General features: G+C 40.5%; 53 protein-coding genes, 3 tRNA genes and 1 pseudogene (1 of these 57 running past the window's edge). 23 read left to right on the top strand and 34 right to left on the bottom strand.

All coding sequences use genetic code 11. From position 1 onward, the window contains the following. From DP117_RS19490 to DP117_RS19480, 3 genes are all read right to left on the bottom strand, one after another. Positions 1-1,202, bottom strand: the 5' portion of a protein-coding gene (locus tag DP117_RS19490; RefSeq protein ID WP_169219924.1) for a glutamate-5-semialdehyde dehydrogenase. It extends 109 nt beyond the left edge of the window; the window shows 1,202 of its 1,311 coding nt (coding positions 1-1,202); it begins with the start codon at positions 1,200-1,202; its stop codon lies off the left edge, out of view. 124 nt (positions 1,203-1,326) lie between these two features. Then, positions 1,327-2,166 (bottom strand): nucleoside triphosphate pyrophosphohydrolase, encoded by an 840-nt coding sequence (mazG, locus tag DP117_RS19485; protein WP_169219923.1) that lies wholly within the window; start codon positions 2,164-2,166, stop codon positions 1,327-1,329. Positions 2,167-2,332: 166 nt separating this feature from the next. Then, positions 2,333-2,923: a metal-binding protein gene (locus DP117_RS19480; protein WP_169219922.1), complete on the bottom strand. Its 591-nt coding sequence runs from the start codon at positions 2,921-2,923 to the stop codon at positions 2,333-2,335. A gap of 151 nt (positions 2,924-3,074) precedes the next feature. Between DP117_RS19480 and DP117_RS19475 the strand changes: the two genes are divergently transcribed. The 3 genes from DP117_RS19475 (at position 3,075) to DP117_RS19465 (ending at position 4,939) form a co-directional block, all read left to right on the top strand. Continuing rightward, positions 3,075-3,147 (top strand) — tRNA-Val (locus DP117_RS19475). 639 nt (positions 3,148-3,786) lie between these two features. Next, a complete protein-coding gene (locus tag DP117_RS19470; protein ID WP_169219921.1) occupies positions 3,787-4,335 on the top strand; it encodes a hypothetical protein in 549 nt (182 codons plus the stop codon). A 16-nt stretch (positions 4,336-4,351) separates the two neighbouring features. Next, positions 4,352-4,939 carry a hypothetical protein gene (locus DP117_RS19465; RefSeq protein ID WP_169219920.1) on the top strand — a complete coding sequence of 196 codons (588 nt, stop codon included), beginning with the start codon at positions 4,352-4,354 and terminating at the stop codon, positions 4,937-4,939. A gap of 117 nt (positions 4,940-5,056) precedes the next feature. Here DP117_RS19465 and DP117_RS19460 read toward each other — a convergent pair. From DP117_RS19460 to DP117_RS19445, 4 genes are all read right to left on the bottom strand, one after another. Beyond that, positions 5,057-5,128, bottom strand: a tRNA-Thr gene (locus tag DP117_RS19460). Positions 5,129-5,220: 92 nt separating this feature from the next. Then, positions 5,221-5,303: transfer RNA gene (locus tag DP117_RS19455), tRNA-Tyr, on the bottom strand. 130 nt (positions 5,304-5,433) lie between these two features. Then, positions 5,434-7,254: an ABC transporter ATP-binding protein gene (locus DP117_RS19450; protein ID WP_169219919.1), complete on the bottom strand. Its 1,821-nt coding sequence runs from the start codon at positions 7,252-7,254 to the stop codon at positions 5,434-5,436. A 146-nt stretch (positions 7,255-7,400) separates the two neighbouring features. Next, on the bottom strand, positions 7,401-8,177 hold the full coding sequence (locus DP117_RS19445) for a DUF6816 family protein (RefSeq protein WP_169219931.1): 777 nt from the start codon (positions 8,175-8,177) through the stop codon (positions 7,401-7,403). A 33-nt stretch (positions 8,178-8,210) separates the two neighbouring features. Here DP117_RS19445 and DP117_RS35430 point away from each other — a divergent pair, with 33 nt between their 5' ends. Together DP117_RS35430 and DP117_RS19435 are read left to right on the top strand one after the other, a co-directional pair. Next, the gene (locus DP117_RS35430; protein ID WP_211176207.1) at positions 8,211-8,354 is read left to right on the top strand and encodes a hypothetical protein; all 144 of its coding nucleotides are present in this window, start codon (positions 8,211-8,213) and stop codon (positions 8,352-8,354) included. 427 nt (positions 8,355-8,781) lie between these two features. After that, positions 8,782-9,657, top strand: a complete 876-nt coding sequence (locus tag DP117_RS19435) for a DUF4388 domain-containing protein (RefSeq protein ID WP_169219917.1) — start codon at positions 8,782-8,784, stop codon at positions 9,655-9,657. A 744-nt stretch (positions 9,658-10,401) separates the two neighbouring features. Here DP117_RS19435 and plsY read toward each other — a convergent pair. From plsY to DP117_RS19415, 4 genes are all read right to left on the bottom strand, one after another. Continuing rightward, the gene (plsY, locus tag DP117_RS19430) at positions 10,402-11,094 is read right to left on the bottom strand and encodes a glycerol-3-phosphate 1-O-acyltransferase PlsY (protein WP_169219916.1); all 693 of its coding nucleotides are present in this window, start codon (positions 11,092-11,094) and stop codon (positions 10,402-10,404) included. Positions 11,095-11,193: 99 nt separating this feature from the next. Then, positions 11,194-12,486 carry a DUF3086 domain-containing protein gene (locus DP117_RS19425; protein WP_169219915.1) on the bottom strand — a complete coding sequence of 431 codons (1,293 nt, stop codon included), beginning with the start codon at positions 12,484-12,486 and terminating at the stop codon, positions 11,194-11,196. 141 nt (positions 12,487-12,627) lie between these two features. Further along, entirely contained in the window at positions 12,628-13,014 is a 387-nt protein-coding gene (locus tag DP117_RS19420) for a DUF3119 family protein (RefSeq protein ID WP_169219914.1), read from the bottom strand. Between the two features lie 172 nt (positions 13,015-13,186). After that, positions 13,187-13,984 carry an MlaE family lipid ABC transporter permease subunit gene (locus DP117_RS19415; protein WP_169219913.1) on the bottom strand — a complete coding sequence of 266 codons (798 nt, stop codon included), beginning with the start codon at positions 13,982-13,984 and terminating at the stop codon, positions 13,187-13,189. A 468-nt stretch (positions 13,985-14,452) separates the two neighbouring features. Here DP117_RS19415 and DP117_RS19410 point away from each other — a divergent pair, with 468 nt between their 5' ends. The 3 genes from DP117_RS19410 to aroH all read left to right on the top strand — a co-directional run bounded on the left by DP117_RS19410 (position 14,453) and on the right by aroH (position 16,457). Beyond that, positions 14,453-14,740, top strand: coding sequence for a hypothetical protein (locus DP117_RS19410; protein ID WP_169219930.1), 288 nt, complete (start codon positions 14,453-14,455; stop codon positions 14,738-14,740). Positions 14,741-15,188: 448 nt separating this feature from the next. Continuing rightward, entirely contained in the window at positions 15,189-16,010 is an 822-nt protein-coding gene (sppA, locus tag DP117_RS19405) for a signal peptide peptidase SppA (RefSeq protein ID WP_169219912.1), read from the top strand. A gap of 78 nt (positions 16,011-16,088) precedes the next feature. Then, on the top strand, positions 16,089-16,457 hold the full coding sequence (aroH, locus tag DP117_RS19400) for a chorismate mutase (protein ID WP_211176206.1): 369 nt from the start codon (positions 16,089-16,091) through the stop codon (positions 16,455-16,457). Positions 16,458-16,467: 10 nt separating this feature from the next. Here the strand turns inward: aroH and DP117_RS19395 are convergent, their stop codons facing one another. Beyond that, positions 16,468-16,767, bottom strand: coding sequence for a CHASE2 domain-containing protein (locus DP117_RS19395; protein WP_169219910.1), 300 nt, complete (start codon positions 16,765-16,767; stop codon positions 16,468-16,470). 20 nt (positions 16,768-16,787) lie between these two features. Here DP117_RS19395 and DP117_RS19390 point away from each other — a divergent pair, with 20 nt between their 5' ends. Further along, positions 16,788-16,970, top strand: coding sequence for an HNH endonuclease signature motif containing protein (locus DP117_RS19390; protein WP_339381327.1), 183 nt, complete (start codon positions 16,788-16,790; stop codon positions 16,968-16,970). 54 nt (positions 16,971-17,024) lie between these two features. Here DP117_RS19390 and DP117_RS19385 read toward each other — a convergent pair whose 3' ends face one another. Next, on the bottom strand, positions 17,025-17,300 hold the full coding sequence (locus tag DP117_RS19385; protein WP_169219909.1) for a hypothetical protein: 276 nt from the start codon (positions 17,298-17,300) through the stop codon (positions 17,025-17,027). A gap of 410 nt (positions 17,301-17,710) precedes the next feature. Between DP117_RS19385 and DP117_RS19380 the strand changes: the two are divergent. Then, positions 17,711-18,319: pseudogene (locus DP117_RS19380) on the top strand (hypothetical protein); the annotation flags it as partial. 100 nt (positions 18,320-18,419) lie between these two features. Here DP117_RS19380 and DP117_RS19375 read toward each other — a convergent pair. Together DP117_RS19375 and DP117_RS37280 are read right to left on the bottom strand one after the other, a co-directional pair. Then, the gene (locus tag DP117_RS19375) at positions 18,420-19,568 is read right to left on the bottom strand and encodes an AAA-like domain-containing protein (RefSeq protein WP_339381324.1); all 1,149 of its coding nucleotides are present in this window, start codon (positions 19,566-19,568) and stop codon (positions 18,420-18,422) included. Positions 19,569-19,652: 84 nt separating this feature from the next. After that, complete coding sequence (locus DP117_RS37280) at positions 19,653-19,898, bottom strand: hypothetical protein (protein ID WP_339381323.1); 246 nt, start codon at positions 19,896-19,898, stop codon at positions 19,653-19,655. 526 nt (positions 19,899-20,424) lie between these two features. Between DP117_RS37280 and DP117_RS19370 the strand changes: the two genes are divergently transcribed. Beyond that, positions 20,425-21,618: an RNA-guided endonuclease TnpB family protein gene (locus DP117_RS19370; protein ID WP_169219907.1), complete on the top strand. Its 1,194-nt coding sequence runs from the start codon at positions 20,425-20,427 to the stop codon at positions 21,616-21,618. 77 nt (positions 21,619-21,695) lie between these two features. Here DP117_RS19370 and DP117_RS19365 read toward each other — a convergent pair whose 3' ends face one another. The 3 genes from DP117_RS19365 to DP117_RS19355 form a co-directional block, all read right to left on the bottom strand. Beyond that, complete coding sequence (locus DP117_RS19365) at positions 21,696-22,142, bottom strand: thioesterase family protein (RefSeq protein WP_169219906.1); 447 nt, start codon at positions 22,140-22,142, stop codon at positions 21,696-21,698. Positions 22,143-22,431: 289 nt separating this feature from the next. Then, positions 22,432-23,520, bottom strand: coding sequence for a T3SS effector HopA1 family protein (locus DP117_RS19360; protein ID WP_169219905.1), 1,089 nt, complete (start codon positions 23,518-23,520; stop codon positions 22,432-22,434). Between the two features lie 117 nt (positions 23,521-23,637). Continuing rightward, entirely contained in the window at positions 23,638-24,876 is a 1,239-nt protein-coding gene (locus tag DP117_RS19355; RefSeq protein ID WP_169219904.1) for a phosphotransferase, read from the bottom strand. Between the two features lie 515 nt (positions 24,877-25,391). Here DP117_RS19355 and DP117_RS19350 point away from each other — a divergent pair. Then, positions 25,392-26,009 (top strand): AAA family ATPase, encoded by a 618-nt coding sequence (locus DP117_RS19350; RefSeq protein ID WP_169219903.1) that lies wholly within the window; start codon positions 25,392-25,394, stop codon positions 26,007-26,009. A gap of 23 nt (positions 26,010-26,032) precedes the next feature. Here DP117_RS19350 and DP117_RS19345 read toward each other — a convergent pair whose 3' ends face one another. The 3 genes from DP117_RS19345 to DP117_RS19335 all read right to left on the bottom strand — a co-directional run bounded on the left by DP117_RS19345 (position 26,033) and on the right by DP117_RS19335 (position 28,757). Then, positions 26,033-26,671, bottom strand: a complete 639-nt coding sequence (locus DP117_RS19345; RefSeq protein ID WP_169219902.1) for a response regulator transcription factor — start codon at positions 26,669-26,671, stop codon at positions 26,033-26,035. Next, positions 26,668-27,870 carry a sensor histidine kinase gene (locus DP117_RS19340; RefSeq protein ID WP_169219901.1) on the bottom strand — a complete coding sequence of 401 codons (1,203 nt, stop codon included), beginning with the start codon at positions 27,868-27,870 and terminating at the stop codon, positions 26,668-26,670. Before DP117_RS19340 ends, DP117_RS19345 begins: the two co-directional genes overlap by 4 nt. A 566-nt stretch (positions 27,871-28,436) precedes the next feature. Beyond that, positions 28,437-28,757 carry a TMEM14 family protein gene (locus tag DP117_RS19335; protein ID WP_169219900.1) on the bottom strand — a complete coding sequence of 107 codons (321 nt, stop codon included), beginning with the start codon at positions 28,755-28,757 and terminating at the stop codon, positions 28,437-28,439. Positions 28,758-28,845: 88 nt separating this feature from the next. Here DP117_RS19335 and DP117_RS19330 point away from each other — a divergent pair, with 88 nt between their 5' ends. From DP117_RS19330 to DP117_RS19320, 3 genes are all read left to right on the top strand, one after another. Beyond that, the gene (locus tag DP117_RS19330; RefSeq protein WP_169219899.1) at positions 28,846-30,207 is read left to right on the top strand and encodes an ATP-binding protein; all 1,362 of its coding nucleotides are present in this window, start codon (positions 28,846-28,848) and stop codon (positions 30,205-30,207) included. Positions 30,208-30,356: 149 nt separating this feature from the next. Next, positions 30,357-31,652, top strand: a complete 1,296-nt coding sequence (locus DP117_RS19325) for a tellurite resistance TerB C-terminal domain-containing protein (protein ID WP_169219898.1) — start codon at positions 30,357-30,359, stop codon at positions 31,650-31,652. Positions 31,653-31,794: 142 nt separating this feature from the next. After that, positions 31,795-33,123 (top strand): ATP-binding protein, encoded by a 1,329-nt coding sequence (locus tag DP117_RS19320; protein WP_169219897.1) that lies wholly within the window; start codon positions 31,795-31,797, stop codon positions 33,121-33,123. 51 nt (positions 33,124-33,174) lie between these two features. Here the strand turns inward: DP117_RS19320 and DP117_RS19315 are convergent, their stop codons facing one another. Continuing rightward, positions 33,175-35,208 (bottom strand): iron uptake porin, encoded by a 2,034-nt coding sequence (locus tag DP117_RS19315; protein WP_169219896.1) that lies wholly within the window; start codon positions 35,206-35,208, stop codon positions 33,175-33,177. 858 nt (positions 35,209-36,066) lie between these two features. Between DP117_RS19315 and DP117_RS19310 the strand changes: the two genes are divergently transcribed. Continuing rightward, a complete protein-coding gene (locus DP117_RS19310) occupies positions 36,067-37,482 on the top strand; it encodes a serine/threonine-protein kinase (protein ID WP_169219895.1) in 1,416 nt (471 codons plus the stop codon). A gap of 118 nt (positions 37,483-37,600) precedes the next feature. Here the strand turns inward: DP117_RS19310 and DP117_RS19305 are convergent, their stop codons facing one another. From DP117_RS19305 to DP117_RS19290, 4 genes are all read right to left on the bottom strand, one after another. Continuing rightward, complete coding sequence (locus DP117_RS19305; protein ID WP_169219894.1) at positions 37,601-39,259, bottom strand: serine protease; 1,659 nt, start codon at positions 39,257-39,259, stop codon at positions 37,601-37,603. A gap of 51 nt (positions 39,260-39,310) precedes the next feature. After that, a complete protein-coding gene (locus DP117_RS19300) occupies positions 39,311-40,174 on the bottom strand; it encodes a serine protease (RefSeq protein WP_169219893.1) in 864 nt (287 codons plus the stop codon). A 22-nt stretch (positions 40,175-40,196) separates the two neighbouring features. Then, positions 40,197-40,775 carry a COP23 domain-containing protein gene (locus DP117_RS19295; protein WP_169219892.1) on the bottom strand — a complete coding sequence of 193 codons (579 nt, stop codon included), beginning with the start codon at positions 40,773-40,775 and terminating at the stop codon, positions 40,197-40,199. Positions 40,776-40,988: 213 nt separating this feature from the next. Beyond that, on the bottom strand, positions 40,989-41,978 hold the full coding sequence (locus tag DP117_RS19290; RefSeq protein WP_169219891.1) for a serine protease: 990 nt from the start codon (positions 41,976-41,978) through the stop codon (positions 40,989-40,991). Between the two features lie 82 nt (positions 41,979-42,060). Between DP117_RS19290 and DP117_RS19285 the strand changes: the two genes are divergently transcribed. Continuing rightward, positions 42,061-44,295, top strand: coding sequence for a DEAD/DEAH box helicase (locus DP117_RS19285; protein WP_169219890.1), 2,235 nt, complete (start codon positions 42,061-42,063; stop codon positions 44,293-44,295). A 194-nt stretch (positions 44,296-44,489) separates the two neighbouring features. On the opposite strand, the gene DP117_RS19280 is transcribed toward DP117_RS19285, so the two are convergent. The 4 genes from DP117_RS19280 to DP117_RS19265 all read right to left on the bottom strand — a co-directional run bounded on the left by DP117_RS19280 (position 44,490) and on the right by DP117_RS19265 (position 47,185). Next, positions 44,490-45,236 carry a hypothetical protein gene (locus tag DP117_RS19280; protein WP_211176205.1) on the bottom strand — a complete coding sequence of 249 codons (747 nt, stop codon included), beginning with the start codon at positions 45,234-45,236 and terminating at the stop codon, positions 44,490-44,492. A 141-nt stretch (positions 45,237-45,377) separates the two neighbouring features. Beyond that, entirely contained in the window at positions 45,378-45,968 is a 591-nt protein-coding gene (locus DP117_RS19275; RefSeq protein ID WP_169219888.1) for a DUF4833 domain-containing protein, read from the bottom strand. Between the two features lie 162 nt (positions 45,969-46,130). Then, entirely contained in the window at positions 46,131-46,685 is a 555-nt protein-coding gene (locus DP117_RS19270; RefSeq protein ID WP_169219887.1) for a hypothetical protein, read from the bottom strand. Positions 46,686-46,894: 209 nt separating this feature from the next. Continuing rightward, positions 46,895-47,185, bottom strand: a complete 291-nt coding sequence (locus tag DP117_RS19265) for a hypothetical protein (protein ID WP_169219886.1) — start codon at positions 47,183-47,185, stop codon at positions 46,895-46,897. Positions 47,186-47,618: 433 nt separating this feature from the next. Between DP117_RS19265 and DP117_RS19260 the strand changes: the two genes are divergently transcribed. Next, positions 47,619-47,822: a hypothetical protein gene (locus tag DP117_RS19260; protein ID WP_169219885.1), complete on the top strand. Its 204-nt coding sequence runs from the start codon at positions 47,619-47,621 to the stop codon at positions 47,820-47,822. A 107-nt stretch (positions 47,823-47,929) separates the two neighbouring features. Here the strand turns inward: DP117_RS19260 and DP117_RS19255 are convergent, their stop codons facing one another. From DP117_RS19255 to DP117_RS19240, 4 genes are read right to left on the bottom strand one after another with little or no spacing between them, the layout of a single operon-like run. Beyond that, positions 47,930-48,541 carry a type II CAAX endopeptidase family protein gene (locus DP117_RS19255; protein ID WP_169219884.1) on the bottom strand — a complete coding sequence of 204 codons (612 nt, stop codon included), beginning with the start codon at positions 48,539-48,541 and terminating at the stop codon, positions 47,930-47,932. A gap of 2 nt (positions 48,542-48,543) precedes the next feature. After that, positions 48,544-50,793, bottom strand: coding sequence for a CHAT domain-containing protein (locus DP117_RS19250; protein ID WP_169219883.1), 2,250 nt, complete (start codon positions 50,791-50,793; stop codon positions 48,544-48,546). 12 nt (positions 50,794-50,805) lie between these two features. Next, complete coding sequence (locus DP117_RS19245) at positions 50,806-51,765, bottom strand: DUF1822 family protein (RefSeq protein WP_169219882.1); 960 nt, start codon at positions 51,763-51,765, stop codon at positions 50,806-50,808. Further along, entirely contained in the window at positions 51,755-52,411 is a 657-nt protein-coding gene (locus tag DP117_RS19240; RefSeq protein ID WP_169219881.1) for a sigma-70 family RNA polymerase sigma factor, read from the bottom strand. The genes DP117_RS19245 and DP117_RS19240 overlap by 11 nt, the downstream gene beginning before the upstream one ends. A 593-nt stretch (positions 52,412-53,004) precedes the next feature. Here DP117_RS19240 and DP117_RS19235 point away from each other — a divergent pair. The 5 genes from DP117_RS19235 (at position 53,005) to DP117_RS19215 (ending at position 57,565) form a co-directional block, all read left to right on the top strand. Next, a complete protein-coding gene (locus DP117_RS19235; protein ID WP_248277724.1) occupies positions 53,005-53,454 on the top strand; it encodes a GNAT family N-acetyltransferase in 450 nt (149 codons plus the stop codon). Positions 53,455-54,320: 866 nt separating this feature from the next. Further along, positions 54,321-54,842 (top strand): phycocyanin subunit beta, encoded by a 522-nt coding sequence (locus DP117_RS19230; RefSeq protein WP_211176204.1) that lies wholly within the window; start codon positions 54,321-54,323, stop codon positions 54,840-54,842. Positions 54,843-54,900: 58 nt separating this feature from the next. Next, complete coding sequence (cpcA, locus tag DP117_RS19225; RefSeq protein ID WP_169219880.1) at positions 54,901-55,392, top strand: phycocyanin subunit alpha; 492 nt, start codon at positions 54,901-54,903, stop codon at positions 55,390-55,392. A 420-nt stretch (positions 55,393-55,812) separates the two neighbouring features. Then, a complete protein-coding gene (locus DP117_RS19220) occupies positions 55,813-56,628 on the top strand; it encodes a phycobilisome linker polypeptide (RefSeq protein WP_169219879.1) in 816 nt (271 codons plus the stop codon). A gap of 70 nt (positions 56,629-56,698) precedes the next feature. Beyond that, a complete protein-coding gene (locus DP117_RS19215; protein WP_169219878.1) occupies positions 56,699-57,565 on the top strand; it encodes a phycobilisome linker polypeptide in 867 nt (288 codons plus the stop codon). Positions 57,566-57,671 lie beyond the last annotated feature (106 nt).

Genomic DNA, 57,671 nt, shown 5'->3' with positions numbered 1-57,671 from the left:
CCAACAGGACCACGAGGAGGCATTTGTTGAGTACTAATCCCGACTTCTGCACCAAAACCATAGCGGAAGCCGTCAGCAAATCGAGTAGAACAGTTATGATAAACTCCGGCTGAATTCACCAATGCGAGGAAAGTTTGAGCAGCTTCCGCATCTTCAGTGACAATAGCATCCGTGTGCTTTGAGCCATACTCGTTAATGTGAGCGATCGCATCCTCCAACGAATCCACAACTTTTATCGACAAAATCATATCAGAGTATTCTGTCTCCCAATCTTCTTCTGTTGCGGTTGCAAAATTTGGTAGAATTTTTCGAGTTAATTCATCCCCTCTTAATTCCACATTGAGTTTTTGCAAACTTTCTCCAACTTTTGGTAAAAATTCTGAAGCCATGTTAGTGTGAACTAACAAAGTTTCAATCGCATTGCAAGCAGCAGGATAGCCTGTTTTCGCATCAACTGTAATGGCAATAGCTTTCTCAACATCTGCAGCTTTGTCTACATAAACATGACAAATGCCATCAGCATGACCTAATACAGGTATGCGAGTATTATCCTGCACAAATCTCACAAAAGAGTTAGAACCTCTAGGAATAATTAAATCCACATACTTATCCAATTTTAGAAGTTCCGAAATTTCTTCTCGCGTTGTTAACAACTGCACTGCATCTGGATTGACAGCAGTTTGAGAGAGTCCTTGTTTAATCGCCTTGACGATGGCTTCACAAGAACGAGTTGCTTCTTTCCCACCTTTGAGAATAACACCATTTCCCGACTTGATAGCAAGAGTCACAATTTGAATTGCGGCTTCCGGACGTGCTTCAAAAATAATACCCAACACTCCCAAAGGACAAGTGACTCGCTTCAAAATTAAGCCTGTATCCAGTTCGCGGTGAATTTGCACTTCCCCAACTGGATCGCTGAGTTTGCCTACATCTCGTACTCCGACGATCGCATCTCTTAACTTATGTTCATCTAACTGCAAACGCTTATAAAGTGGCTTAGCAATTCCATCTGTAATCGCTCTTTCGCAATCCGCAACATTCGCTTGTAAAATTTCATCTTTTGCAGATTCTAAAGCTTGAGCGATCGCTTCAATCGCTTGATTTTTCGCCTCAGTTGAGAGAACTGCCAGTTTGAGTGCAGCTTGTCTAGTTTTTTGAGCAACTGCAATTAAGTTTAATGAATTCTCAGCAGAAATAGTCATGACAGAAAATTACGTCAATCTATGCCTTTTAACAATCCTATAGCAATTCTAAATAATTAGTGAACACTCATTGTGTAAGCAAGTAGAAACACAAAATCCGGTTTCTCAAAGAAGCAGGGTTTTTCTAGTCTTGTGCAAGTTGGGCTTTTGCTTCTTGCCACAGTGTTTCTAATTCCTCTAAAGTGTAATCAGCAAGAGGACGCGAAGCAAATGCTTCCATTTTTTGCAAACGTTGAATAAACCGCTGATTTGTTCCCTGCAAAGCAGCTTCCGGATCAAGATGACACCAACGAGCAAGCTGAAGAAGAGAAAACAGCAAATCACCTAACTCAGCTTGTTGTCGTTCTGGTGTTTCGTAGGCTAACGCCTGTCTAAATTCCGTCAATTCCTCATTAAACTTGTCCCACACCCCATCAATATCTTTCCATTCAAATCCAACAGCCGCCGCCTTTTGCGAAATCTTCATTGTCGCCATCAATGGAGGAAGCTTTCGTGTATAACGACTGAGTTTATCACTCAGTTTTTGACTATCTGGGGATGGTTCTCCTTTCTCCTGTGCTTTAATTTTTTCCCAATTTTGCCGCACCTCATCAACACTTTGCACCGACACATCACCAAAGACATGAGGATGACGGCGAATCAGCTTTTGTGAAATACCTTCGGCGACTTCCTTCAAAGAAAATTGTCCATATTCGCTGGCGATTTGTGCTTGCAGAACAACTTGTAAAAGTAAGTCACCTAACTCTTCCGCAATAGCGTCTTGATTCCCGCTGTTAATTGCGTCTACAACTTCATAAGCTTCTTCGATGACGTATGGTGTCAGCGTTTGAGGAGTTTGCTCTAAATCCCACGGACAACCCCCATCCGGAGAACGTAACTTTGCTACTACATTAACTAACTTTTGTATTGCTACCAAAGTCTCAGCGTTTCCCTGGGTTTGATTCGTTTGCTCAAGATTAGACATTGATTCTCTCCCTTATCCCCTTTCTCCACGCGCTTTTTAAAAATTCAAAATAATAGATCTTTTTTTGAACTTTGAATTAGATCCTTCGCTAGCCCCTTTGGGGGCGCTGCGCAAACACTCAGGACGCTACGCGATTTTGAATTGTTTAGTCCCCCACTTCCCAGGTTCAACTTTTACCTTTCGACCGACGATTAGCGCGACCGATCGCTTTACGTTTCTTCATTTTCGCACGCGGCAGCAATCCACGAATCCGGTGCTTTTGAAAACGCTTGTACGCCGAACCTCCCCAGTCACTCAGAGAATGACTCATAGCACCAAGTTCCAGCCCTACAAATAAAGCAAAAAATTCTGTACTGTAGTGAGCAAGCATGGATATTATAGTTTCACCAGTGGTTTGCCAATTGAACTGCGCATTCCATAGCCTTTCGACAATGAGCAAAGTCAAAATTGCCGCTATTGCTCCCAAGCTAACCAGATAAAGAACACGCAGCGTTGTACCAATAATTGGTCCGTGAGATAACAAAGAACGATGGCGTAGACTTTTTTGATAAGGTAACCAAATAAAGCGTAAAAAACCCCAGCGTTGGTAATGACGGGAGTAAATATCCAAGTCAGGGCCGAACATCAGCCCTCCGAACAGAAACCCACAAATAATCAACAAAGTCAAGTTACCACTCTTGGTTTGCCAGAAAGCAACACCAGTCACAAACGGCAGAGTCCATAGAGTAATACGATCATGAGTCTGACCAGAGGGCATAGGTAGTTCAAAGTTCAATGTTCACATATATCCAAGCTATTGCCTGAATCGCTATTCACTCTGGGGATGAGGAAAGCAAAAAAAATTTTCTCCAAAATACTATCGCGTTTTGAGAATTTGTGTGCTAACATATATTCTTGTATGCAACAGTGGGTGGTTAGCTCAGTTGGTAGAGCGCCTGCCTTACAAGCAGGATGTCACTGGTTCGAGTCCAGTACTACCCATTTTTTATAGTTATTTTACAGTTAAGTATAGTTCTTTTACAGTTAAGTAAAGAACCTGGTTAATGTGGTCTTCTTCATCCACGTCTACCAAAATGACAGTATGCAGCGTCAAAAAACAGAACTGGCTGAAGTGAATGCCATAAATTACGCTGACTTTCAGAATGTCTAAATTGTGGGGCAAGGTTTAAAGTTCTGGCGTTGTGGTTCGATGGGTGGTGTCAACGCTGTTTTTATGAGGTTTGGGGAGATGGCAAGGTATCAGAAGCTGCTTTTTATAGGCGTTTTATGACTTTTTGGCAGATGGCAGAGCATAAAAAGTCTGTTTAAGATGTATTTAAAGTTCCTTGTTTTTTCCGAGAAAACGGTACATTTTTAGGATGATTATAGATATAGCATTGCGAAGCGGTTGGAATTTAACTGGCTAGTCATGTAGTTGTATTACAGTTACATGAAAAGGTAGTTGTAATCTGATGCACGCATTCTTAGCTCACAGTGAGGGTTAGTTGCTTGATGCTCAGTACAAATTTGGAGGTTCGGGATTTTTCGATTGTTGTGGTAGCGGACAACCAAAACCCATCAATTTTGAATCCTGACTTTTTGAAGTACAACCAAATTGTACCCCGCGACTGGGAGTTGGCAATGCCGCCTATTTGCACCCCTCCCATATCTCAAGTTGTTTTCAAAAATGGAGTTAATATAGTAGCTCAATCCGACAGAGTTTCATTTTGGGAGGCTTTAGATCCTGAACATCTTGTGTTTCAAGTACCAGATATTAGTTCTAAATATATTGAGATCGTTCCTTCTGTTGACTATCGAGCAGTTGGAATTAATATAAATGCTCATATAGTAGCAGAAAAAAAAGAAGATAATCAGGATACTGTTCTTACTAAGGTAATTGCTGCTGGCAAGTGGAAAAATTTTCAAGGTAAGTCACCAAATGCAGTTGTCCAATTTATGTATCAACTAGATAATACTAACCTTACAATTGCAATTCAAGAAGTAGTTTTTCAACAACAATTGCCACAAAATCAATTAGTTCCTGTAGTAAATTTCTCAGCCAACTTTCATCGAGAATTAGTCAACAGCACTTATCCAGAAAAAATTTTTCAAATAAAAAACATCATACAATCTTGGGAAACAGACTTTAAGACTTTTATATCTTTTGTGGAAGAAGCTTTTTTAGAGTGAAAGTAAGGGTAAACATATGAACACAAGCACTTGGGGAGACACCTGTTTCAAGGGTATCCAAAACCCGGATACTACTTCTATTCACACAACAGCAGACCAAGTTTACCCTGTTTCGCCAACGTATACAAAGTCTGCTGTTCCTCTTTCAGCGGCTTCAAAAGCTGCTTTAAAGTTCCTATCTTCTAATGGTGTTTACGTTATACGAGGCTCCTCGTTATTTATCGACACGCGTAAGCAACAAGTTTTTGACTGGCAGAAAAATACTAATGCCTATCAAAGAATTGTTCACTTGTCAGATTTGGAAGATAAGTGGGATGGTTATGATGCCCCTAAATTTTCTAAAGAACAGATTGACTTAGCTCTAAACCTCTACTCTAATCTCCGGACTTACTGTATTAATAGAGGGCTTGATTTTTCAAAGGTTGAGCCGTTTATTGCTCCATGCTCTGATGGTATGGTTTTGTTTGAGTGGGCTGGTAAACGTTTTCCTTTCAGACAGTTAGAAATTTACATTCCCTTAGAAGCAGAGGATAAACTTGAATACTTAAAGACTGAAGGCAATTCAGATATCGAAGGAGAATTCTATCTAGAGGAGGTGAAGTGACAATTATTTTGTTAACAAACTTGTTGAGTGTTAACACTCAACAATTAGAATGGGATACCTTTCTATTTGGAAATGCCTGAATGTACAATTACTACTGAAGGACTAAGCTTTATCAAAAGCCCGTGACGAGGATTGAACTCGTGACCTCACCCTTACCAAGGGTGTGCTCTACCACTGAGCTACACGGGCAACACTTAATTTTGAAAAATCAGTTCTGGTTACTGACAAACAACTTAGCCTTTTTCTAACTCAACACTGAGTACTCGGTACTGAATGTGAGATGGGCCGAGCTAGATTCGAACTAGCGTAGGCGTTAGCCAGCGGATTTACAGTCCGCCTCCTTTAGCCACTCGGACATCGACCCATGTTGTTCACGATTCCTTATCTTATCACAATATTTTGAAATTGCAAGCTCTTTTTGAAAAAAGATCATAGGGCACAGGTGATAGGTCATTTACAAAGTTAAGCCATCCCATGCCCCCACAACCTGTACCCTAGCTTACCAGTTCACCTTTTTCTTGCAGTGAGTGCAAACGGTGGTAAATTCCCTCGTGGCGCAAGAGTTCATCGTGGCTACCTATTTCTACGATTCTGCCTTGATCCAGAACGACAATTTTATCTGCTTCCCTGACTGTGCTCAGACGATGGGCAATGATAATTGTAGTACGAGTTCCCAGAATTGAGCGCATTGCTAGCTGAATTGAACGTTCTGACTCATAGTCTAAGCTTGAGGTTGCTTCATCAAAAATCAGCACGTCTGGTTCTACGATCAATGCTCTAGCAATTCCTAGGCGCTGTCTTTGTCCACCAGACAACCTCACACCCCTCTCACCTACGACTGTGTAATAGCCTTGGGGTAGATGCTGTATAACTTCATCTAATCTGGAGATTTTACAGGCTTCTTCAACCTGCTTAAAACTGGCATTAGGCGAACCGTACATCAGGTTATCCAGCAAGGTTCCGTTGAAAACGTCCACTTCTTGGTGAACTATAGCTAGTCTTCGCCTATAGTTTCCTACAGCAAGGCTACGAATATCGTGACCATCAATCAAAATTTGACCTTGTTGAGGTTCAAAGTACCGCAAAAGCAACTTCACCAAGGTAGATTTACCAGAACCAGAACGACCCACTAACGCCACTGTTTGATATGGCTCAATCAAGAGGTTGATATCTTGCAAAACCTGACGTTCGGATTCATATCCAAAACTAACATGTGAAAACTCGACTTTTCCAGTAAATTGGTAAGGATTATTTGATGTGTTTCGTTCTTCTAAAAGGTTATTTGCATCGACTCCCAATGGGACTTTGAGGAACTCGTGAAACCGCAGCATTGAAGGAGATCGACGGGCAAAACCCTCAGCTAGGATACTAATAGGTTCCAACTCGGCATAAGCCATGCTGGAAAGAGTTAAAGTCATAATAAAGTGACCTAGGGAAATTTGACCTTTTACTGTCTCCACCAACGTCAAACCTAGCACTAGAAACACACAAAACTGAATCACAGTTTTTTGCCAAGTATTTAGCTTCACGTAACCTTTGTGGATACGATATTCAGTCACTGTCAGTTCACGAGCCAAACGTTGTTTTTGCCGCTGTAGTTCTTTTGCTTCAGTTGCAAATGCTTTGACTGTTTTGATGTTGGTAATAATTTCGGAAGTCCGACTTTCAGTGTCTTCCATGTATTTATCCATGCGGTTATCATGCCAAATTAGCCGCTGCAATTTCCTTAAAGTAAAGCCTAGGATAATGACAAAGGAAATCAGATAGAGAACCGCAATCCGCCAATCAACAAACCAGATGAACACAAAAATTCCTAATACACGAAACAGTTTGGGAATTAATTGTCCAGCAATTTCAGGATAGGTCCAAGTGTGGTTGGCGATACCTCTGGCGACTCGTCCAGCAATGCGTCCGGCGTTATTTTCGTCATAAAATTCTAGTGGTAAAGTGAGAATTTTCTCGATTGCTTTTTGGCTGTAGTCACGACGTGCTTTGAAGGCGATATCCCAGTGAAACCAACTGGTTAGCCAAGGCTGGATTGGTGCTCTCAACACGGTGACAATGAAAATTAAACTCAGTAATATACCTAACTCAAAAAGTTTATTGACTGGGTTATTGGTTAGGCTTGAGATTGTGGCAATCGCTCCTTCAAGTGGTTTGTCTAGTGGTTGACCAGACAAAAGGTTTAAAATTTGCCCAATGGCATAAGGGACAACCAAATCTATGATCTCGTAGATGCTGGTTGCTGCAATACTAAAAATACTTAGCGACCAGTAGGGACGGAAATAGTTAAGAATATCTCGAAAATTTGCCATGATGCACACTGCCCTTGGAGCGCAAGCCTATAACTCCTGGAGTTAAATACTACATATATACTACACGACAGTCAATAGCTTAGAAGGGTAAATCATCCTTTCGGTTGATTTATCAATACATGTTCACAAGAGCAGAAAACCAATAACTATTGACTCTGGCGTAAGAATTCCAGGCGATAGCGATAGAGTGCAACTGGTTGAGAAAGAGCAGCAAAATAATTAGGATCTTGGGGCGATAAATAAATTGCAGTGATTTGATCTGCCTCTATAGCAGGATTTAACTGATCAAGTCTGTGATAAGCTGTCGTCGATTCTACGGTATTGAAATAAGGACGCCCACCGCCTTTAAAAAGTTGTTGAAACACTTCGGTTGTCAGAAATTTACCATCTGGTGTTGTTTCTGTAGCGCGTGCTGTGACAATGGAAACAAGCTGACGCTCACCACGTAAAAATGTAATCTGACGATTGGGAGAATTTGGATCGACTTTGACTGATAACACGGTGTCGCCTAGATATGAACGTGCCAAATTCAACCCATTAAAAGCCCTATCCGCAACGACTGCTGATTTGTTACTTATTCGGGGAATGATTTTCAATCCAGAATGAGGCGTTGTTTCCCGAACAAATCGTACTTGAAAAATGATAGGCTTGTTGAGATACTGACGATTACCCTCAAATCCTGGTGTGACAATATCAGGAGCTAAGGGTGCAACCAAATCTATCAGCGTACTTTTTACCAGCCAAGAACCCATCATCCAGTTAGGATAAACCAAATCTCCCACAGCAGGTCGCACGGAAGTTAACTTTTCCCATTGGGGAAAATGTGCAAAACGTTCAGATAACTCTCCTGCTTGAGCCTCCGTATGAAATAGCAGGAATACAATAATCAGGCAAAAACTCCAAATCACCTTCACAGCAGGCATTATGAATATATTTTGCAATTGATGAATTCTCATTTGAGTTATGATTCACTGATAACTATTGAGCGATCGCTATTTAATCAGGACTTATACAAAAGTTACTCGGTTGCTACCAATAATTGTCTGTTTGGCAACCAAATACGAATGAACAAAGCGGGTTTGGTGGTAGATGATGTGTAATTTCTATTAATGATAAATTTATCAATTGGTCTGTTGAATATAGAATTATTTTGCTGCTACCGAACATTTTAACTAAGTAGGTGTTTCATCTAACTAACCTGGGTTGTCATAAATAATGCCTTCCATTGATTCGTTTTTATAAGATTTAGGCAAGAACTCTAATGAAACTTTTATTTCTATGCGAAGAGCGTACATACTGTAAACAACGTGTACGAGTGCGGTTCGTTTGCGTAAGTCCTGTTTTATTTTATCGCTCTTGGTACGGCTTGGTTGAGAGGTTATGTGCTGAATGACTTATAAATCCTGAAGTACCCCACCCGCTAACATTTTTATGACTTCATCAAACCAAGTATCAAAAATACCTGCTAAAAAAGATATGTCGGGGCGTAACTTCGTATAAGTATACTCTTTTATAGTTTTTGCACGGATGAGCATATCTAGTTCTTTTACAGATTTTTCATTAGCTGAGTTGTTTCAACTGATTGACCAAGGTCGAAAATCCGGTTGTCTAACAGTTTGTACTTTACCAGACCTTCATACCCCTGGTTCCAAATCCCATTACTACTACATTTGGTTTCGCCAAGGATCTGTTGTTGCTGCGGCTAATCGCTTAAACGGTCAAGGTTTGCTCCAAAATGTTATACAACGGGGTTGGGTCAGCAAGCAACTTATTGAACAAGTTTGTACTGAAACATCACTAGTCACACCGCTTGGATTACTACTAAAAATTCAAGGAATATTGACTACTGAACAGCTAAATCTATTATTTGCCAGCCAATTACAGCAAGTTCGAGCACTTTTTGAAATCCAAAAGGGAGTTTTTAAACTAGATAGTCGAGCAAGTTTGCCTTTGGAAGAAATGACAGGATTAAGTCTGAGAACGATGGAAGTTGCTCTTATGGCTGTTAGAGCTTTAAAAAACTGGAAAGTCCTTGCTGAAGTACTTCCAGCAGCTAATTCTGGTATTAAGAATCTTACCAATGACAAACCCCAAATACACTTGAATACATTAGAGTGGCAAGTGTGGGAATTTGCAAATGGTAGTCTTTCGTTAAATGCGATCGCATCTCAACTCAATCAACCAATAGCCATAGTCCAGCAAGCTGCTTTTCGGTTGATACTTGTGGGTTTAGTCAAAGAAGTTTCGTTAGCAGAATCTACACTGAATCTGAAAGAATCTCCGATGCTTTCTTCTAACTCAGTCAATTCCTCTGCTTTTGGATTCAAACAATCTAAATACCCAGAAACATCCAGGATAAGTACTTCGTTTTTAGAAAATCTAGTTGGTTTTTTAAAGAGCTAAGTCAGTCCGCGCAAATATTTCAAGTTATGTGGGGACGCATAAATCCCTTGTTGTAGCGACTGGCGTAGCACCACAGAGAAACAAGAAATCATTCCGAGACAAACGGATTTGATATGACAACGGTGTTTTGGCAAACTTAAGATGCTCCCAGCGCCACTGGGTTCTTTTCTCATGCTTTCGTCTGAACACCAGCCAAGTTATTTAGTAGTATCAAATCACTCATCATCTCTTTTGTCAACACCCCACCTGAATGACAAGCATTTTTGGACTTACGTTTTCTTTTTTTATACCTTAAATTATTCATCTTATCAGAACAGGTGATGTACTTTTCATCGAATTTTCTTATTTAGAAAAGAATGAAAAACTTTTGCTATATCGATTATGTAGTTGTATCCTAAGCATTAACCAAGCGAAAAAATAAAAATTATACAAATCACATTTTGAAAATTAAAAAACATTATTTTTCGTGAATCAACCAGTTGTATTCGTACGACTTTTGATGGTGTTCATAATCGATACTTACTAAAAAATAAGAGTGGATACTTGGGCAGTAGTCCACGCCTAATCAAATACAAACTCCTAATGACTCAACAGCATCGAGTGCTGAAAACCTGAAATGACTGGCTAGAAGGATACTTCTGTCTTCATTGGTGTTTACTTGTACCCAACATCAAATCTAAGCGTTTTTAAACGAATTTATGACTTTTTCCCCTCCTCACTTATGGGGAGGGGTTCAAAGGATCTTTAACTTGCTGAATTTACACTTTCTGCTGGTTCTAAGTTTAACTTCTGTCCTAATTTTGGTTCAGTGCCTGCAAGTATACGCTCAATATTGCCACTGTGTCGCCAAATGACATACAAACCAGCAATAACACCAAACAAGATATAAGGTAATGGTTGATGCAGGAGTACCATAAAAATAGAAACGACAACAGATCCAGCAATCGAACTTAAAGAAACCATCCGCGAGATCGCCACGACGATAGCAAATACACCAAAAGTCGCTAAACCAACCTGCCAATTCATCGCCAGCAAAATACCTAAACCTGTAGCAACAGATTTACCACCACTAAAACCTAGAAAAATTGATTTACTGTGTCCAAGGATGGCAGCTAACCCAGATAAAGTCACCATCCAAGGTTGCCACAATTGCGGATTGACTTCTGTAGGAATAAGATTTTGATTGGAGGCAAAGTTGAAGAACCAATATACTAAGGCGATCGCCAATACTCCCTTTAAGGAATCTATCACTAAAACAAAAGCCCCTGGACCTTTCCCCAAGGTTCTCAGTACATTTGTTGCTCCAGTGGAACCAGAACCAACTTCCCGAATATCAATACCTTTCAATAGCTTAACTGCTGTGTATCCAGTGGGTATAGAACCCAGTAGATAAGCTACGACTAAAATTGCTCCGCACAAACTTAACCAAATAGACATAAATAATTCACGCATTCGCTGCCTACGGCACGCTACTAACACATTCAAAATTCAAAATTTAAAAAAGTCAAGAGGGTTGGCTCTTGACTCATGACTAAATTAATAGTCGTCATCATAATTTTTCATCATTTTGGGATCTGGCGCAAAGGCTAACCATAGGGGAAACTGTAAGAGTGCTAAACTAATTTGCTCTTCAGAATCATCAATCAAAATCAGAGGCAGTTGATTCGCTTTTACCAGTCGATCTGCCTTTTGTGCTAAAGCTTCCGGTGTCTCAAATAATACTATGCCTCTGTCTGGTCCGAAATCTGGGCGACCTATTCCTAGGCAATCCTGCAAACCTCGCCGCCATTCACCGAGACGCTCAGGTGTATTTGCTAATACTAGAGTACGGAGGCGATGCTCCTCTGGAGCTGCTACGCGAACGCCATACAACTTGTGTAAAATCGAAATGATTGCTGAGGCAATCAAAATATTTTGTAACCGACTGCCCATCGTCCGTAAAGCACCTCGTCCTCCTTGGCTAAAAAACCAGTTGGAGACTCGTTCTGCATGCACTGGTTCAAAGGTGCGCCGCAATTGCCAAGCTGGACCATAGTAATCTGGTTTCGTGCGATACTGGTCAATCAAATAGCGAACTTGTTTTGTTGTATCTTGAAACTGCTGTTGAGCAAATTGTGGTATTGCTGGCTGCAGTTCCGCTTGCTTAACCTCTTTAACTTCTCGCTTTTCTGGTTCTGGTTTCGATTTTGGCACAAGTTGCAACTGTTCTGCGGCTGCTGCCAAATCTTGTAAACTACCTGTGAGATAGTCTTTAAAACCTTGTACCCGAATCGCTAAGTCTTGAGAAGTACCTGCAAAAGTTGTTCGCATCTCATTACGAATGCGTTCTTGACGGCGTTCGAGTTGTTCGACAGAAATTTGCAGCGCTGCTTTGCGTTGTTCTAATCCAGAAAGCGCTTCTTGCACGAGTTGTGTCATCGCCGTTTGAGTTTCGCCCAACTGCGCTTGAAGAGTTTTGTAAAATGCTTGCAGGTTTGCTATTTCTTCTTTCAGTGCTTGTTTTTCGCTTTGTAGCTGTGCAACTTGCTGTGCGACTTCCTGTTCTTGACGATAATTTTGTGATTGTAATTCCACTTGTGACCCCAGTGTGGTAATTTCCTCTTCTAACTGCGTCACAACTTCGAGTGTTGACTCTTCTTGTGTTAATTTATCTGAATTGGACACAGCAGAAGTTGGCTGGTCATTTTGTGTGTCAACTTTGGAGTTTGGCGCTGTTATTTCCACCACCGACTCAACAGAAGAACTTTCTTGTTGTTCAACTTTGGGTTGTTCTTTTTGCTTCAACGACTCGCCAGTTGGTTGTGGTGTTTGAAATTCCTCTGGGTTCATAAACAATAGTGTAATTCCTGTGACACGAATAAATAGCTTTCAGCAATATATATTAAGTCTGGAAGAGTCCTAAGCAGTAAATGCTCACTTGTTTTGTTATTTTCAGTCTTGTTTTAAGTCATCTTATCCTGAGCACTGATGCTAAATACGTGGACAGCGTTCTTCTAGACAAGTTTTAAGAGTACTAGGATTAAATAAAATCGGCAGAAAGTGAATGCTTCTAATTTCTTTAAAGTAAAAGAGAATCGGAACCCGATTCCAGAATATACGCCAATTTTGCCATTCTCGGTAAGGAAAACGCCGAATTAATTTTTCACCTCTGTAAATATCCAAATCCGTGGGAGTAAACAAAAGACGCAGTGTTACAGCTTGAAACATAAGAAACAAGCCAAAAAGAGCCATTAAGCCTCCCACCCAAGGTTGTAGGACAAGCGTTGGGATTGCTGCAATCACTAACACCAAAGGTATATTGTAACTAGGCTTAAGTTCAACAGTAGTAGATGCCGAGTTAGACGTTGAAGTTGTCATGATGATTTTGTGGAAGTGTGGAAACCGTGCGTATGCGCGACCACGGAGGAAACACAACACGGCAGTAAATATTATTTCTATTTTAGGAGTTACTGTCACTTCAATCAGTCATCAGTCATCAGTGAACAAAAAACTGATAACTTGTAACTGATAACTGGTAACTGATAATCGTTTAGAACCCTTGTAACAATGCACTCCCAGTCCCTTGGAACATTATCCAAGAAAGAAAAAAGTTAACAACAAATATAATTAACAAGGCAGTAACAACAGCGGTTGTGGTGGATTGTCCAACTCCTTTTGCTCCTCCTGTTGTCGTTAAACCCCAACTGCATCCAATGACAGCAATTAAAATTCCAAAGCAACACGCCTTAATCATGGCACTCACAATGTCCCAAGTGCCAAGAAAGTTGCGGGCTGAGTCTAGAAACACAGTATCGGAAAGATTATATACGTTTGTTGCAATCAGTAATCCCCCTAACATACCTGTTACTAAAGATAAGAGCGTTAAGATTGGTAACATCAAGCAGCAAGCAAGTACACGAGGGATTACCAAATAATCAATTGGATCAGTTTTTAACATAAAAAGAGCATCGATTTGTTCAGTGACTCGCATTGTGCCGATTTCTGCAGCAAATGCCGAACCAACTCGTCCTGCTAAAACGACTGCTGTCAAAACTGGCGAGAGTTCGCGTGTCAGCGCCATTGCTAGCACTCCACCAACGACATTTCCCGCACCAAAAGTAATGAACTCCCGCGCCACCTGAATAGTAAACACAGCACCGACAAAAACAGCTGTTAACAAGGCAATAAATAAGGAATCTGGACCTACTGCTGCCATTTGTTCTAGAGTATTACGCCGATGAATTCTCCACCTCAGCAGATGAATCATCACTTGTCCACCCAAGAAAATTGCTGCCAGCAATCGCTGACTCCAGACTCCTAAACTAGATTTGGATGTCGTTTCACTCAATGTTGATCACAAATTAACTCTGTAACTGCCGTCATCATAGCGAATTACGAAGGCTTCAGTTTAGTCATTAGTCAGAACTCAGGAGTTAATAATTATTATCCTCCCCTACTTTCCCTGTTGCCCCCAACCCCAAAGGGGATTCCTAGCCTATCCTCCACTTTTGGGTGAAAAATGAACTTAGTTTAAAGCCAATCTCATAAATTTAAGCTTGTGTGAGTAGCGCAGTCACCATAACAAAAGCTGTGACGCTAGAGTCAGAGATTGATTTTTCTGGGCTTGGGGTATGTCAAACCTACTTTGCATTTAGCAATATATCTTGGGAAAATTGTGTATATAGTTTAATAAAAACTTAAGATTCTTGAAATCTTCTCCGAACCAGAGCGATCGCGCTTATTGTAGAAAGTGACAACTGAGCAGACAGCTTTAGTCTGCTTGGTACATTTATGGAGTCTATCCAAAATGAATGTGATGACGAATATGACCAACTTTCTCCGCTCATTGCTGCTATCGATTATTTTCAGTTTCATCGCTCCCATGTTTTTGTTCGGTGGCGTTTTACTCACCTTATCTCTCATAAGCTATGTTCCTGGCTTACAAGAGGTTACACAGGTTGTCACTACTCTTATCAAAGAATTCCTCTGCATTTTCGGCAGTGGCACCCCTGTTGGAGGATTGTTTGTCATCTGTTCAACTTTTAGTTTCGTTGGGGCGCTATTTGACACTTACGCTTATTACAGATGTCAAATTTTACGATAGTTCAGCAGGTGCTACTCAGGTCAATTTCAGATTCTTATTCCGTTATACAGCTTATTTGCAGCTAGTCTTAATATATCAGGACTTATATCAGGACTGAAAAATCACTTGTGCTCTCTTCCTCGTAATAGGTGTAGAGGCGATCGCATACTTGACTTTACATCGGTACAGTTATTAGTACACTCTAACAAATATTCACCTGTTCACTGAAAATCGCTAGTATTGGTGTTCGGTGACAAAAGGCTTTTTTATTTTTTTTAAGCTTTATATGGTTTTTTATTTTTTGTTACTGTATGTATGATAGCAGGTAAAGATATACATAAATTATAAAAATTTTATTAAAAATCCAATTATGATCATACCTGCTTGTTTTTCTTAACATAGGGAAAGCAAGTGGTTTGAGCACTTAAGGTTTTATGATTAAGCTTACTAGGAGGTTTTTGAACTGCTCATGATTTGGCCTTTTAAGCCCAGGTTTCGTAAACAAATAGCTCGTATTGAAATTACAGGTGCGATCGCCAGTGCAACTCGCAAGCGAGTACTAGAAGCCCTAAAAACTGTAGAAGAAAGAAAATTTCCCGCGTTACTGCTACGGATAGATAGTCCTGGCGGAACAGTGGGAGATTCCCAAGAAATTTACAGTGCTCTGAAGCGGTTGCGTGAGAAAATCAAAATAGTTGCTAGCTTTGGCAATATTTCTGCTTCCGGTGGAGTCTACATAGGCATGGGAGCGCAATACATCATGGCTAACCCTGGTACAATTACAGGTAGCATTGGTGTTATCTTACGTGGTAATAACTTGGAACGTTTGTTAGAAAAAATAGGTGTTTCGTTTAAGGTTATTAAGTCTGGTCCTTACAAAGACATTTTGGCGTTTGATCGGGAACTGACGGAACCTGAACAAAATATTCTGCAAGAATTAATTGATACAAGTTATCAACAGTTTGTTCAAACAGTAGCTGAAGGACGTTCCCTAGGAGTGGACACTGTTAAAAGTTTTGCTGATGGTAGAATTTTTACTGGACAGCAAGCTTTGGAGTTAGGTATTGTGGATCGTCTGGGAACAGAGGAAGACGCGCGGCGTTGGGCTGCTGAACTAGCTAGTCTTGACCCCGAAAAAACTCCTGTCTACACCTTTGAAGAACCCAAACCTTTGTTGAGTCGTATCTTACCAGGAAGCCGTCAAGTTTCTTCAGGACTTGGGGCTGGTCTCGACTGGGTGGAATTTGAAGTGTCTACCAGTGGTTTACCTTTATGGTTGTATAGACCATAGATAATGATTTGTTTTTTGTCATTGGTCGTTCGACTAATGACTATTAATATCAAGGAGGATTTTTGAGTGGAGTGGCGAATGCGGGCTATTCGCGGGGCCACAACCGTCCCAGAAAATACGGTTGAAGCAATGCGAGAAGCTGTAACGGAACTACTGGATGAACTAGAAAAACGGAATCAATTACATCCAACAGATATCATCAGTGTGACTTTTTCGGTGACACACGATTTGGATGCAACTTTCCCTGCTGCAATTGCACGTTCACGCCCGTACTGGGATACTGTTTCTATGTTAGATGTACAGCAAATGCACGTTGATGGCAGCTTGGAACGTTGTATTCGGTTTTTAGTTCATGCTTATCTCCCTACCACCACCCCAATTTGCCATACTTATTTGCGTCACGCTGCAAGCTTGCGTCCTGATTGGAGTGTCCCTCAGCTTTTGTAGTGCGAGTCAACTAACTACACTTGCCTACAGTTTTGAATACAGTTTTACCAAGTTGTAAGTAATTATCTGGAGAAGTTTTCTCCTGAATTTTCTCGTCAGCCAAGTAACGGGTTGCTAGCTGCCAACTCATGGCGTATTCGGTTTGACAAGGAGATGATATACCCACAGCCAACAAATGACGACGAATAACATCATCGGAATCTAACAAAACATTGTTAAATCCCTGGCGCTGGGGAGGAACCTCTGGAGGCGGTGGAACTCCCGGTTGACCGTATAAGCAAATGGCAAACAGGCGATCGCTTGTCCGCATCCTTTTAGCTAAATCCTCAGATAGCCCAACGGCAAAAATATGTCTGCCCCGTTTGTGGAGAGTCTCTGTTAAATGGTGAGGAATTACACCTTCATCATAAAAAACCCAAAAGCCAGGACGGTGGAGACAATTACGGTAATCTACAACTGGTGCATCTATACTGTCATCAGCAAATCCATTCTGGAACGGTGAGTAGTTTATGACTTGCTTGAGCCGGATGCGTCGTAAGGCGCACGTCCGGTTCTGAGGGGGCGGGATTATAGCAATATAGTCCTGCTACCCGACCACGGTGATGCCAGACTGTTGAGCTGTTGCTGAACCCAATTTAAATTAAAGACTGTTTGGTAAATACGATTTTTGACGACCAAACTTCCATGTTGCTGACTCACCAACCCAGATAACCGCAATTGCAGATGTTCAGGACGGTTTTTGGCAGCAACTTTTCCCCATAGTAGAATTTTTGGCGTTGCATAAATGCGGGATGAATTGGCGGTTAAAACCATTGAAAATCGTTCAAAATTGGGCGAAATCATCCCATGATTCAGCAACGCCAATTATTCTTCGCCAGTGATTTTTCCTAAATTTACCTGAATTTATCTGAGTTTTTTAGTTTATGTAAATTTTGAGATTCCTGAGTTTCACTCAACTTTTTAGTCATTTTATTAGAGATAACTTTAACATAAGTGAACAAGATACTTATTTACTAATTGCCAAAATCAAAGATTTTTAGTTTGCTATTAATTGATAATTATGTCATTTTTAAAAATTGCTTGGCTAGTCAATACTTTATTTTATATACTGCAAACCAAATGGTATTAACCTGTTTATCAACTATTTTAATGATAGCTGTAAGCTAAATGCAAAAACTGCTATTTTATCTCTTGTGAAAATGTAAAAATACATTTTATAACATTTCAAATGTAATCATTTTAAGACAACACAAATGGAAGTTTTTATTATGAAAACTTTCAAAAAAAATCCCTTTGAATACAATTTTACTGTTGCTTTGGAGATAGAGAAACTGGCACAATATTGGTTCAAGCGGTTGGATATGGAATGTCCAGAACAAAACGTTGCTAACAGGGAAAGTATAGTAAAATGGCTTGTGGAAACTGACTTACATCAATTTGAGACACTTAATTCAAAGGAACTGGATATTACCAAAGAAGCGATGGAGTACCGCTACAAAATTTTGCTTCAGCGCTACTTAGGAGTTAGCAGAGAACGTGCTTACCGCAACTTAATCACTCGATTGGGGAGTTTGGTAACATCACGCCATAAGGTTCAGACTTGGATTCCTTTGAGTCGCGATACGCACAAGCTAAAGCCTCCAGCTGATCGCCAACGAATTATTTTAGATGTGCTCGAAAAAGTCATTCAAGAATTACTAGAAACTGACAACTATATACAACAACAAATAATTTGTATTTCTGAATTTACCACTGATTCTCATCTACGGAATGCATTGCTGTTTGCCAGCTTAGAAGAGTATTCTTTGCGATCGGTATCCAATCAACCGCTTCTTGTGTATCGTTTTATAAACTACTTGAGATGTCACTCACTTCACTTGAATTCAAAATCGCTTCGCGATAGATCTTGCGCACGGGGCGTGAATTGTTTTGGTCATCAGTAGACCTTTCCAAAAATGATTTTTAGTGCAAGCGCGGTAAAGATTTTATAGCCATTTTTGGAGAGATATAGTATAGCAGTTGAAAATATTGACGATATAAATGACAGCGAGGCTCTACTGTATTACCAGAGAATTTCACTAATCCTATACTGTGTAACTGATAAGCTAGCATGGGTTCTAATTGTACAGAACTCGTGGAAAGAATCACTTTTTTAAAAGCCTCTGCTAGTTCAGAACGCTGTTGTAGATTTAACCAATGTTCTCGCAAATGATAGCCATAAATTCCTGTTTCTATATTCACCTCTGTTAAAAGTTGTTCAAGGGTTATATGGGGATGACTTTTGAGGTAAGTGAAAGCTAGTTCTAATAAATAAGGATGTCCTCCCACAATTATCATGAGTTGTTCAATCATATCTGCATCTAATTTTAGTCCATGCTGCACAGCAAAGTCTTGAACCTGCGTACTAGTAAATTCTGATAATTCAATTGGTAATCCTACGTTAAATGGAGATTGATTAATATTTAGTCGAATGTAAACATCTGTAGAGTGGACAATGACTAAGCGTAGCTTTTTCCAAATCTTACGGCTTCTTGCCTTCTCATACCAAGAGCGCAACAGCCCAAAAAAGTCTTCGTAAATTTCGGGATAGGGAAAAAGTAAATCCACATCATCCAAGCATAAAACGAGAGGATTCTCTGCTTGAGGTAGCAAATATTCTTCAAAATAAGTTGTACAACTCACTTTAGATCCTATACCTTCTTCATCCCAATATTCATCTAATTCATTAGGTAATCCTAGGTCTCGACTGAGGTTAGTACAAAGCCAACGCAAAAATTTATTCAAGCTGGCAAAATGTATATTGCGTTCTGCTAGCTTAAAGCTCAAACTGACAGTACGATAATTTTTCTGTTGTGCAACCTGAGTCAATACTCTAGTTACGAGATATGTCTTACCCATCAAACTTGGAGCTTTAATTCTGATGAGAGAACCAGGGTGCAAAAGTGTTTCATAACACACAGATTCAATAGGAGGGCGCTCTACATAAATATCAAAATTCAAAGTTTCTTGCTTTTTCTCTGGAGAAGAGTGTTGAACGATACTCTCATCGTTGACACATACACAATCTGTTTGTGCTTCTTTGAAAGAGATGTTATGAGAATTTTTATTCATCAGATTTTTATTAGTCAAATCTGAATTCAAATCTGAGTTTTTTCTAGAGGTAGATTGCTGTTGGATCCAAGCCCTTTTTAAAGCTTATTTAAAGTTACTTTTTCTGACTTTCTCGCCCAACGATTCTGTCAAAATCTTCCAAAGTTTTGGAGCAATATCTTGACTCAGATAACTGGTAGCGTATTGATGTTGAACGGCAATTTCATCATACTCTTGTTTGTGCCAAGCTCCTTTAAAAATTAAAATTTCAACATCTGTTAAGTGTCTCTTCAACTTAAAATAGACTAATTGATTAGCAATTTGGAGTGCTTCATCTAGGTTAAAATCCATAATTTTGGCTTGTAGATAACTACTTACTCTATAGCAATCCTAAAACATAACCTCTATTTAAGTAGGAATTGTAATGTTCAAATTTCTGCTATCTGTAGTGCGAGCAAGATGCTTACACTACGTTCAGGTACATTGAGATGCTCGTGTTGTTTGTCACCAAAATATTAAGCTCAAGTTGACTCCAGAATTGGTATAAAATTCTCACCCTCACCTCTTGCCGCAAGGAGGCTCCCACTGTACCTGTACTCAGGTCAGTGGTGAGAGGAATTGCGGGTTGAAAACTCGGTACACCCGACGCATTGTCCCCTAAAAATTTGGCAGCCTTATTACAACGCGTACCCGGCTTGGAAGACAGATCAACAAAACAAAGGCTGCCAAATTTTTTCGTGTTAGACCCCCGCCCCCGACTGATAGCAACCGTAGGTTGTTGAAGAACAGGGGTGTCCGAGTTTTCAACAATCTCCGGAAACACACGACGGAGGATTGTAGTCTATAATTGTAATCACATAGTGAGTAGGTCGAACTCATGGAACAAGTACTGACACTAGTTTGCAAACTCAACCCCACGCCGTTACAGTCGGAGAAATTGGAAGTAGTGCTTCATGCTTTTGCTGAAGCTTGCAACTACACAAACCAAATAATTAAACCAGACATAACGAGTAAGTTGACAATTCAAGGTATTGTCTACGAAGACTTAAGAACTAAGTTTGGGTTGCCTGCTAATTTGGCTGTCAGAGCTTGTGCCAGAGTTGGGGCTAACCGTAAAACAGCAAAACAAAAGAACAAGCCCGTTATTGCGTTTAAACCCACATCTGCTGATTATGATGCTAGGATTTTTGCTTTCAGGGAGAAGGATTGGACTGTCAGCTTGACCACTTTGTCTGGTCGAGAACACATTAAAATCAATGCTGGTAATTATCAGCGTGGTAAGCTTGCAGGACGCAAACCAACAAGCGCTCAGTTATGCAAACACCGTGATGGGCAGTACTATATCCACATCCAGTTAAAAGACGAAGTTCCAGACCCACAGCCAACAAGGAAGGTAATTGGGGTCGATTTTGGACGACGTGATATTGCCGCAACCAGCAACGGCGATTCATGGAGCGGTAAACAATTAACCAAAACCAGAGATAGATACAGCAAGGTCAGAGCGTCTCTCCAGAAAAAAGCTTCCACACGCACAAGGTCTAGTCGGCGTAGATGTCGGCAAGTCTTGGTACGGCTATCGGGGCGCGAAAGACGATTTCAAGCGTGGGTAAACCACAACATTAGTAAGACAATCATTCAGCAAGCCAAGAGTGAACAAGCATCTATAGCTATTGAGGACTTGACTGGCATTCGTGAAAGAACGAATCAAAAACCGCGCAACAAGACAGAACGCCGTAGAAGTAACTCGTGGGCGTTTTATCAGTTGCGGATGTTTTTGGAGTACAAAGGACTACGGAACGGCGTAGAAGTTGTTGCTGTTCCTCCTGCCTACACGAGTCAAACCTGCAATCGTTGTCTACACATTGGCTTGCGCTCTGAGAAGAAATTCAAATGCGGCAACTGTGGACTATCTTGCGATGCTGATTTGAATGGAGCGAAGATGATTGCATTATTGGGGCACTCTGTAAGCGTGCCTGGAGGCTCGAACGGTTTGTGTTGTAATCTCAGCACGGACTCTTCAGGGCTACTGAAAGCCCACACTGTATTCGGTACTCCGAATCAGTGTGGGTAGTTTACTAATTGCATTTTGTGTTCTGCGTTCTGGAGGGCGTAGCAGGGCGTAGCCCGTTCTTCTTCAATCTTAGCTTTTCAAATAACCTCTCTTGACTTTCTTCTCTCTGCACTCTCTGCGCCTTTCTTGTTCATCTCTAACCATTCTTTCATATTTTCTGGTAATTCTCTTTTCGTTCTACTATTTGTCTCAATACAAACGTGTCTAGTCACAGCTTTAGCAGCCATCACCTCATGCACTATCACTTCATAAGCAACTTCAAATCTGTCAAAACTAAGCTGTTGAGGTATTAATCTAATAACTAAATTATCTCCACAATGTAGCGGACGAAAAAAGTCCACACCAGCATGAACAATGGGAAAAGCTACAGATGGCTTCGTAAAAAAATCTTTGAGATTAATGCCAGATGTAACTAGAGATTCCTCATAAGCCTCATGACAAATAGCCAAGATATTGGCAAAGTAAACAACCCCAGCAGCATCAGTATCTTGAAATCGAACAGTACGGTTATATGTAAACGACATATTGAGAAATTCAAAATTCAAAATTCAAAATTCACGCATTCGCTGCCTACGGCACGCTACGCTAACATTCAATCCGGGACTGCGTCCCGCTGTGCTAACAACATTCAAAATTTACTTCCTTCGGTAGTACAAGATTACCTATCTTTTCTTTAGCGTTTTGGCGGTTCGATAATACTTAATCTACCCTACAGGAACGCAAGGGCGGCGTACGAGTAAAGGAGTATTAAAAATATATAGCAGGCTATTTGCCTGCTACAGTAAACAATTTTACCGTAATAATCTACATTTATCAGTTTAATGGGTAATAAATATCTTCTGAGCAAGGATTGAGGTAGGGACGCTGTAAATCAAGACCGAATCGAGTAAAATGTGAATGAATTGCTTTCATGCGCTCGTCAGTTGAATCGTTCTGTTGTTGCCAAACTTCCAACAAAGCATTCGCCACAATTTGGCAGCGGTTCATTCCAAAAGTTTCCTGTACAGCAAATTTTTGGCTAAGTTCTTCAGCTAAACTTAACCCTGGCGCTAAAAACTTGGTAAACAAAGGTATTTCTTTGTAAAAATGAGATTGATGTTCTGCATAGACAGCCTGAAGGACTTTTCGTAGCGCTGGATAGTCTTCGCACTCAAACGACAGCACTCCTGAATCGTAGCGTCCATAGGCGACTGGATTGTGTAAAACCTGAAAATTAAAGGGAATTGCAGCAGCGTTCAGTTGTTGTGTCAGACTATCCATAAGGGCGATCGCACCTCTTGGAGTGATATTAAAGTAAATTCGCCCTCCGCCTAAATCAGTATCTGGGTGAGGATGCAAATTCTGTCTGACATTACTCAGTGCTATATAAAAGCCGTTTTGCAGTCGATTTTTAGGCATCCAGATATTTATTAACTCTCCTACTTTGACAGTCTGCGTTGAGTGTTCTATTTTGTGACTGTATTCAACATACAATGTTAAACCACCTTTGCTGACTGCTATACTACCATCTGGTTCCCGTCGCAACAGCTGCCAACCAGGGTCAAAGTAACCTATACCATGATTACTGGTATGTAGTTGTTCATAAAATTGCCCATCAATTTCCAAGATAGAATGACTTTCTAAGTTTTGATATGGTAAGTCATGACTCACATTACTATTGAGTGACAACGTGTTTTGTAAAGAGCCATTGTAATAAATACCGTGAAGGAAGTTTCGCAATAGCAAAGCCAGATACTTACATTGTAATGCAGGCGAATTTTTGCGAAATCGCTCTGCAATCTTAGTTGGCAAGGCAAAAGGTTGATATTTGGGATGACGAATGCAAAAATTGGATTCAATTTGGATATTGTTAGCAATATCTAATAGAGAATTTAGTAGTGGTTTGGTAGAAGACTCTAGCATTCTTGGAACTTCTCAAAGGAGAATGAGCAGTTATCAGTTTCATCATTTGGCTTTCAGTCTCCTGCCATAAGTTGGCAGGACTGTTTACTTAACACAAGAAGTGTACTACATGCTGTTTTAAAAACCGCGCAATCGAGTTTTTTCGTAATAAAGGCGAAGCAGATTATTTTCTGTTTTGGGATGAGAGAGTTGAGCAAACTTTGTAAATATTTTTAAGATTTCTGACTCTGCTATACCAAAAACAGTCAGCACAGATTCTTGTGGTCTCGTCAGTAAGCTTTTAGCAAAATTAAGCATACAAACACCAGAATTATCAAAATGTTTGTAAGAATTAATCTTTTCTTGAATTCGATGAATCAGGACTAAACCCGCAAACTGGAGAACTCGTTGAACAAATTCACAACGATACTCAAGAATGATTGGAAAAGTATCAAGATACCCTAGAAGAAGAGCTAGTATTGAAGGCTGAAGATTTTCTAATGGAACCGCTGCAAGAAGTAGCGATTCTTCTAAATCGAGAGTAAAATCTACAACTAAGCTATCTAACCAAATTGTTAGATAACTTGCGACTAAAGTTCCCAAATCAAAAGCAGGATCTCCCCAAGCACAAGCTTCCCAATCAATGAGTTTGACAAGACAATTGTCTAACTGCTTCCACTTTGAATGCACTAAAATATTTTCCAATCTTAGGTCATTATGAGTTAAGCAGCAAGGATTCCACTCATACGCTAATTCAGCAATAGCTGCTTCTATTGTTTCGTAATTTTGATAAAGAACATAAAATTTCAGTGCATCTGTAGGAACATTACCAAAAATTTCTGGTCCAATTGTTCCTATCCCTTGCGCTGGATTATAAAATTGATAGCAAAACTGTCCTTGAGGAGCAGTTGCCATAAAATCACGATATTCCCGGCGGTTGAAAGTAGCACGATGTAGCGCTCCCAAACTAGTACCAATAGCACTTGCGATCGCCTTGGGAAAGAGCAAACTTTTTTGATAAAAACTTCCTAGTTCAAAATACTCCTGTAGGTAGTGGCGAACAAGAATAGATTTTTCTTCATCAAAATGCACGACTAAAGATGCGATCGCAGAAATATTTCCTAACACCGGAAATTTCTGAAGTAACTGATGAAACAGCCATTCATTGAAAAAGTCTTGTGGATATCCGTCATTTTCAATGCATCGTTCCTGTTTCACTAGCAACTTGTGGTTTTCCGCTAAAGTAACAAGTAAATTGAGATTTTTCTGACTATTTGATGTGAACTCAGAATCGGTATTTGCACCTTCTTCTGAGCTACACAGACCTGCTTGATACAGATACTGAATAACATTCTGAGAAGATAGTGAGAGTACCATGTATAATTTCCTATAGCGTAAAAATGCTTGATAATAATCAACAATTTCAGTGTTGACTTGACTTTAGAATTATTTTGGTAGATAGCAATAAACCCTGCAAGTATCAATAACGATTGACACAATCTACTAATATCCGATTTATTTCAAACAAACCTGCCAAAATGGCAGTACTATTATGACTATTGCTTAAAATTTTGCTCAACACTGATTAAGAAGAACGGGCTGCGCCCCGCTACGCTAACAGTTATCAGAACGCAGAACTTAGAATACATTCCCATACAGAAATGCGCTGATATTTAGATAAGAACGCCGTATTTCTACACGTTGCACTCTACTTGAAATACATCTTTATTCTTCATTCCATAAATCAATAATGATGCTAGTATAGTGTTGCTAGTATACTTTTTAGCGTTGATCTTCTGATTACTGAGTTAGTGAGTTGGTGTTAGCGTAGCGGGGCGTAGCCCGTTATTTCTTCGGTCAAAGATTTTCAACGAATAGCGTTCAGAAATATCATGTTTAACATCTGTTCCAACTGTGGCGAATATCGCCCTGATAAAATCATTGTATCTTCTGGACCATATGCTGTATGTCCAAATTGCGGATTGAAACACAAGTTTATACAACTACCATTATTTATTCTTTCGGGCGCAAGTGGTACTGGCAAATCAACAATCAGTCTTGCACTTGTTGACAAAATGAAAGAAGTTGTTGTGATGGAAAGTGATATTCTTTGGCGTCAGGAATTACAGCAACCAGGAACTGATTTACGTCAATATCGAGAAACTTGGCTGCGAGTGTGTAAAAATATTTCGCAGTCTGGAAAACCAGTTGTTCTATGTGGCGCTGGAATTCCTGAGCATTTTGAAGGATGCTTAGAGCGTCGCTATTTTTCAGAAATTTATTATTTGGCTTTGATTTGTGACGATGAAATTCTTACCTCACGATTACAAAATCGTCCCGCATGGCGTGGTTTTACGGATGAACGGATAAACGAACACATATCCTTCAATCGTTGGTTTAAAGATAATGCACACAAGACAAAGCCACCAATCACTCTTCTAGATACTTCCAAAATAACAGTAAATGAGAGTGTGGAAGAAGTCGCACGATGGATAAATGTAAACTACTAGACTGAGTTTTGCTAAGATAACAACTATTTAAATAAAGAATGAGCAAACAGGGCTGCTTGGGTGCGATCGCGCAAATTTAAGCGACTGAGAATATTAGTCACATAATTCTTAACAGTGTTCTCTGAGAGGAAAAGCGATTGCGCAATTTCACGGTTATTAGCTCCAGAAGCCATTAAACGTAATACATCCAGTTCTCTGGGTGTAAGTTGCCCTAGTTCTGGGGGATGTTTCATCGAGGGGGCTGGTGTTGTGACGGAGATGAGTGCTTTTTCAAACAACCCAGGACCAAGTTGGGTATGTCCCTTGTAAATAGCTCGAATGGCTAACGCCAGTTCATCTGGCTCAGTATCCTTGAGCAAGTAGCCCTTAGCGCCTAATCGCATCGCTTGCGAGACATACTCATCATCATCGAAAGTTGTCAACACCAGCACTTTCGTGTCAGGATATTGTCGGGCGATCGCCCCAGTTGCAGCGACTCCATCCATAACGGGCATCCGGATATCCATCAGCACAACATCGGGTTGTAGCCTGGAAATCACCTCAAGCGCTCGTTGCCCATTTTCCGCTTCACCGATAACTTGCATATCGGAATTAGACTCTAGTAAACTCTTGAGTCCTTGACGGATGATAAGTTGATCATCGACTAATAAAATCCGAATCATATTAATAAATTTGATAGTGGAAAAGAAACACAGATACGACACCCTTTTTCTGGTTGACTGTGGAGATGAAACTCTGCGCCCAACGCCAGTGCTCGTTCTCGCATCCCCTGCAGTCCAAACCCGGTTGTATTTTGAGTTGGATCAAATCCTTTACCATTGTCCTCAATTGAAAGATGAAGCGTCTCAGTCTGCTGCTGTAACTGAACGCTCACAGTTGTTGCTTGAGCATGTTTATAAATATTTGTCAGCGATTCTTGCACAATCCGGTAAACGGTTGTTTTCACTTCTGTGGGTAAGGATACTGGTAAGTAGATTTTGCTAGACAGAGAAATCCCTGTGGTGTGTTGGAAGTCTTTTAGTAGCTTTTCAATGGCTGATTCAAGTAATTGTCCTTGCAGCGGATTTGAGCGCAAAACTGAAACTGAGCGCCGAATTTCCAGCAACGCCTGAGATCCCAGTTGCTTTGCCTGTTTGATAAAAGTCAATGCCTTGTCGTCATTCGATTGCCAGAACAATAAAGCATTATTAATTTGAATGGTTTGGGCGGCTAGGGTGTGTCCGAGTCCATCGTGAATTTCGCGAGCAATCCGATTACGTTCCTGCAAAGTTGCCTGATCTTCAATTCGCAGCGCATACTGTCGTAGTTGCTCATGGGTGATTTCTAGTTCCTGATGAGCAATCTGCAACTGCTCTCGACTTTGCCGTTCTGCGAGCAGAGCATTAATCAACAATAAAGCAAATATCAGCGTCAAGCTAAACAACAATACAGAACTCAATCGCCAATCCCATACAGCGACTTTAATCTTGTCAGGCATAATGGGTTTTGACAGCAGCAGTGTTCCATAACAGAGGAAAGCTAAGCTCAACACTACTAACTGTCCCTTTTGCCGAAACAGTAAGCAACTCCGCATCACCAGCACCAGACATAGCAGGAAAACAGAGCGAGAGGATAAGCCTTCTTGAGTCGTTGCTAGCAAAATCAAGCCAAATTCCAGAGCAGTGTAAAGCAATTTTACTCCCAACTTTTGTTTTGGCAGTCTCAAGCCCATCAAACCAAAGGCAATGATGATCAGAACTCGCTGCAGTAACTGCCAAGACAACACGAAAGGTAACATCACTTCCATGAAAATTGCCGTGGCTAACAATAGCCACTCCAGATAAAGCAACAGACGAAACGGTTGGTAGGACGGACGAACCATAAGATTGACTGATTGGAAAATCGTTCTAGCCTGCAGAAGCAGGACGTGCGCCTGTGGGCTTATTTGAACTGTATTGGACACCAAAGAACATTGCAAACATTTTCTTTCTCTTCTTTAACGAATCTATCATCAATATTGATAGAGTCTTTCCTACTGATTAGCTCTTTGTGGACTAGGAAAAAAGTCACACAAATCTCAATGAAAAGGAGTCAGAATCCAGAATTCAGAATTCAGAATATCCCCACGGATGAATCCGGGGGTTTGGAATCACACGACATCTTTTTCATACATGGATTCAGCAACGCCAAAAATTCTTTTGGTGCCATTTATGAAGTTTGCCTGGTTCGCTTCCGTCCAATTATGATGATGACAATGGCAGTTCTTATGGGGTCTGTCCCAAGCAGTTATAAATCATTTGTGAAAAATTAGAAACCCGGTAACTCTTGCGAAACCGGGTTTGGTGGACTCCAGCAATTTATGCGCTGCCCGCAGGCACTTTTACACAACTCATATAGGATTACATATTTTTGATTTGGAAGTCCCTTAGTATGATTTGGAACCTCACGCTACCTCAACACCACCAGTTGATTGACCATTGTCCCTAGTGCCACCAAACCTAAGATAGCCATTAATCCCGCAGGCATAAATTTACGTGTTTTCACCAATCTAACCCCAAAAGTTATGACTAAAACAGCAGTCACCACAGCAGCTAACGTCAAACCCCAAGTTTGTCCTTGGAGTTGCACAACAGCAGCAATAATCAGCAGTAAACCGCTGATACCACCACTAATTAAAGAAACTTTGCTATTCGCTTGACGGTAGCCAATAATACCACCTATGAGAGCTAAGATGCCGTAGGCAAGAGGTGCGACGATACCTAAAGTCATTGTTAAAAAACCTATATAGAATTTAATTTTGATGCGGCTATCAGCAGACAATTTACCATAGCTATCTAGCTACATTACCTTTTGATTGATGGATAATCAAGCGATCTTCTACGAAGCGGCTAAGCCGAACGCAAAGGTTCAATACCTCCAACGCCAAGCAGCGTCCCTTTTACTCTACCAGTCCGTCGTCCAAAGCGAAGTGGGGAGCGCGTATCTTGATCTGTTGCAAGCAATACGCTACACTGATGCCGACGCACGCGGTTGCCTCCAGTCATACGGCAATTATTTTAGGTGCTTGGCTGCCAGACATCAAAACTGGGAGGAATATCTCATTACTCAAATTCTCAGAGCAGAGAATCCTTTTACTCAACTGGCTCAACAACAAGAATTTGAAAATTTACCTCCAGCTTTAATAGCCGCAGTTCAGCATGATTTACAAGCGTTGCAGAGTCTTTATCAGTGTAGCAGCGCTATCTTAAGTGAATGGGTGCAAGACGTAGCTCATCTGAGCGTTTCACCAGTCGTATGGTATACAGAGAAAGATGGAGTTGCAAAAACTCACGAATTTCCTTTGATTTCAAAACTACAACAGTTGGAACATTGGGCTGATGCGGTGAAAGAATTGGCGGCGTATTATCACCAATTTGGTACAGGCTTATTTGCAGAGTATAGGGCTGCGCGTTGGCAAGCTGGGCAGTTTATCGGAATACGCTACCCCGATCCAGTTCAATTGAATCAACTTGTCGGTTACGAGTCGCAAAAAGAAGCTTTGTTGAAAAACACAGAGTTTTTATTATCTGGACAGATGGCGCTGCACGTTTTACTTTACGGTAGTCGCGGTTCAGGAAAATCTTCTTTGGTAAAAGCTTTGCTCAATGAGTATGGCGATCGCAACTTACGTTTACTAGAAGTCGCAAAATCTGAATTGAAAGACTTACCAAAAATTGTGGAACAGTTACGCAGTGTTCCACAAAAGTTTATCATCTTTGTCGATGACCTGTCTTTTGAAGAAGATGATGATGCCTTCAAAGCACTTAAAGTGGTTTTAGAAGGCAATTTAACCGCACGACCTCAAAATGCTGTTGTGTATGCTACTTCTAACCGTCGCCACTTAATTCGAGAGTTTTTTGCTGATCGACCATCTCCCAAAGACAACGATGAAATCCATGTATGGGATACCATGCAAGAGAAGCTATCTTTTAGCGATCGCTTTGGTTTGACCTTGACTTTTGAAGGCGCTGACCAGAAAACTTACTTACACATTATCCGGCATCTTGCGGCACAAGCTGAAATTGATATGAGTCAGGAAGATTTAGAACGTCAAGCTTTACAATGGGCGACTCGCCATAATGGTCGTTCTGGAAGAACAGCAAGGCAATTTGTTGATTTCTTAAAAGCAGATTTAACCGTGTCTCGTTCAACCCAGCATGCAGCAAACACAGAATCATAAAATAAGATAAATTTCGTTTTTAATTTTTTCGTTTTCTCGACTATAGTGTTAGAAATCATGACACAGATAGCTTTCAAAGCGACAGTGTAAGGTTTATTGACTTAGAAAATACTTAGGTTAATAACTTAGCTATGTTAAGAACAAGCAATATGCAATCAGCGATAGTCAGCAATCGACTTATTATAGGTATAGTTGCCTTTGGCGTCAGTTTTGGTCTTAGTCTCATCCTTAGCTGGGATTTTAGCAAAGCTTTTCTGACAGGTTTCGTCACTGTACCTGCGACGTATCTAGCAGCATTATTTGTAGATAAACGTCAAAGAAATCATGAGATGCTCATTTTAGATTCTCAACACAGGCGAATTAGAGAACTCGAAGGATTAAAGTCTCGCATTGTCACAGAAGTGAATCAGCTTCAAGCGCATAATGCCGTACTGCACGCCGAGTTAAGCAACTTACAAAATCAAGTTGTCGAACGACGTAACCAGAGAGATTCTCTGAATCGAGAACTCAGCAGTTACATAATGGAAAAAAAACAGTTAGAAGGAAAAATTAATTATCTACAAAATGAACTTCACACATTAGATAAATCAAAAATAGAACTTAACAAGACTTTTTCTACATTAACAGCCGAAAAACGCCGTTTAGAATTAAACTATAGTGTATCACGTTCCGAAATAACTCAATTACAAACTCAAATCACTGAACTTCAGCAGGAAAAACAAGAATTAGAAAGTAGCTTAACTCTCCTCAATCGGTTAAAGCCTCAACTAGAAGAGAAATTATACGAGTTGCGAGTACAAATACAAGAGTTTGAAGTTCAAGAAAACCAGCAAAAGCAATTCATTTTAGAGAAAGAAACTGAGAAAAAAGAAATAAAAGCAAGCTTGAAGACTTTGAAAACCCAAGTATCAGAACAACAAACTCTATTACAACAGTTACAAAGACAAGTGACATTGTTACAGGAGGAACGTGACCAATTGCAAAGCCAAGTTTGGGAACTTCTCCATCAAATGGAAACCCTAACGACTCAAGAACAATTGAATGACAATGAACAGGAAGAAAGCGAAGATTTCTTTCCTTTCTCTGAATTAATAGAATCCATAGAATCAATAGAGACTACAGAGACGACTGCTAGCTCAGAAAATTTCTCGCAAGAATGGGCTGAATTAACCAAGCAACTACAGGGTTATGAAATTCGACTATTAAAAGCTATGCTAGAGCAAGACAACCCAAAGGCTATGATGAAAAAGATTGCTGAAGACAATATTACCATGCCGAATCTACTGATTGATTCCATTAATGAACTTGCTAATGATACTATTGGTGAATTGATCATTGACCCAAATTCAGAAACTCCAGAAATTTATGAAGAACATAAAACCAATATCAAAAAAGTAGTTGCAATATACGAGTACAAAATGGCTGAACAAACCTCTTTAAACTGAATATATGTACCGTATTCTGAGTTTCAACTGGGAAGACTTTCACCAAAGCTCCATCTTTGGTAAATTGGCAAGAGGAGACAGCCCACTCAATGCTTTCCCACGCACTTCGTAGGAACGAAAAAAGTGAGGTGCATTAATCTAGATGACAAAGCTCAAAATCTCAAAAAAAGTATCAACTGCTTTGATAAATTCTCTGGGTGCGGGAGTCGTACCGAGAGTAGGATTGGAACATATAGCAGTAGGGCGGGAACAAGAACTCAAAAGCCTATCGCAAAATCTTGATGACATCGCAGAAGGGATCGCAGCATTCCGCTTCATCATTGGTAATTACGGTTCCGGCAAAAGCTTCATGCTACAATTGCTTCGCAACCGTGCGATGGAGCAAGGTTTTGTTGTCGCTGATGCTGACTTATGCTGGGAACGCCGACTAGCGGGAAGTCACAACGAAGGGTTGGCAACATATCGAGAATTGATGAGTCACCTTGCGACAAAAACTCGTCCTGATGGTGGTGCGTTGGTTTCCATCTTAGAAGGATGGATTAATAAAATCCAACAAGAAGTTGCCAAAGAAACCGGAATGCGTCCCAATGACGAAGGCTTTGATGATCAAGTTGAAGAAAAAATTAGGGAAGTTGTTCAGTATATTGAAGATTTAGTTCACGGATTTGATTTTGGTAGCGTGATTGTTGCTTATTGGCGCGGCTACCGCTTAGATGATGATGATTTGAAAAATGCAGCACTGCGATGGTTGCGGGGAGAATTCACCACTAAAAGTGAGGCAAAAGCAGCTTTAGGAGTACGTGTCATAATTGACGATGAGAGTTGGTATGACTACATCAAGCTCATCGCTAAATTTGTTGCTGAAATTGGCTATAAAGGTCTTTTAATTCTGCTTGATGAAGCTGCACATTTATATCAGATATCTCCTACAGTGACACGAGAAAAAAATTATAACAGGTTGCTAGGAATATTTAATGATACCATGCAGTGCAAAGCAGAGCATCTTGGCATTTTTATTGGTGGTACCACAAGATTTTTAGAAGACCCAAATCGCGGACTTTTTGCAGATGCTGCTTGGCGAAGACGGACAAAAGAAAGCCGTTTTGTCACTCAAGCAGGAGTTCAGGAATATATGGGACCAGTCATGCGGCTTAACCCGCTAACAGAAGCAGAAATCTTGACACTTTTGCGCATCTTAACAGAAATTCATGCCATCAACTTTGGTTACGAAAAGACTTTAACAAACGATGATTTTAAAAGTTTTGTGCAAGAAATCGTTAACCGTTTAGGCGCAGAATCTTTGCTGACACCAAGTGAAATCATACGGGATTTCTTAAGCGTGTTGAATATTCTCTATCAAAATTCAAATCTTTCTTTTGGTACACTCATTCATGGTGCTGATTTTCAACCTACTGTTGTGAGTAAAGGTTCAGATGTGGATGAGGATGATGTAGCAGAGTTTAGTTTGTAGACTGATAACTTGCACCATTCTCAATAATCGGGAGGCGAGGTCTCCCAACCCCTAAAAGCGGAAAGTCGTGCGGAGAGTAGCGACAAAAATCGCGTCGTTTTCAGCAATATGTCCTGGGTTTGTGACAACAAACAAGCCTGGGGTAATCCAGAGGTTATCATTTACTCTGAAGCGGTAGAACAACTCGAAGTGGAGTGAGGTTGATCTATCCTTACGTCCAAACTGATCTATACTTCCTCCAGGTCGAGAGGGATTATCTCGGAGAGATACTCGGGAGTCGTTATCAGTAACCGGGACTGGGTCTTCGTCTCTGACCACCTGTTCAAAAAAAGGTACAGACTGACCTGGGGTTGTCGGTCCAGCATCAACTAATTTAGGCGGCATACCAAATAAGAAAGCTAACAAATCTCCTTCGCGACCAAAAGGATCGGAAAGACCGAGAGAAAATAGGTAAGTCACCGTGTTGCCAAAGGGTTTCTTTCCGGCCTCTCTCACATCAGGTGTGAAGCGGTCGTCTCCTGCAAACTCAGGAATCTCCTTTAGGAAGTTAGTAAAAGTCCAACCTCCCCAAGCACCAAAAGTCAGGTTCTTTGCCAAACGCCATTGTAATGTTGCACCAACAGCATGAGTTTGAGCTGGGAAATTTCCAAGTTCTACTCCAAGCCCAGGATCGGCATCAGGCTGATTGTTATTAAACTGGCTAGTTTGATTGGGAAGCCTTCCCCCGGACCATAACCCAGTCGTTTCAGCGTTAACGCTTCCTGTGTAAGTTCCCAATACACCATCACTTGTGTAGGCATTTACATAACTTAATCCAGTGATGACGTTGTTAAATGGCGTTGCGACCAGCTGCACTCCCAGAACACTACGGTCTGATCCGATGATTCCTCCATCTGGATTTGAACTATTTCCAGTACCATAAGCCACTTGCAAGCGCACTTTGTCAGAGAGCAGCCAGTCAAAGCCCACGCCAGCATCCAATACGCTACCAATCTGGAAGATGGGATTGAGTTGACCAAAGCGGGAAATTGAGCCTCTACCAATATCAAAATAGGGAGAGTTCGCTGACAGCACATTACTTAAGCTGAACCCATAGGGAATGACACTAAAGACAACGCGATCGCCAAAAGCCGGAAACCGATACTCTAGCAAGTCTAGTTTTACCTGGTTATCTAAGTCTGCTTGGTAAGAAAGCCGTGCCATGTAAGTATTCAGTGATCCAGCATTTGTAAAGCCACCGTTGTCAGAATTGCCTGTGACTAAATAAGTTCGCAGGCGGTCTTTACCAGTAAATGAGGTCTCTAATCCCAAGCGTGTCAAGTGAGCCAGAGTCGTGTTAGTCTGTGGTTCACGTGGATTTCTACAGTCAACAGCTCTTGCTCCATATAAACTTGCATCTGGCACGCTACATCCTCCTGGTGGATTCCCTCCAAAGGCAGATGCGATTCCAAAAATGACTTCTCCTCCTAGCACTGTAGTTGTAGAGAATTGATTTGCTTGTAGTTCTGCTGTCTTCGCTTCCAGAGTATCAATACGACCTCGTACCGAAGCTAATTCCGCTTGAAAATCTTCTGATAGCCGTTGTAATGTTTGTAAGTCTTCTTGACGCACTGCCTCAGAAGTAGATTGGTTAATAAGTGTGTTTATTTGTTCCAGACAAGCATTTAAACCAGCAGCAAATTCGTAGCGCGTCATCGCCCGGTTACCCCGAAAAGTGCCATCGGGATATCCTGCTATACAACCATATCGTTCCACCAGATTACGCAATGCATCAAAAGCCCAGTCTGTTGGTTGAACATCTTCTAGCTGGGAAACATTAGTTACCTGAACTATTGATTGTTCTGCATTAATATTTAAATCTGATTGCAAAGTCGTATTTTTTTTCAGCCCATCAAGAGAATTTGCTTCTGTTTTTTTCTCTGATGTGACTGATTGTTTTTCACTTAATTGAGCCACAGTTGTATAAGTAGATTGTAGTGCCTCTTCTTCTAATGCTGGCTTTTCAACAGCTTTTGCCACAGTTGCTGATAAACCCAAGAAAATTGCTGAAGCACTACTTAGGAGTAAATATTTTCTTCCTATCATTTTCTTAAATCCTCACCCGACAAAACAGTTTTTAAAAAGAAACTCTTACTTTCTTGAAAAGGTAAGAGCTTCTGAGCTAAGCTTCAGAAGTTGTTCCTTCTCTAATACCTAGCTATAGCTGCCTTTTTAATGACAGCTCATTATTTGAACTGGATATATAAGATATTGCTTGACAGACGATTAACCCAAGTTGCGAGTTATCCAAAAATGCCTCTAAGTACAAAAATTAGTTATTTGTGTTTTCAGGTACTCAAAAATCTGATTTTTGTATTTATGGATACATTTTACGGCAGTAACTAGCAACTTACGTTATTATAGGTAGACTATACATCGTTGATATCTTTCGATACAAGATTGCTTTAGTAAAATTAATGTATAAAAAACTCAATAAAGAATTATTAATCGATCTCGTGGTTTTTGTGAAAACAATAGATAATGCTTCATATTCTATTATAAATAATTGTGTATATGTAATTTTTCGGTTCTATTTTGACGAAATCTTAAGTATTTTTTTATTTAAAATAAGTACAAAATGTGAGTGTCAGTGGATTAAAGGTTGAGCTTTGTATCCAGTTAACTGTGACACCCGATTTTTTGGAGTGAGATAAATTTTGCTAAATTAGGTAATATGCCAGAATTGACAAGCAATTCCACATTTAACTCGTATATTACATACTTGAGAAAGTCACCATCTGCGCCGTCTACCAAAACTAACAAATTAGATGTGTAAAAGCTGAGTAACTCTTTGGCAAGCTAGTCGTTTACGGGAAAATCCTGCAAACAACCATGAAAACGACTGTTCTTCACTCCCTATTCCTTATTTTCAAACCAGAAGTTGTGCAACCCTGAGTCGAATGAATGTTAGGAACAACCCTTCGAGGGCGCTACGAAATCATCAGACAATTAGGAAAAGGATGGTTTGCTGAGACTTATCTGGCTAAAGATAAGGATTTACCCGGCAATCCTTATTGCGTTGTCAAGCGGCTCAAACCCCAGTTTACCGATCCGTTTCTTTTACAGACCGCTAGACGTTTATTCGAGCAAGAAGCGCAAGTTCTTTACCAATTAGGCAACCACGAGCAAATACCACGGCTTTTGGCTCATTTTCAGGAAAATCAGGACTTTTATTTAGTTCAGGATTTTATAGAAGGTCATGTTCTTAGCGAAGAGTTACAAACTGGTAGAAAATGGAATGACGAAGAGGTAATAGATTTTTTAGAGGACATCTTAAAGGTACTCAAGTATGTCCATCAACAAAATGTTATCCACCGAGATATTAAACCTGCCAATTTAATCAGACGTACTACCGATAACAAGTTAGTTGTCATTGATTTTGGAGCGGTTAAACAAATCAGTGCCTTAGCTGCTAATTTTGAAGGCAAGACAATTGCTATTGGTACTCCTAGTTACATGCCGTATGAACAACACAATGGTCAACCAAAATTTAACAGTGATATTTATGCTTTAGGATTAATTGCTATTCAAGCTGTTACAGGCATTTCGCCCAAGAAACTACCAAGAGATCCCGATACGAATGAAATTATTTGGCGAAGTCTGGTAAAGATGAAACCTGATCTCATAGAGATTTTAGACAAAATGGTACGCTATGACTTCCGCGATCGCTACCAATCTGCAAGTGAAGCGTTACAAGCACTTGCAGATATCAAGAATACTAAAAAGTGGAAACTAAGCAAAAAAGTCGCGATATCAGTAGTGCTACTTACTGCTATCTTATCCACAACAGTGTTGACAGTTCCACAAATCAGACAACAAATATTCAACCTACAAAAGCAATATTTATCAGCAGAGACAGAATTTTCTACTTATGAAAATCCTAGCTATGGCATTAAGATAAAATATCCTCAATCTTGGAAAATGCAACAAATAGGAGACCCATTGACAGGAGATGTAGTTAAATTTTGGTCAATCTCAACAAGTAGTTCCAAAAAAATGACAGCAGAGGTCAATATCAATATTGAAAATTTGAAAGAACCAACCTCCTTAGCAGAATATACAAATTCATCTGTGAATGAAATCACCCAATTTCTCACTAATGCTAGAATTCTTGATTCCTATTCTACTAAACTATCAAACCTTCCCGCTCATGAGGTCATTTATAGCGGTAAAGAAGAAGGATTTAACATTAAAAGAATGGCAGTTTGGACTTTAAAAAATAATAAAGTTTATATAATTACCTATACAGCAGAAGAAAGTCAATATGAGAAATTTTTAAAAATAGCGCACATCATGATTAATTCGTTAGAAATTTATTAGCTCTTAAGATGCACATTTTATAGGATTTACGCATGCACTACTAAAAACAGCGGGTTGCGATTGCTTCCCTCCGGTCGCTGCGGACTATGATTATTTTGTTCGTGCGTAAGTCCTGATTTTAGCTGCCCTTTGTACTTTGTAGTTCTCTTATTCTTTGAAGAGCATCTTGGTAATATTCTGTTTTTCTTTGTTGTTGATAGAGATTTGCTGCTTTTTGAAAATCTAAAAGAGCTTTTTGATTTTCTCCTGAATTCCGATAAATCAGACCACGATTGTAGTAAGCTTCTGCAAATTCTGGATTGATACTAATTATTTTGCTGTAATCGGCAAGAGCACCTTGCTCATCTTGAAGTCTGCGACGGACAAAAGCTCTACCAAAGTACGCAGAAGCGTAATCTGGTTGAATGCTGATTGCCATATTATAGTCCAAAGCTGCTTTCTTATAATCCTGGAGTTGTCTATAGGCAAAACCTCGTCTTGAGTAAGCAAGAACACTATTGGGTTGTAGTTTAATTGCTTCGTCTAAATCCGCGATCGCTCTTTTATAATCTTTAAGACCAATGTAAGAATCACCCCGATTTAAGTAAGCAAGAGCATAGTCAGATTTGAGGTTAATTGCTTTATTTAAATCAGATAGTCCTCCTTGATAATCTTGGAGTTCATTCTTGAGTGCTCCTCGGTTTAAATATGCTGCTGCATAGTCAGGATTAAGGCTAATAGCTTTACTATAATCTTTAAGAGCTTCCTGATTTCTTTGCAGAAGATCCTGAGTTAAACCCCGATTCATATAAGCAACAGGACTATTTGGAGTCAGGCGAACGACTTGGTTTAAATCCTCAAATGCTGCTTGATAATTCTTAAGTTCGTAGTGAGCAACAGCCCTTTGAAAGTAAGCATCAGGATAATTCGGATTCATCCGCAAAGCTGCTTCATAAGCGACAATAGCTCCTTGGTAGTCTCCTTTTTGAGCTTTGGCTCCACCTGAGCTGATTAAACTTTCAGCACTTGGTTGTTGTTTACTAGTCTGCGTTGCAGTTCTAGTTGGTTGTTGGGTAGTCGTTGGTTTTTGGGTAGCGCTTGGTTGTTGGGTAATTGTTGGTTGTTGAGTAGTTGGCGTTCTTAAATTCCCTCTAGCGGCTACAAATATTTTGATAGGAATTCCCAATCGCAAAACAGTTCCTGTGGAAGGATCGGGAGGAGTCGCTCCCCCATTAACACCCACTACCAAACCATTTTCATCTAGTAAAGGACCACCACTCATCCCTGGTATAGCTTCGTTATTATAAACTAAGGCATAACCTTTATCTGGTTTTTGCAAACGACTGCGAATGTCTCCCTTAGTAAACTGGTAACTGGGTTGATCCAACCCTGGTATCTGAGCCCAACCCGCCGCATAAACAGTTATTCCCTCTGTTAATTGATCGGAGTTACCAAATTTTGCAGTGCTGTAATTTTTCTGACTTGTGAACTGTAATACTGCCAAATCCAAACCGGGTAATTCTTGGCTATAGTAAACTGGATAGCGATCGCCATCTGGGGTGTGAATTTCGTATCTCCCAACATTATTTACAACATGTTGATTCGTGAGAACAAAATATTTATCCCCCTTGCGTTCAAAAATTATCCCAGAGCCAATACTTTCTCCATCTATGCGAATGGTAAATTGTCTAGCAATATCACTCACCTGCTTGGGAGATAATGCTACCGTGAATTGAGGTTGTATAACTACGATTGCTGCACCAAATAGCGCTGCGTGAAGAACACAAGAATACTTCATCTTCAAAACTGCTAGCTTGAAAATAGAATTCTAAACTCACCAATTCAGGACTCACCAACTCACAAGAAAAGATAAATTTTCATGCGTTTTTGGTGTACGCAGTTCATGATGGCTACGCAAAACTTCCGCCAAAGATGCTAATTCCACAAATGTTTCAATCGGAATACCCCAGCTATATTGACTCATTCGTTTCCGTAGGGCTGCTTCTGGCTTTGTTCCATCCTGATAAGTATAAGGTTCGCCCCAAAGAGGTTCCGCATGCATTCCATTAATAGCCACTACCTTTCCTTGCTGATTGAGTAAAGGTCCCCCACTCATACCCTTTTGAATATCATTGGTATAACCAATCCGATAACCACCCTCCAAGGCTTTATCCAACACCCAGGAAACTTGACCTGCTTTGAAAACAAAACCTACATCCTGGGTTCCTTCAATATTAAACGGAAATCCGGCGGCAAATACTTGATTTCCCACACTTAAATTTGATGCCGACCCAACAGATGCGACAGCATATCTGGATCTCGGACTGTAAAATTGTAAAATCGCCAAATCCTTGCCCTTAAAAGAAGTTGCATTCAATTTCTGTACTTGATTGGGAAGTTTCGCTTCATACACCCGACCATCAGGCGTTTGAATTCTATAGGGAGGATCCCCCGAAATCATGACGTGGGCATTAGTGATCACAGTATAAACAGAACCTTGTTCTTTAATGAGAATCCCTGAACCCAAAAACCCTCCTGCAAGCACTTTGACTGTAATTGACTTCGCTAAGTGATGTAATTGTTTTACCGAACGTTGACTTGGTTGACTGAATGGTAGTTCAACTACAATCCTAGGGCTTGATGGTGCTGATACTGGCAACAAAATTGATAAACCCCCAATACAGGCAAGTATGCTTAATAAGCGCCAATCCATGTTGGTTTACCTTACGATTTTCTCAACATTCCCACATCGGTACTCCAGATGGGCATTTTTCTGATTCGCTTCCCTCACCAATGAGCTTTTGTACATCAAGATAAGAGGCTTTACCGACATTGGAAATCACATTGTTGCTTTTATTATCTGTCAGTTCAATGATTTTGCCACCGCCCCCAACCGATTTATTCAGCAACCGATATAGAATAAGCTGGGCGTTTGTTCCTGGTTTGAAAGTGACTAATACCCCATCAGGCAAACAAGAACCACCACTGTAACTGGCAACACACAACACAGGTTGACGACCAAATTCCCCTGCTCTGATAAACTTTAGTGTGCCATTTTGATAGAAGCGATTGAACCTCTCAGAGATTTCCTCACAGCGTTGCTGAGGCGTCCAAGGTGGTGGAAAAGCCGTATACACCCAGCTAATTATTGGTTTATTTCCCCTATTGGTGTTAACAATTGTTGCTGGATTACCCCTGCTCATACCGCAGAAAAATTTCTCTTTCTGAGCATAGCTGGGTTGAACATTAATTGCAGTAGAACTGAGTGCGATCGCGATGACACTAAGGACTTGGATAAATAAACTCAATTTCATGATCATTTCACACCTGATGTCAATTCTAAAACAGAAAATATAATTTTTTTTACATAAAGATTGTACATATATTATACTTTGAGTCTGGAAGATAAAAGTGAAATGTGAAGAATTAATGAGAACTTTGTCGATGAAATTGTAGAAGTCATGACTGCTGTTAGTTGTAGCGATGAGCAGGCGTTGTGTCTGCAAACAGAAACTTGCTCAGATTGGTTACGGTTTAGATGTATCTCTTCTTGGACATTTATCTCCTAGCAATAGACTTCCACATCCTAAAGAAGGCTTATTTCTCAACATTGCATCTAAATCAAAGGTAAACAGTTTGTAAACATCCGGAATAACATCCGCTTTTGATTTATTTGCTATTCCCCGCGCAATCACTTTTGGATTTATCGAACTGCGATCAAAACTCAAGCGCATATCCTCTGCTTCGATCGCATGCACAATATGACTAATTGGCAAACCACAACTATTATTTCCGCTTAATTTTGGCTCAAGACAATATCCATGTTCATTTTTGCTTTCGCTTCGGTGAATAGCAACAACTTGTCCATCTTTACTAAATACTGGACCGCCATCCATGCCCTGACGGGTTTGAATGTTGTAAGCTAAGCTATAACCGTCTTCAGAATGAAGTTGAGAAGGCATTTGATTTAATGATGTGACTTCTGTAACCCGTTCCCGACGAGGAGTTTGATTTTGGGGTATGGGCCAACCAGAAACATATAATACATCTTTGCTTCTAAGTAACTCAGAATTTCCCAAAGAAGCAACAGGATAGTCATGTTCGCTCTCAAATTTTACCAGTGCTAAATCAAGATTTTTAACTTTTGTTCTTAGTTCTCCCTCTTCCCTAGTTAAAGGATGAATGCTGGAATTATCTTCTTTATGTTCTACTAAGTGTACTTTCCCGTCACTCGTGCGTACCCCATAAAATCCTTTCGTTTGCACAACACCGAGTGTCGTAAGTGCGTAATAAGTTTTACCTTTTCGTGCTATTATCACCCCAGAACCTGGGTCCCACTCCCTACGTGCTTTTATATCTCCTTCTTCTAACGCTGGTGCTATTAATACGGTAGTCTGAGATGCGATCGCATCAACTTCGTGTTCTGGCAATGCGAAAGCAAGTGTATGAAAAAATGCTATTCCTATTACTGTAGCTATTGCTAATACAACAGTAGCTAAACGCTTGTAAAATGTCATAGTTATAACTCCTACACTGTTGTGCTTTTCATTGACACAAACAGTGTTTCCCTTTTTTTAATCTTTCTTACCCACTTAGATAATGAGTTCTCCATCATTATTTTCCAGACTCGCCCCCTTTATCCAACAATATATTTACAATCATAACTGGACTGAATTAAGACCAGTTCAAATTGAAGCTTGTAAAGTGATTTTTAACACTGACGCTCATTTACTCGTTGCTGCTGGTACTGCTTCGGGGAAAACAGAAGCAGCGTTTTTACCAGTTTTGACTCTCTTACATGAAAATCCCTCTACTACAATTGGTACACTCTATATTGGTCCTATCAAAGCTTTAATTAATGACCAATTTGAACGTCTCAATGATTTATTAAAAGAAGCGGATATTCCAGTTTGGTATTGGCACGGTGATGTTAGTCAAAGTCATAAAGCAAAGCTTCTTAAGAATCCTAAGGGGATTCTGCAAATTACACCAGAATCTTTAGAAAGTTTGTTAATCAACAAACATCATGAGTTGACGCGTTTGTTTGGTGATTTACGGTTTGTCATCATCGATGAAATTCATGCATTTATGGGTTCGGAACGAGGTTGTCAGATTCTTTGTCAATTAGCACGGTTGGGAAGAGTGATGCAAAGAGAACCCCGAAGAATTGGTTTGTCGGCGACTTTGGGTGATTACTCGATGGCTGAGGAGTGGTTATGTTCTGGGAGTGATAGGTTGGTGGTTACTCCAAATATTGAGGGAGGAAAACGTCAAATTCGACTTGCGGTGGAGCATTTTTATGTTTATGAAACGAACCGCAAAGGCGCGAAGGACGCGAAGAAAGAAAAAGAGAAGATGGAAGGAGATGTAAGTGTATATGATAGATATCTTTTTAATTTGAGTAAGTCTCGGAAGTGTCTGATTTTTGCGAATAATAAGTCGCAAACGGAATCTGTGATTTCATCTTTGCGTCAAATTGCTGCTGAGGAGGGGTATTCAGATATTTATCATGTGCATCATGGCAGTATCTCTGCTAGTTTGCGTCAAGCGGCTGAAGCTGCTATGCGTGAACCAAATCAACCTGCGGTGACTGCTGCGACGTTGACTTTAGAGTTGGGTATTGATATTGGTTATTTGGAGAGAGTTATTCAGTTGGAATCGCCTCTTTCTGTTGCTAGTTTTTTACAGCGGTTGGGACGTACTGGAAGAAGAGGTGAGGCTGCTGATATGCGGTTTGTTTGTGCTGAGGAGAAAGTACATTCAGAAGCATCTTTACCGGAACAAGTTCCTTGGCAACTTTTGCAATGTATCGCAATTATTCAACTTTATTTAGAGGAACGGTGGATTGAACCAATTAAGCCTCTTAGATATCCTTTGAGTTTGTTATATCATCAGACAATGAGTGTTTTAGTAGCAATGGGAGAACTTTCTCCTGCTGCTCTTGCTAAACAGGTTTTAAGTCTACCAAGTTTTGCTGCTATTTCTCAGGAAGATTTTAAGTTATTGTTGCGCTATCTGATTGATATTGACCATCTTCACTTAACTGAGCAAGGTAAACTTATTGTTGGTTTGGCTGGGGAAAAGGTGGTAGGAAAGTTTCAGTTTTATGCTGTCTTTCCTGATAATCAAGAATATGTTGTTAAGCAAGGAACAACAGAAATTGGTAGTATCGTAATGCCCTCTCCTGTCGGACATGTATTTGCATTGGCAGGGAAAACTTGGGAAGTTACAGATGTTGATTTTAAAAGAAAGATTATTTTAGTTAAGCAGGTAGATGGTAAGGCTAGTATTTTTTGGCGGGGTGGTAGTGGTACGATTCATACAAGAGTTTTGCAACGAATGCGACAGGTGTTGTTTGAGGATATGGAGTATAGCTACTTACAAAACAATGCTTTGAAGCGTTTGCAGTCAGTTCGTGAATTAGCAAGAGATGCTGGACTTGATAAACGTAATATTTTACAATTAGAAAAGGGAAAGTGCTGTATTTTTCCTTGGATGGGTACTGTCGCTTACCGTACTTTGGAAAGATTGCTGAACTGTTTTTGCCGTGAGTCGTTGGAAATTAGCAGTATAAGTGGCGATCATCCTTATTTCTTAACACTTAAATTAGCTCATAAAAAATTCCAATCTGTTTATTTTGAAATTGTTTCATTATGTGAGCAAAGAATAAATAATGAGGATTTAGTCAATGATGCTGAAGCTCCACAAATTCAAAAGTATGATGAGTTTATTCCTTATCCACTTTTACGGAAAGCATTTGCCAGCAATCATTTAGATATGTCGGAACTGAGACAGCAGGTTGCTCTTTGGCAAGGATATGACAATTCGTATTGATTCTTTTTTTTGACATTAAAAATATTATCACAAATCTTAAAATCATCATCTTCTCTAATTAGTTGAAAGTAGGCAAGTTTCTGGTTAAGCTGTTGTATGCCACTAACAAAGTCTTGCCATTACTAGATTTAATAAGAACATTCCCTGAAATACGAACAATTTAAGTTGACACCAATGTGCTGCGTGTCGTCCTCTCAGGTACATCTCATATTTTTATCAAACAAAAATTTACCAGATTCTTTTACATAGTTGCCAAAATAGCTTACGCCGAAGTCAAGCATCCAAGAGTCGGTGCCAAAAAAATTAGAAAGTTGAATACTAATCTCATTGAGTACTACGTCATATCCTACATCTGCAAGATTATTCCTACTTAATACGGATAACCCAGCACCTATGATTCGATCAGATTGGGCTTTGTCTTTTTGACTTAGGTTATTACCTCCTGAAACATATCTAATTCCTGCTTTAATTAGAGCCTCACCTAATGCTTGACCTATGATTTCGGAATTATTAATCCTATGAAAAACCAGACAAGCATTGGATGGTGTGTTGGAGTTGGGAAATGCAACAACTACGTACTCTCTATTACTAGTACCTGGAAGCCACACCAATTCATCAACGCTGCCACGGTTGTTTTGATAATTAATTCCGCCATACATCTTCTTGGAGGCGGGATCAAAATGTGTACCGACTAAAATATCCCAATTTCCACGGTTATTCAGATGCTTTAAAGTCAATACGCCTTTCAAATTAGGGTTGTCTCTGATGACAACACACACATAGCCACGCTTTCTTTTCCCAGGACCATCATCTCTGAAATTCATATAGCGATGATTACCCCACTCTTCACATATATTGGGTGCCGCCATTCCAGGATGAGGAATGGATACTAAGAGTGTCAGGGTAGCAAGTAATAATTTTGGGAGGTTAAAACTTTTCATTTTCAACATTATTTTCTTCTACAAATTAGCTAGCAATACATTATCTAATGACCTAATGGCTGCGAAACTTTGAATATGAATAGACCAGATCCTCAGCCAGATCATCGACCAGTTGGATTAGACAGTCAGTGGCACGGACCCTTAGAAACTACAATTAGATCTACAGACAATCTCTTCCTGCTTTTCACCAACACCGTAAAATCTGATGCTGTGAACGGTACCACCAAGCCCAAATAAACCCTGTCTAGTCAAATCAATATGGACTTGGAGTAGCTGAGTAGCTTCGCCGTTGATTTTTGTAAAAGCTGATATTTGACACTCTTGACTTTTTAATCGGGTAGACCGAATTGTAATCGGTTTTGAAATTCCTCGTGCTTTGAAGCCGTTCACTTCCATGACTACTTCGTTACCTGAGACTGATTGGCTGGCAATACCAAAAGCTGGAACCTCCATAGCAAGCAAACGCTCTAACCGACCACTTTCGAGCTTCCAGTAGGGGTACACAGGTTTAGAAGTTTTCACAGAACAGTCTGCATTAGTCTGCACACCATAATGCACCTGATTACCGTTGTCAGTCTTGGTAATGAAGAAAATACTATTAAGGCTTGTAGCATAGGAAGAGGTGGTTGGAATAAGTAACAGTGCGATCGCCCGCAAGGGCTTGGCTCCCTGCTGGAGCATCGCACCACCTACAAAGGAAAGACTTACTAGCTTCTTTGGAAGCTTAAACATAAATTTTGGCATTTGATATCAAAATGTCCAAGGTAGTATTGTTGGAAGGTACTTTGCGTAAAATCTCTGTATTTGGCTCGTAGTTGCGCTGTCTTCGCTCAAGCACAACTACAAACCAGTGATGATTATTTGTGCCGACTTACTTAAAGCGTAAAAGTAGGATCATTCTCTCCAACATTTCATCTGGCCTTGGTCGTTGTAGCAATTTTCAAGCTGACTACGGCTCCCCGTTCCAGTGCTGGAACCACCATTGCCCCACATGGGTGCCGTCTTCTTTAATATGTCACCATAGATGGTCAACATCCGAGCGTTTCTTTCCCGTTCTGCTGCTAGAAATTCTTCTCGCTGCTGGGGGGTGAGGCTTTGCAGGTATGCTTCTCGCCGTTGTCTAGCTGCTTCTCGCCGTTGCCTAGCTGCTTCTCTAGAGGCCTCTAGCTTTCTTTGTCGTTCCTCACTTCGTTGTCTATAGATATCTAAACGTTCTTGTCTTTGCCTAGCTCTTTCTCTGTTGCGTATCTCGCGGTCTACTGTATTGATTACTTGGGTGACAGAGCCGAAGGTCTGAGCCACCTGGATTGTTTTTGCTGCACTGGGTAAAAATTGACTCGATAGGGATTGATCTGCTGAGGGACTGATCGATTGACTTGCGGCTAAACACGGAGAAACGCTAGAGAGTGAAAATAAAGCAAGACTTGATAACGCAACAATGAATTTCATAAGACTGTATTCCTTATAGTGGTAGTTTTTGTTAACTGCGATCATCGATGGTTGTAGATAGAATTGCAGAATGGAAGCTTACAGCAGCAGACATTCTGACTTCCCTTTGCAATTTCGTATCCCTCGCAATATAGATACGTACTAGAGTCACCCCGTGCTGCAAACAGTGAATAAATTTGTTCTCAACCTACAATTCTTTTTATGACCTTTTAGCCTTGTATCGCCTTATTTCTTCCTGCAATTGCAAGACCGATGCCAGCAGAACCGAATATTCCAGCAGTTGCAAGAGAGGCAAACATTACATCCTGCTTCCCTTTCAATTCTTGCTCGTTGAACTTTTCCAAACCTGTCACTTCACTAAATATCTTATTAGCTTGACCTCGACTTTTTAACTCATTTTGAAATTGAATGATCCGCACAAAAGTTGCACCGCCAAAAATTAGAGATATCATTGCAACAGCAAAGAGTATCCCTCCAGAAATAGTCATCATTTGCTTCATGATCTGGCTCTCTTGATTTCTACTCAACAATATAGATACGTAGGAGAGTTACCCTGTGCTGCAAATACTTAGAAAATTCTTCTTGAGCTTGATACCAGACTCACTAAAATAGCGATGGGCTTTCGCCATGCCGGGGCGCGATCGCACTCCTGCTCAATCTAGATACGTACGATAGTCACCCCGTGCTGCACAATACTCAAAAAACTTTGCTTACCAGACTCACTAAAATAGCGATGGGCTTCATTGGTGTCAACTTAACGTTTAAGCCTTAATTCCACGTTGATTTAACCTCACCCCTAACCCCTCCCCTTACTAAGGGGAGGGGAACTTTGGCGTAGCCAAAAGCGGGGTGAGGTAAAGCGACAATTGTGGACGAGTATAATAAGGCATGATTCTGAAGTAATGACAAGGGTTTCAGCTTAAGTTGACACCAATGGATGGGCTTTCGCCCCGCCGGGGCGCGATCGCACTCCTGCTCAATTTAGATACGTACGATAGTCACCCCGTGCTGCACAATACTCAAAAAACTTTGCTTAAGCCTGATACCATCACTCTTATAGCGATCGCATTACAAACTCAGTTTATATACGTAGGAGAATCACCCTGTACTGCAAAACACTCAACCAATTTTGCATGAGCTTTATTATACCAGACTAACTGTAAATTATCTGAACCTGTAATTAGTCTATTGGGGGATCTTAACAAAACTAAACACCACTAACAGCAAGCGTATTGGATTATGGCTTACACTAGTCCAACCAGGATAGCGATCGCACCAAGTAGTGAGTGACTGATGATGATACTATATAAATTGCGATACTTTGCGTAGTGACAGCCCCAGAACATACCAAGGATAAATGTGGACAGCAGCGTAGGTACATCTCGATAGATGAGATGAACGAAACTGTAGAGTAATGTCGAGAGCAGAATCTGTACCCAAATCGCCAACTTTGCTCTAGAAAAAATACCGAATAAAAAGCCGCGATATAGAAACTCTTGTACAGGAGAAGATACACCAACAAAGAAAAGATAGAAAGTCCATTTGTATGCAGAGTTGTCGATGCGTGCCCCTTGCATAATATAGTAAATGAACATGAGCAAAGCAGAAGCCAATGTTGGTAGCGCGATCGCAAAAAGAGAAGTTACCAGGTATTTTTTAGTAAATCCCAGTTCTAAAGCAGAAAATCGGTACAGTCGCGCGATATTAAAAATAGCTATAGCAGCCAATATCAGGATATAAAACCGCCAGGAGAAAGGAACCAATCCCAGATAAATCACTAGAACGGGCAAAATGTATGCCAAGCTTACAATCAAAATTACTTTCTGCTGTTCTTTACTGATTAACTTACCTTTCATCTTCACTCGTCTCCAACGCCATGATCAATCAACCGCACAAACAGGAAGAAAAATAAAGCAGCAAAGAAAAGGCTACTTGCAAGCCAAGGAGTTACGGGATTGGTACTATTCATTCCAAACAGATGATTAATGAGAGAAACACCAAACCAGCTACCTAGAACCGTCAAACTTAAACTACCTAACAACAATAACAATAAAATAGGCTGATATTTTTTGGTGGCGCTTCTGTAGATGCTGCTAACAGTTGCCGAAAATATGATGGAAATAATAACGTAAAGAAGAACATTGAGTCCAGCTAGAGTCCCGCGAAATTCCTGTGAAAATAACAGGCTTTTAGTATGCTCTATGCTGTAGCTTTGAAAGGGCACCCACAACAAGATACCTAATTCACAAATGATGACATATGTCAAAAATTTATTCTTGTTAAATATAGAATCTGGTACAAACCAAATCGTCGCCACAAGTGCCAGAATCTGAACACCACAACTAATAATGGCAACAAAGTTGAGGGCGTAAAACCAGCGACTGATGGAAAAGGCTTGAGTATTTTGTCGCCAAACGTCATAGGCGGTAGCAATCCGCAAAAGCCCTTGCAATCCCGCAAGATTATTGACTTTGTAAATACGTTTGATGGCTGGCTCTAACTCTGATTTTTTCAGTGTCAAATTTCCTTCAGCGTCGAAAGCCTGACGAGTGTTAAAAATTTCTTGGGGAATGCTCTGAATATCTGTTGTTGAAGTTCTCCACTTGGAGTAGAGTTCTGGGAGTTCCTGTGCGTAAATTGTCGTTGTCGCATCGGATTTAAACTCCATTAACATCATGCGATCGCCAGTCAGTTCAAACAACAGCGCCCCCAGTGTGAAAAACACAGTTAGGAGTGTCAAAAGTACAAACGGGCGTGTCTTGACGCGAATCATGCAATGTGCTTTGTAAGACGCAAACAAAGGCATCCAGAGAAACAGGGAAGGATACACTATGAGGTGAGGGTAAAGTTGCGCGTAAAGCGTCAAGGTTTCCCAACCCTGGAACTCGCTGAATATCCCGATGGGTAGGCTAACCAACAAAGCGATCGCAATCATGCCCAGTACCATCTCCCACTGCCAAGATAACCTCCTCTCGGAAAACAAACGATTCCATGTCAGTTCTTTCGCCAGAGGATTGGCAACGATCACAGGAAGCCAACTTTTACCGGGTTCAAATTTCTTTTGTAACTGCTGCCTTGCTGCATTCATCGATGCAAATAAAGAGCGATCTTTGACAAAAGCTGCGAGAAAATGCCTCAATAATTCTCTAGCGACAGAGGACTCAACCATTTCGCGCATCACAATACAGTAGGGTAGAGATAGCTCGGTTAGCTGGTTTGCCAGTCCTAAACCATCACAAGAATTAAAGATTGCCAGTTGCAGCTTTTTCTGGATCGCACCTTCGAGTAAATCTCTCAGTTCAGTGATTTCAATAATTCCTTGTTCGCCATCGCCTAGGTTAATTTGAATGCGTCCAATCCGTCCGTCGCGATCGCTTTCACTATGTCCGGCAAAAAAGAAAATGTGCCAGCCTTGAGAGTCTTTTAACTTTTGTTCTAACTCTTGACGCATAGGTTGTCTGAGGATATGGGGTTCTCCACCATGCTGTCTCAGACTTTTGATAAAATCCTCTTCTTCTGCAAAACCAAGCTTTTCGTCACCAAACACCACAAGTATGCGTGCAGTTGCTTTAATTTGGGGTGTTTGCTTCTGAGTCAGCCGCTTGAAATTTGTGGCACTAATTGCCACTTCTACACCTCTGCTGGTATACGCTGCCAAAGTATCCCACTCTTGCCAAGGCAGTCCCCGCAGTTGTCTATCTTCTGTCTGTACAATAATTTGGATTTCATCCTTTTGGGTAATTTTTTCCCTGAAACTTTCCAGAACCAGACTGACACGTGGATCAGGTTTTCCATTCTCATCAATCCACCCATCCCTACCCAACCATTTGTTTAATTCCGTTTTCAAGGAATTTGCGAGTTCTGTGAGATTGACTACCCCTGAAATAAACTTATCACGATTTTTTGCAACCTTACGATTACCTTGAAGACCAATATAATACTGCCATTCTTTGAACTTCTCTTCGAGAGGTTTTGGTAGAGGAGAAAGAAACGAAACGAGTTCTTCTATTTGCCCTTCTTGATCAGAAATAGCAAGGGTGACAGGCAGAACTTGCGAATGGTTAAGTTGTACTCGCCCGCCAATTTTCAAGGAGATTTTAAATGCCATTGCAACTCTTTTTCAAGCGATGAAATATTCTCTAATGAAAGTTTCTCCTAGCCGCAACTCTACCCAGAACTCCTCACCTGAAGATAATTCCAGAGGGATAGAAATCAAATCAGCTGCCTCATTGACTGTTTCGGTATAAATATCAGATTCGTCTGGTACACTGACTTGCATTCCTCTAGGCAGAGAACCACTTTTACATTGGACATTAACTCTGACAAAAATCAATTCGTCGTTGTTCTGAGAAACAGAAAGTTGTATTTCAAAGACTTGCTCTGCCAGTTGGAGGTTTTTCTTGCAGGTGACACTCCTGAGATCACGCATTGAGGGTTCCCAGTCCGCCTCATAAATGTTATTCAACCAGTTTCTTAAGTAAGTAATTTTTTTTTCTGCAAATTCTCCCGTCAGGTCATTTGTCTGGACTCTTTCAGCAAGTGAATCAGTAAGTGAAGATGCTTCTTGTTGCGTCAAGTAATCGATTAGGTCATCCATAGACTGTAAATCAGCGATCGCCACTTCTGCATCTGTAGTTTCGCGATGAAAAGCAGGCAGAAAACCAATCAGTGTCGCTGATTTTTCAGAACTAGCAATTTCTACAAACAAATAGCCGATGCGATAGGCTACGCCCCGCCGTAGCTCATCACTCAAACTTTCTGGTGGTAAAATAACAGACTGCTGTTCTGTAGCAATGACACAACATTCCAAATTGCCCAATCCTCGCAATTCTAGCTCGTTTGCTTCGCTCCATAGACGGCGAACTGCATTCCATCTTTCTGGTTGGGTAACATTAGTCTCAAAACCGAGCAGACGAAAATACGCATCAGCAACGAGTACAGCTAAACTATTAAAATAGCTTCTTTCTTGAGTCTGTTGAGTGAAGTACTGTGACGCGTAGCCTCTGGCTTGTCGGCGAAACGATGCAGTTATTGGGAAGGGAATAGCTAGTTTTCGTAAGACATTTAGCTTATCGCTCATAGTTATCTTCTCCAAACAGCCTCTGATTTCTATCTAACCACTCTTGGAGTAAGGGTTCACATTTTCTGCACCAATGAGAAGAGATGACACCGCGTGTCGAGGCAACTTCCGCAGCAATTTCCTGCCATTCTTTGCCAACAACAAGTCTCAAATGGGCAAGCAATTGACAGTTGGCTTTTGGGTTACTTGCTATGTGGCAAGCTTTAAGAAGATTTTCAGGATCGTCCTTGATCCATTGGACAAATGATTCCCAAGTATCAAGCAGTAAGTTAGCATCTATCCCAGAAGGAACTTGATCTAAGGGATCGAGTTCAACCTCATGACTTTGCCATACAGATTGTCTGTGAGAGCGATCGCGTTTAGCCGCGCGAATTTCATCCCTGTATTGATTGCGAAGACAGATGTTAAACCAAGCCAAAAATGAACCTCGACTTGGATCATATTTGTCGCAAAGTGTTTTGCTCAAATTAAACATGGTTTTATATAGAGCTTCTTCGTAGAGATCATTCCCTTCACTCCCAGTACGCCTTGATTTAAGGAGAACTCGGAGCAAACAGTTGATGGCTTTACTACGCTGTGGGCTGGTTGGTTGGTGACTGCAAGCTTCTTGGATAAGCGATTGCAGGTAGAGGTTTAGCTCGTCCATAAACTTATGACATGGTTCTAGCAGTGTCACTAAGCAGACGATAAACTCCACTACTCTCTGTTACGAAGAGTAATGGCATCGTTCTGCAAAAAGATTGAGGAAATCGCAAACTTTTTTTCAAAGGTTTTCTTTGACCAGAATTTACATCTAAATTTAGTTGCAAAAGTTGCTTTTCAACAGCAAAAAGCTATTTTGACAACAAAAACTCCACAAAGCACAGTCATAAGCCTTATAATTCAAAATCTAAAAAATTCTTTATGACAGGAATCTAAATGAAGGTAACAATTAGGTTAGATAACCAAAAACAAAAATGACACTAGATAAGCAAATTCTCAGTTTTTCGGTCAAATCCGTATATTTGAGCAAATTTGCACTCAAGATTATCTTTTCCTCTGCTTAAATTTAATTGCAATGAAAAGCCATTGAATCCAAAATTTTGACTCATCATATTTTCGTTGATTTACGTTTAATTAAAATCAAGTATTTTTTTTCACTTAACAATAAAAGAATACACATATATTGCCAGGGAATAAAGTTAAATTTTTGTAAGATATATGTAAAAAGTTCGTAAATATGCTTCAAAGGATTTTTTCATGGAATTCAAGCCACTTTTTACAGGAAAGTTGGTTCGCCTTGCTGCACCTAAACCAGAAGATAGCGAATTTTTTGCGAAATGGTCTGAAAATGATGAGTATCTGCGGGTTGCAGATAATGATCCAGCACAACCCATCACTCCTGAAGGTTGGACACAGTTTGAAACCAGTGTCCTAAATTCACCAAACAGCTTTCACTTCCGTCTACGAACCTTGGCTGATGATATCTTGATTGGAAGTGTTGGTTTGTTTCAAATCCAATGGATGCATCAGGTTGGATCATTAGGTATTGCTATTGGTGATCCTGCATATTGGGGTAGAGGCTATGGTACAGATGCTTTGCAACTTATTCTTGGATATGCGTTCCGAGAGTTAAACCTTTACCGAGTAGGTTCATCTACGATCACCTATAATATCCGCTCAATCAAAGTACACGAAAAAGTCGGGTAACGCCCCGGAAGGAATCCAACGTAGCTTTATCCAGCGTGAAGGACAGCGCTTTGACCTCATTCAATATGGCATTCTGCGCCCAGAATGGGAAGAATTACAGACACAATAACTGTCAATAGTTCAGCCTAACCATAGAAACCCGGTTTTTTTAAAAAATCGGGTTTCTCATTCTAATAGTGATACGAGTTACCAAAATTTTGTAGTCAGTATCACTATTGTTACACTTAGTTAATGATTGTAATTCGAGCTACAAAAATTTAGTAGATAAAATCACTATTTTTTGAGTTATCAATCACTGTTTCTTGTGGAAAACATCAGACAGACACCTAAAATATACAATCCAAAAAAAGATATTGCTAAACCTTAATAAATCTCGTCATTAAAAACCATATCTCATTAAAAGGGCTCTAGACAAGGGTTGCAGAGTTTATTTATGAAAATAAACACGATTTTTGTTTTGATAAAAATATCAATTATGACTGCAATTAACAGAGTGCATAATTGTTTATATGCTTTCATGAAAATTACGAAATATTTTGTAACAAAAAGGATGATGCCAACTATTGTATAAAAGAAATTACGAGGGAACAGGCAAAATAAAGTAATGAAACTTCTGTTTGATTGAGTTTCATTGCTCTGATAACGATTGTGAATCTTTCTCAGAAACTGAAAGACAATCTAGTCTTTTGGAAGAGGATATTGTTGCTTTCAAAAAGCGGATGGTTAGGAATTTTCTAACCTTGGCTTTTTGGATTTTCCTGTGCGATTCTCCGTCTGAGAAGAAGTGCAAAGCTTAATCCTTCACTTCCTGGTTTAAAACTACATCACTAATTTCTCAACTCATCAAAGTTTAGGAGATTTCAACTATGGTGCAGGATGCTTTTTCTAAAGTTGTTGCTCAAGCTGATACACGAGGAGAATACCTCAGCGACTCTCAATTAGATGCTTTACTAAATTTGGTTAGAGACGGTAACAAGCGCGTTGATGTCATCAACCGAATTTCTAGCAATGCATCTACTATTGTTGCCAATGCAGTTCGACAGTTGTTCGCTGAACAACCTCAGCTAATTGCGCCCGGTGGAAACGCTTACACAAGCCGTCGTGCTGCTGCTTGTATACGGGATTTGGAAATCATCCTACGCTATGTAACCTATGCAATTTTTGCGGGAGATGCCAGTGTGCTGGATGATCGTGCCCTCAATGGTTTGCGGGAAACTTATTTAGCACTGGGCACCCCAGGGGCTTCAGTTGCTGTCGGCATTCAGAAGCTGAAGGAGGCCTCGATCGCCATTGCCAATGATCCTAACGGAATTACCCGTGGTGATTGCAGCGCGCTGATTGCGGAAGTTGCAACTTATTTTGATCGCGCGGCGGCGGCTGTTGCCTAAATCATCACAACTACATCAAATCAATCCTTTATAGAACAAACTTGGAGATATTAAGTCAATGAGTAAGACGCCTTTAACGGAAGCGATTGTTTCTGCGGATTCCCAAGGTCGCTTTTTGGGTAGCACTGAAATCCAGGTTGCATTCGGTCGTTACCGGCAGGCAGCTGTCAGCTTAGAAGCGGCAAAGACGTTATCTAAAAAAGCACCAAGTCTGGCTGAAGCCGCTGCAAACGCTGTGTATCAAAAGTATCCTTATACAACACAGTTGGATGGACCTAACTACGCTTCTAGTTCCACTGGAAAAGCAAAATGTGTGCGCGACGTCGGCTATTATCTGCGGATTATTACTTACGCTTTGGTTGTAGGTGGCACAGGTCCAATCGACGATTATTTGATTGCTGGCTTAGCTGAAATCAACCGTACCTTTGAGTTATCTCCTAGCTGGTATATCGAAGCCCTCAGATACATCAAGGCAAATCATGGTTTATCGGGTGACCCCGCTGTTGAAGCTAACTCCTACATTGATTATGTGATCAATTCTCTGATTTAGCGGGAGTCTTTCAGTTTTGTGTGATGTAGTAGGAAAATAATTTGGTAATTGTGCAATTCAAACTCATGTGATTACCAGATTATTTTCACAAAACTTCGTTCCATAGTTCCACAAAACTGAACGTACAAGTTGCAAATGCGTCGAGCCTTTTGCGTAGTCAGTTTGAAACGCTTTAAACACTGACATCATGACGTATTAACTGTCAATTTCAACTGAGTGAAATACCTATGATGTCGAGGTTTCATGGCTTTTCAATGACTACGCAAGGGTTTTTTTAAAAATTATCAGTTATCAGTTATCACTTATCCAGTCATTGTTTATTGATAATTGTTCATGGAATAAGTATCTACTGCCCGCTGATTTGAAAGGTGTTTCTGAATAGATTCGTCATTGTGTCATTGAGATTTAGGAGGTGGGATTATGGCAGCGTTGAGAGAAGCAAGCCGATTGGGGATTCGCCCGTTTGCAGATGCTGAAAAAGTTGAACTGCGCCCTGTGAGGACAGAAGCCGATGTCCAGGCAGTCATTTGGGCGACTTATAGACAAGTTTTGGGCAATGAACATCTGATGCAAAGTGAGCGTCTTTTGAGTGCAGAATCACTGTTGCGTCAGGGACAAACTACAGTACGGAATTTTGTGCGTGCGATCGCCCAATCAGAACTGTATCGACAGAAGTTCTTTAATTCCAACTCTCAAGTTCGCTTCATCGAATTGAATTATAAGCATCTTTTGGGTCGTGCTCCCTACGACGAGTCAGAAATTGCTGACCACGTTGACTTGTATAATTCTCAGGGTTACGAAGCTGAAATTAATTCTTACATTGATTCTGTTGAGTATCAGCAAAGCTTTGGAGATGCTATTGTACCTTACTATCGGGGCTTCCAAACCGTGATCGGACAAAAAACAGCCGGGTTTCCCTATTTCTTCCAGTTGTATCGAGGCTATGCAAATAGCGATCGCGCTCAAAGCAAGCCCAAAGGACAATTAACTTGGGATTTAGCAAAGAACTTAGTATCTCCTATCTACCCTGCTTCTGCGGGTACTTTAACTGGTACTTCAACAGGCCGTCGTGGTGGTAACACCTATCGGATTCGCCTAACACAGGCGGCTTCCCCTAACTCTACAGTCATCCGCCAGAGTATTACCGAAGTGGTTGTCCCTTTTGAGCAGTTGTCAGATCGATTGCAACAACTCAATCGCCAGGGACGCAAAGTCATTAGTATCACTCTTTCTTGACACTCCCCGACTATCGCGGTACGGGGATTGTTAAGACATTATAAAAGTTTTTGATCAAGGAGATTTTTAGATGGCTATTACAACAGCCGCATCTCGACTGGGAACCTCTGCTTTTAGTAATGCTGCTCCTATTGAATTATGGTCTAATGCCAGCCAAACGGATATTTTTGCTGTGATCGCGGCTGTTTATCGTCAAGTCTTAGGCAATGATTATTTACTAAAATCTGAACGCCTGACTGGCGCAGAATCTCTGCTGTTGAATGGCTCGATCAGTGTGCGGGAATTTGTTCGTCAGGTGGCGAAATCCCAATTGTATCAAGCTAAGTTTTTCTCCAATAGTTTCCACACGCGTTTCACCGAGTTAAACTACAAACATTTTTTAGGTCGTGCTCCTTATGATGAATCTGAGATAGCTTATCATCTGGACTTGTACCAAGCGAAGGGATACGACGCTGATATTGATTCTTATATTGACTCACCTGAGTACCAAGTCAACTTTGGGGAAAATATTGTGCCCTACTATCGGGGATTTACGACTCAACCGGGACAGAAAACCGTGGGCTTTACCCGGATTTTTCAGCTCTATCGTGGCTATGCGACGAGCGATCGCTCTCAAATCCCAGGAAATTCACCTCGTCTAGCTAGTGAACTGGGGAAAAATAGTGCATCAACAGTAGTTGCTCCTGCGCTTAGCAATAATGGCTTTGCTTATCGTCCTCCGCTAAGAGGAGAAACCCCCAGCAGCACATTTGGAGGTTCGCAAGCATTTGGTACAGGACGACTCTATCGAGTTGAAGTAGCAAGTATTTCTAAACCAGGATATCCTCAGGTTCGCCGTGTTAACCAGGCAGTTATTATCCCCTATGAACAGCTATCAAATTACTTTCAAAGGGTTCAACGCCAAAATGGCAAGATTGCCAGTATTACACCTCTTTAATTCATAAAGTTCGACATTTGTCAATCCCATTTTTGGGGAAATGAAAATTTCCTTAAACTGAACTTCCCTGATTGACAAAAGGCGTATGCAGTGTATCTCAAGGGTT

The sequence above is a fragment of the Brasilonema sp. UFV-L1 genome (assembly GCF_012912105.1).
Classification (GTDB): Bacteria; Cyanobacteriota; Cyanobacteriia; order Cyanobacteriales; family Nostocaceae; genus Brasilonema.
The sequence above is the reverse complement of the archived record's forward strand: the minus strand, read 5'-3'. Positions and strand labels throughout refer to the sequence as shown.

What these genes read in the sequence shown, in the direction of transcription:
- mazG (WP_169219923.1), bottom strand. Translation starts at nt 2,166, where the DNA reads ATGTCTAATCTTGAGCAAACGAATCAAACCCAGGGAAACGCTGAGACT.
- DP117_RS19480 (WP_169219922.1), bottom strand. Translation starts at nt 2,923, where the DNA reads ATGCCCTCTGGTCAGACTCATGATCGTATTACTCTATGGACTCTGCCG.
- DP117_RS19470 (WP_169219921.1), top strand. Translation starts at nt 3,787, where the DNA reads ATGCCGCCTATTTGCACCCCTCCCATATCTCAAGTTGTTTTCAAAAAT.
- DP117_RS19465 (WP_169219920.1), top strand. Translation starts at nt 4,352, where the DNA reads ATGAACACAAGCACTTGGGGAGACACCTGTTTCAAGGGTATCCAAAAC.
- DP117_RS19450 (WP_169219919.1), bottom strand. Translation starts at nt 7,254, where the DNA reads ATGGCAAATTTTCGAGATATTCTTAACTATTTCCGTCCCTACTGGTCG.
- DP117_RS19445 (WP_169219931.1), bottom strand. Translation starts at nt 8,177, where the DNA reads ATGCCTGCTGTGAAGGTGATTTGGAGTTTTTGCCTGATTATTGTATTC.
- DP117_RS19435 (WP_169219917.1), top strand. Translation starts at nt 8,782, where the DNA reads ATGAGCATATCTAGTTCTTTTACAGATTTTTCATTAGCTGAGTTGTTT.
- plsY (WP_169219916.1), bottom strand. Translation starts at nt 11,094, where the DNA reads ATGTCTATTTGGTTAAGTTTGTGCGGAGCAATTTTAGTCGTAGCTTAT.
- DP117_RS19425 (WP_169219915.1), bottom strand. Translation starts at nt 12,486, where the DNA reads ATGAACCCAGAGGAATTTCAAACACCACAACCAACTGGCGAGTCGTTG.
- DP117_RS19420 (WP_169219914.1), bottom strand. Translation starts at nt 13,014, where the DNA reads ATGACAACTTCAACGTCTAACTCGGCATCTACTACTGTTGAACTTAAG.
- DP117_RS19410 (WP_169219930.1), top strand. Translation starts at nt 14,453, where the DNA reads ATGACGAATATGACCAACTTTCTCCGCTCATTGCTGCTATCGATTATT.
- sppA (WP_169219912.1), top strand. Translation starts at nt 15,189, where the DNA reads ATGATTTGGCCTTTTAAGCCCAGGTTTCGTAAACAAATAGCTCGTATT.
- aroH (WP_211176206.1), top strand. Translation starts at nt 16,089, where the DNA reads ATGCGGGCTATTCGCGGGGCCACAACCGTCCCAGAAAATACGGTTGAA.
- DP117_RS19395 (WP_169219910.1), bottom strand. Translation starts at nt 16,767, where the DNA reads ATGCGGACAAGCGATCGCCTGTTTGCCATTTGCTTATACGGTCAACCG.
- DP117_RS19385 (WP_169219909.1), bottom strand. Translation starts at nt 17,300, where the DNA reads ATGATTTCGCCCAATTTTGAACGATTTTCAATGGTTTTAACCGCCAAT.
- DP117_RS19375 (WP_339381324.1), bottom strand. Translation starts at nt 19,568, where the DNA reads ATGAATAAAAATTCTCATAACATCTCTTTCAAAGAAGCACAAACAGAT.
- DP117_RS37280 (WP_339381323.1), bottom strand. Translation starts at nt 19,898, where the DNA reads ATGGATTTTAACCTAGATGAAGCACTCCAAATTGCTAATCAATTAGTC.
- DP117_RS19370 (WP_169219907.1), top strand. Translation starts at nt 20,425, where the DNA reads ATGGAACAAGTACTGACACTAGTTTGCAAACTCAACCCCACGCCGTTA.
- DP117_RS19365 (WP_169219906.1), bottom strand. Translation starts at nt 22,142, where the DNA reads ATGTCGTTTACATATAACCGTACTGTTCGATTTCAAGATACTGATGCT.
- DP117_RS19360 (WP_169219905.1), bottom strand. Translation starts at nt 23,520, where the DNA reads ATGCTAGAGTCTTCTACCAAACCACTACTAAATTCTCTATTAGATATT.
- DP117_RS19355 (WP_169219904.1), bottom strand. Translation starts at nt 24,876, where the DNA reads ATGGTACTCTCACTATCTTCTCAGAATGTTATTCAGTATCTGTATCAA.
- DP117_RS19350 (WP_169219903.1), top strand. Translation starts at nt 25,392, where the DNA reads ATGTTTAACATCTGTTCCAACTGTGGCGAATATCGCCCTGATAAAATC.
- DP117_RS19345 (WP_169219902.1), bottom strand. Translation starts at nt 26,671, where the DNA reads ATGATTCGGATTTTATTAGTCGATGATCAACTTATCATCCGTCAAGGA.
- DP117_RS19340 (WP_169219901.1), bottom strand. Translation starts at nt 27,870, where the DNA reads ATGGTTCGTCCGTCCTACCAACCGTTTCGTCTGTTGCTTTATCTGGAG.
- DP117_RS19335 (WP_169219900.1), bottom strand. Translation starts at nt 28,757, where the DNA reads ATGACTTTAGGTATCGTCGCACCTCTTGCCTACGGCATCTTAGCTCTC.
- DP117_RS19330 (WP_169219899.1), top strand. Translation starts at nt 28,846, where the DNA reads ATGGATAATCAAGCGATCTTCTACGAAGCGGCTAAGCCGAACGCAAAG.
- DP117_RS19325 (WP_169219898.1), top strand. Translation starts at nt 30,357, where the DNA reads ATGCAATCAGCGATAGTCAGCAATCGACTTATTATAGGTATAGTTGCC.
- DP117_RS19320 (WP_169219897.1), top strand. Translation starts at nt 31,795, where the DNA reads ATGACAAAGCTCAAAATCTCAAAAAAAGTATCAACTGCTTTGATAAAT.
- DP117_RS19315 (WP_169219896.1), bottom strand. Translation starts at nt 35,208, where the DNA reads ATGATAGGAAGAAAATATTTACTCCTAAGTAGTGCTTCAGCAATTTTC.
- DP117_RS19310 (WP_169219895.1), top strand. Translation starts at nt 36,067, where the DNA reads ATGTTAGGAACAACCCTTCGAGGGCGCTACGAAATCATCAGACAATTA.
- DP117_RS19305 (WP_169219894.1), bottom strand. Translation starts at nt 39,259, where the DNA reads ATGAAGTATTCTTGTGTTCTTCACGCAGCGCTATTTGGTGCAGCAATC.
- DP117_RS19300 (WP_169219893.1), bottom strand. Translation starts at nt 40,174, where the DNA reads ATGGATTGGCGCTTATTAAGCATACTTGCCTGTATTGGGGGTTTATCA.
- DP117_RS19295 (WP_169219892.1), bottom strand. Translation starts at nt 40,775, where the DNA reads ATGAAATTGAGTTTATTTATCCAAGTCCTTAGTGTCATCGCGATCGCA.
- DP117_RS19290 (WP_169219891.1), bottom strand. Translation starts at nt 41,978, where the DNA reads ATGACATTTTACAAGCGTTTAGCTACTGTTGTATTAGCAATAGCTACA.
- DP117_RS19285 (WP_169219890.1), top strand. Translation starts at nt 42,061, where the DNA reads ATGAGTTCTCCATCATTATTTTCCAGACTCGCCCCCTTTATCCAACAA.
- DP117_RS19280 (WP_211176205.1), bottom strand. Translation starts at nt 45,236, where the DNA reads ATGAAAAGTTTTAACCTCCCAAAATTATTACTTGCTACCCTGACACTC.
- DP117_RS19275 (WP_169219888.1), bottom strand. Translation starts at nt 45,968, where the DNA reads ATGTTTAAGCTTCCAAAGAAGCTAGTAAGTCTTTCCTTTGTAGGTGGT.
- DP117_RS19270 (WP_169219887.1), bottom strand. Translation starts at nt 46,685, where the DNA reads ATGAAATTCATTGTTGCGTTATCAAGTCTTGCTTTATTTTCACTCTCT.
- DP117_RS19265 (WP_169219886.1), bottom strand. Translation starts at nt 47,185, where the DNA reads ATGAAGCAAATGATGACTATTTCTGGAGGGATACTCTTTGCTGTTGCA.
- DP117_RS19260 (WP_169219885.1), top strand. Translation starts at nt 47,619, where the DNA reads ATGGATGGGCTTTCGCCCCGCCGGGGCGCGATCGCACTCCTGCTCAAT.
- DP117_RS19255 (WP_169219884.1), bottom strand. Translation starts at nt 48,541, where the DNA reads ATGAAAGGTAAGTTAATCAGTAAAGAACAGCAGAAAGTAATTTTGATT.
- DP117_RS19250 (WP_169219883.1), bottom strand. Translation starts at nt 50,793, where the DNA reads ATGGCATTTAAAATCTCCTTGAAAATTGGCGGGCGAGTACAACTTAAC.
- DP117_RS19245 (WP_169219882.1), bottom strand. Translation starts at nt 51,765, where the DNA reads ATGAGCGATAAGCTAAATGTCTTACGAAAACTAGCTATTCCCTTCCCA.
- DP117_RS19240 (WP_169219881.1), bottom strand. Translation starts at nt 52,411, where the DNA reads ATGGACGAGCTAAACCTCTACCTGCAATCGCTTATCCAAGAAGCTTGC.
- DP117_RS19235 (WP_248277724.1), top strand. Translation starts at nt 53,005, where the DNA reads ATGGAATTCAAGCCACTTTTTACAGGAAAGTTGGTTCGCCTTGCTGCA.
- DP117_RS19230 (WP_211176204.1), top strand. Translation starts at nt 54,321, where the DNA reads ATGGTGCAGGATGCTTTTTCTAAAGTTGTTGCTCAAGCTGATACACGA.
- cpcA (WP_169219880.1), top strand. Translation starts at nt 54,901, where the DNA reads ATGAGTAAGACGCCTTTAACGGAAGCGATTGTTTCTGCGGATTCCCAA.
- DP117_RS19220 (WP_169219879.1), top strand. Translation starts at nt 55,813, where the DNA reads ATGGCAGCGTTGAGAGAAGCAAGCCGATTGGGGATTCGCCCGTTTGCA.
- DP117_RS19215 (WP_169219878.1), top strand. Translation starts at nt 56,699, where the DNA reads ATGGCTATTACAACAGCCGCATCTCGACTGGGAACCTCTGCTTTTAGT.